This window comes from Pseudomonas graminis, assembly GCF_004364335.1.
Classification (GTDB): Bacteria; Pseudomonadota; Gammaproteobacteria; order Pseudomonadales; family Pseudomonadaceae; genus Aquipseudomonas; species Aquipseudomonas graminis_D.
On the sequence record NZ_SOCR01000012.1, the window covers coordinates 102,705 to 158,808 of the forward strand.

At 61.9% G+C, this 56,104-nt stretch carries 53 protein-coding genes (2 of these 53 only partly in view); 22 read left to right on the top strand and 31 right to left on the bottom strand.

Translation table 11 applies throughout. The features are described from left to right. The 4 genes from EC919_RS21755 to fabF form a co-directional block, all read left to right on the top strand. Positions 1-283 carry the final stretch of an MraY family glycosyltransferase gene (locus EC919_RS21755; protein ID WP_133776393.1) on the top strand. 734 nt of this gene lie to the left of the window's left edge, so the window shows 283 of its 1,017 coding nt (coding positions 735-1,017); its start codon lies off the left edge, out of view; the stop codon is at positions 281-283. 109 nt (positions 284-392) lie between these two features. After that, positions 393-2,387, top strand: coding sequence for a polysaccharide biosynthesis protein (locus tag EC919_RS21760; protein ID WP_133776394.1), 1,995 nt, complete (start codon positions 393-395; stop codon positions 2,385-2,387). A 196-nt stretch (positions 2,388-2,583) separates the two neighbouring features. Then, entirely contained in the window at positions 2,584-2,919 is a 336-nt protein-coding gene (locus EC919_RS21765) for a ComEA family DNA-binding protein (RefSeq protein ID WP_133776395.1), read from the top strand. Between the two features lie 206 nt (positions 2,920-3,125). After that, positions 3,126-4,400: a beta-ketoacyl-ACP synthase II gene (fabF, locus tag EC919_RS21770; RefSeq protein ID WP_133776396.1), complete on the top strand. Its 1,275-nt coding sequence runs from the start codon at positions 3,126-3,128 to the stop codon at positions 4,398-4,400. Between the two features lie 66 nt (positions 4,401-4,466). Here the strand turns inward: fabF and EC919_RS21775 are convergent, their stop codons facing one another. Together EC919_RS21775 and dsbG are read right to left on the bottom strand one after the other, a co-directional pair. Next, a complete protein-coding gene (locus EC919_RS21775; protein ID WP_133776397.1) occupies positions 4,467-5,024 on the bottom strand; it encodes a TetR/AcrR family transcriptional regulator in 558 nt (185 codons plus the stop codon). Between the two features lie 147 nt (positions 5,025-5,171). Further along, a complete protein-coding gene (gene dsbG / locus EC919_RS21780; protein WP_133776458.1) occupies positions 5,172-5,939 on the bottom strand; it encodes a thiol:disulfide interchange protein DsbG in 768 nt (255 codons plus the stop codon). Between the two features lie 212 nt (positions 5,940-6,151). Between dsbG and EC919_RS21785 the strand changes: the two genes are divergently transcribed. Together EC919_RS21785 and EC919_RS21790 are read left to right on the top strand one after the other, a co-directional pair. Continuing rightward, positions 6,152-6,835 carry a response regulator gene (locus EC919_RS21785; protein WP_133776398.1) on the top strand — a complete coding sequence of 228 codons (684 nt, stop codon included), beginning with the start codon at positions 6,152-6,154 and terminating at the stop codon, positions 6,833-6,835. Beyond that, entirely contained in the window at positions 6,832-8,166 is a 1,335-nt protein-coding gene (locus EC919_RS21790; RefSeq protein WP_133776399.1) for an ATP-binding protein, read from the top strand. Before EC919_RS21785 ends, EC919_RS21790 begins: the two co-directional genes overlap by 4 nt. 71 nt (positions 8,167-8,237) lie before the next feature. Here EC919_RS21790 and EC919_RS21795 read toward each other — a convergent pair whose 3' ends face one another. Then, on the bottom strand, positions 8,238-8,687 hold the full coding sequence (locus EC919_RS21795; protein ID WP_133776400.1) for an SgcJ/EcaC family oxidoreductase: 450 nt from the start codon (positions 8,685-8,687) through the stop codon (positions 8,238-8,240). Positions 8,688-9,044: 357 nt separating this feature from the next. On the opposite strand from EC919_RS21795, the gene EC919_RS21800 reads away from it, so the two are divergent. From EC919_RS21800 to EC919_RS21810, 3 genes are all read left to right on the top strand, one after another. Then, a complete protein-coding gene (locus EC919_RS21800) occupies positions 9,045-10,322 on the top strand; it encodes a serine/threonine transporter (protein ID WP_133776401.1) in 1,278 nt (425 codons plus the stop codon). Positions 10,323-10,647: 325 nt separating this feature from the next. Beyond that, a complete protein-coding gene (locus EC919_RS21805) occupies positions 10,648-11,211 on the top strand; it encodes a GNAT family N-acetyltransferase (RefSeq protein WP_133776402.1) in 564 nt (187 codons plus the stop codon). Between the two features lie 67 nt (positions 11,212-11,278). Further along, positions 11,279-12,061 carry a DeoR/GlpR family DNA-binding transcription regulator gene (locus EC919_RS21810; protein WP_133776403.1) on the top strand — a complete coding sequence of 261 codons (783 nt, stop codon included), beginning with the start codon at positions 11,279-11,281 and terminating at the stop codon, positions 12,059-12,061. On the opposite strand, the gene EC919_RS21815 is transcribed toward EC919_RS21810, so the two are convergent. The 4 genes from EC919_RS21815 to EC919_RS21830 all read right to left on the bottom strand — a co-directional run bounded on the left by EC919_RS21815 (position 12,039) and on the right by EC919_RS21830 (position 18,222). Then, on the bottom strand, positions 12,039-13,550 hold the full coding sequence (locus EC919_RS21815) for a sensor domain-containing diguanylate cyclase (RefSeq protein WP_133776404.1): 1,512 nt from the start codon (positions 13,548-13,550) through the stop codon (positions 12,039-12,041). The genes EC919_RS21810 and EC919_RS21815 overlap by 23 nt on opposite strands. Before the next feature lie 405 nt (positions 13,551-13,955). Then, a complete protein-coding gene (locus EC919_RS21820; protein ID WP_133776405.1) occupies positions 13,956-15,281 on the bottom strand; it encodes an MFS transporter in 1,326 nt (441 codons plus the stop codon). Between the two features lie 158 nt (positions 15,282-15,439). After that, entirely contained in the window at positions 15,440-16,993 is a 1,554-nt protein-coding gene (locus EC919_RS21825; protein WP_133776406.1) for a UxaA family hydrolase, read from the bottom strand. 281 nt (positions 16,994-17,274) lie between these two features. Further along, a complete protein-coding gene (locus EC919_RS21830) occupies positions 17,275-18,222 on the bottom strand; it encodes a LysR family transcriptional regulator (RefSeq protein ID WP_133776407.1) in 948 nt (315 codons plus the stop codon). Positions 18,223-18,460: 238 nt separating this feature from the next. Here EC919_RS21830 and EC919_RS21835 point away from each other — a divergent pair, with 238 nt between their 5' ends. The 3 genes from EC919_RS21835 (at position 18,461) to EC919_RS21845 (ending at position 20,804) form a co-directional block, all read left to right on the top strand. Then, positions 18,461-19,771, top strand: coding sequence for an L-fuconate dehydratase (locus tag EC919_RS21835; RefSeq protein ID WP_133776408.1), 1,311 nt, complete (start codon positions 18,461-18,463; stop codon positions 19,769-19,771). Between the two features lie 245 nt (positions 19,772-20,016). Beyond that, complete coding sequence (locus EC919_RS21840) at positions 20,017-20,457, top strand: YidH family protein (protein WP_133776409.1); 441 nt, start codon at positions 20,017-20,019, stop codon at positions 20,455-20,457. Next, positions 20,454-20,804, top strand: a complete 351-nt coding sequence (locus tag EC919_RS21845; RefSeq protein WP_133776410.1) for a DUF202 domain-containing protein — start codon at positions 20,454-20,456, stop codon at positions 20,802-20,804. Before EC919_RS21840 ends, EC919_RS21845 begins: the two co-directional genes overlap by 4 nt. A gap of 340 nt (positions 20,805-21,144) precedes the next feature. On the opposite strand, the gene EC919_RS21850 is transcribed toward EC919_RS21845, so the two are convergent. The 12 genes from EC919_RS21850 to EC919_RS21905 form a co-directional block, all read right to left on the bottom strand. Next, positions 21,145-22,740, bottom strand: a complete 1,596-nt coding sequence (locus EC919_RS21850) for a gamma-glutamyltransferase family protein (protein ID WP_133776411.1) — start codon at positions 22,738-22,740, stop codon at positions 21,145-21,147. Between the two features lie 71 nt (positions 22,741-22,811). Then, positions 22,812-23,720, bottom strand: coding sequence for an ABC transporter permease (locus EC919_RS21855; protein WP_243842309.1), 909 nt, complete (start codon positions 23,718-23,720; stop codon positions 22,812-22,814). After that, positions 23,720-24,664 carry an ABC transporter permease gene (locus tag EC919_RS21860; RefSeq protein ID WP_133776412.1) on the bottom strand — a complete coding sequence of 315 codons (945 nt, stop codon included), beginning with the start codon at positions 24,662-24,664 and terminating at the stop codon, positions 23,720-23,722. The genes EC919_RS21855 and EC919_RS21860 overlap by 1 nt, the downstream gene beginning before the upstream one ends. A gap of 43 nt (positions 24,665-24,707) precedes the next feature. Continuing rightward, on the bottom strand, positions 24,708-26,207 hold the full coding sequence (locus tag EC919_RS21865; RefSeq protein WP_133776413.1) for an ABC transporter substrate-binding protein: 1,500 nt from the start codon (positions 26,205-26,207) through the stop codon (positions 24,708-24,710). Continuing rightward, the gene (locus EC919_RS21870) at positions 26,204-27,337 is read right to left on the bottom strand and encodes an ABC transporter ATP-binding protein (protein WP_133776414.1); all 1,134 of its coding nucleotides are present in this window, start codon (positions 27,335-27,337) and stop codon (positions 26,204-26,206) included. Before EC919_RS21870 ends, EC919_RS21865 begins: the two co-directional genes overlap by 4 nt. Then, entirely contained in the window at positions 27,334-28,338 is a 1,005-nt protein-coding gene (locus EC919_RS21875; RefSeq protein WP_133776415.1) for an ABC transporter ATP-binding protein, read from the bottom strand. The genes EC919_RS21870 and EC919_RS21875 overlap by 4 nt, the downstream gene beginning before the upstream one ends. Beyond that, complete coding sequence (locus tag EC919_RS21880) at positions 28,335-29,072, bottom strand: FadR/GntR family transcriptional regulator (protein ID WP_065993032.1); 738 nt, start codon at positions 29,070-29,072, stop codon at positions 28,335-28,337. Before EC919_RS21880 ends, EC919_RS21875 begins: the two co-directional genes overlap by 4 nt. A gap of 330 nt (positions 29,073-29,402) precedes the next feature. Beyond that, entirely contained in the window at positions 29,403-30,206 is an 804-nt protein-coding gene (gene dkgB / locus EC919_RS21885) for a 2,5-didehydrogluconate reductase DkgB (RefSeq protein ID WP_133776416.1), read from the bottom strand. A 1,283-nt stretch (positions 30,207-31,489) separates the two neighbouring features. After that, positions 31,490-32,050, bottom strand: a complete 561-nt coding sequence (locus tag EC919_RS21890) for a DUF1003 domain-containing protein (protein ID WP_133776417.1) — start codon at positions 32,048-32,050, stop codon at positions 31,490-31,492. A gap of 102 nt (positions 32,051-32,152) precedes the next feature. Further along, complete coding sequence (locus tag EC919_RS21895) at positions 32,153-32,359, bottom strand: hypothetical protein (RefSeq protein ID WP_065993044.1); 207 nt, start codon at positions 32,357-32,359, stop codon at positions 32,153-32,155. 124 nt (positions 32,360-32,483) lie between these two features. Next, a complete protein-coding gene (locus EC919_RS21900; RefSeq protein WP_133776459.1) occupies positions 32,484-32,966 on the bottom strand; it encodes a GreA/GreB family elongation factor in 483 nt (160 codons plus the stop codon). Positions 32,967-33,021: 55 nt separating this feature from the next. Beyond that, positions 33,022-33,417 (bottom strand): hypothetical protein, encoded by a 396-nt coding sequence (locus tag EC919_RS21905; RefSeq protein WP_133776418.1) that lies wholly within the window; start codon positions 33,415-33,417, stop codon positions 33,022-33,024. Between the two features lie 121 nt (positions 33,418-33,538). Between EC919_RS21905 and earP the strand changes: the two genes are divergently transcribed. Continuing rightward, positions 33,539-34,684, top strand: coding sequence for an elongation factor P maturation arginine rhamnosyltransferase EarP (gene earP, locus EC919_RS21910; protein ID WP_133776419.1), 1,146 nt, complete (start codon positions 33,539-33,541; stop codon positions 34,682-34,684). A gap of 87 nt (positions 34,685-34,771) precedes the next feature. Further along, entirely contained in the window at positions 34,772-35,341 is a 570-nt protein-coding gene (locus EC919_RS21915) for an elongation factor P (RefSeq protein ID WP_037011849.1), read from the top strand. 291 nt (positions 35,342-35,632) lie between these two features. On the opposite strand, the gene EC919_RS21920 is transcribed toward EC919_RS21915, so the two are convergent. From EC919_RS21920 to EC919_RS21930, 3 genes are all read right to left on the bottom strand, one after another. Next, positions 35,633-36,652 (bottom strand): alpha/beta hydrolase, encoded by a 1,020-nt coding sequence (locus EC919_RS21920; protein WP_133776420.1) that lies wholly within the window; start codon positions 36,650-36,652, stop codon positions 35,633-35,635. A 51-nt stretch (positions 36,653-36,703) separates the two neighbouring features. Beyond that, the gene (locus EC919_RS21925) at positions 36,704-37,123 is read right to left on the bottom strand and encodes an organic hydroperoxide resistance protein (RefSeq protein ID WP_065993050.1); all 420 of its coding nucleotides are present in this window, start codon (positions 37,121-37,123) and stop codon (positions 36,704-36,706) included. 167 nt (positions 37,124-37,290) lie between these two features. Beyond that, positions 37,291-37,764: a MarR family winged helix-turn-helix transcriptional regulator gene (locus EC919_RS21930; RefSeq protein WP_133776421.1), complete on the bottom strand. Its 474-nt coding sequence runs from the start codon at positions 37,762-37,764 to the stop codon at positions 37,291-37,293. A 227-nt stretch (positions 37,765-37,991) separates the two neighbouring features. Here EC919_RS21930 and EC919_RS21935 point away from each other — a divergent pair, with 227 nt between their 5' ends. Further along, entirely contained in the window at positions 37,992-38,723 is a 732-nt protein-coding gene (locus EC919_RS21935) for a sulfite exporter TauE/SafE family protein (RefSeq protein WP_133776460.1), read from the top strand. A gap of 17 nt (positions 38,724-38,740) precedes the next feature. Here EC919_RS21935 and EC919_RS21940 read toward each other — a convergent pair whose 3' ends face one another. Next, on the bottom strand, positions 38,741-39,595 hold the full coding sequence (locus tag EC919_RS21940) for a LysR substrate-binding domain-containing protein (protein WP_065993052.1): 855 nt from the start codon (positions 39,593-39,595) through the stop codon (positions 38,741-38,743). Between the two features lie 96 nt (positions 39,596-39,691). Between EC919_RS21940 and EC919_RS21945 the strand changes: the two genes are divergently transcribed. Continuing rightward, a complete protein-coding gene (locus tag EC919_RS21945; RefSeq protein ID WP_243842310.1) occupies positions 39,692-39,925 on the top strand; it encodes a DUF1127 domain-containing protein in 234 nt (77 codons plus the stop codon). A gap of 49 nt (positions 39,926-39,974) precedes the next feature. After that, entirely contained in the window at positions 39,975-41,222 is a 1,248-nt protein-coding gene (locus EC919_RS21950) for a winged helix-turn-helix domain-containing protein (protein ID WP_133776423.1), read from the top strand. Positions 41,223-41,591: 369 nt separating this feature from the next. Here the strand turns inward: EC919_RS21950 and EC919_RS21955 are convergent, their stop codons facing one another. Next, the gene (locus EC919_RS21955) at positions 41,592-42,938 is read right to left on the bottom strand and encodes a class II 3-deoxy-7-phosphoheptulonate synthase (RefSeq protein WP_133776424.1); all 1,347 of its coding nucleotides are present in this window, start codon (positions 42,936-42,938) and stop codon (positions 41,592-41,594) included. Positions 42,939-43,164: 226 nt separating this feature from the next. Between EC919_RS21955 and EC919_RS21960 the strand changes: the two genes are divergently transcribed. After that, positions 43,165-43,920 carry a spermidine synthase gene (locus EC919_RS21960; RefSeq protein WP_133776425.1) on the top strand — a complete coding sequence of 252 codons (756 nt, stop codon included), beginning with the start codon at positions 43,165-43,167 and terminating at the stop codon, positions 43,918-43,920. A gap of 27 nt (positions 43,921-43,947) precedes the next feature. Here EC919_RS21960 and EC919_RS21965 read toward each other — a convergent pair whose 3' ends face one another. Then, a complete protein-coding gene (locus tag EC919_RS21965) occupies positions 43,948-44,739 on the bottom strand; it encodes a crotonase/enoyl-CoA hydratase family protein (protein ID WP_133776426.1) in 792 nt (263 codons plus the stop codon). A gap of 415 nt (positions 44,740-45,154) precedes the next feature. Between EC919_RS21965 and EC919_RS21970 the strand changes: the two genes are divergently transcribed. Then, positions 45,155-46,831 carry a DEAD/DEAH box helicase gene (locus tag EC919_RS21970; protein ID WP_133776427.1) on the top strand — a complete coding sequence of 559 codons (1,677 nt, stop codon included), beginning with the start codon at positions 45,155-45,157 and terminating at the stop codon, positions 46,829-46,831. A gap of 121 nt (positions 46,832-46,952) precedes the next feature. Here EC919_RS21970 and EC919_RS21975 read toward each other — a convergent pair whose 3' ends face one another. The 3 genes from EC919_RS21975 to EC919_RS21985 all read right to left on the bottom strand — a co-directional run bounded on the left by EC919_RS21975 (position 46,953) and on the right by EC919_RS21985 (position 49,518). Next, complete coding sequence (locus tag EC919_RS21975) at positions 46,953-47,192, bottom strand: pyocin S6 family toxin immunity protein (protein ID WP_133776428.1); 240 nt, start codon at positions 47,190-47,192, stop codon at positions 46,953-46,955. An 11-nt stretch (positions 47,193-47,203) separates the two neighbouring features. Further along, positions 47,204-48,337 (bottom strand): colicin E3/pyocin S6 family cytotoxin, encoded by a 1,134-nt coding sequence (locus EC919_RS21980; RefSeq protein ID WP_133776429.1) that lies wholly within the window; start codon positions 48,335-48,337, stop codon positions 47,204-47,206. Between the two features lie 413 nt (positions 48,338-48,750). After that, on the bottom strand, positions 48,751-49,518 hold the full coding sequence (locus EC919_RS21985) for a DODA-type extradiol aromatic ring-opening family dioxygenase (RefSeq protein ID WP_133776430.1): 768 nt from the start codon (positions 49,516-49,518) through the stop codon (positions 48,751-48,753). 105 nt (positions 49,519-49,623) lie between these two features. Here EC919_RS21985 and EC919_RS21990 point away from each other — a divergent pair, with 105 nt between their 5' ends. Further along, positions 49,624-50,280, top strand: coding sequence for a thiopurine S-methyltransferase (locus tag EC919_RS21990; RefSeq protein WP_133776431.1), 657 nt, complete (start codon positions 49,624-49,626; stop codon positions 50,278-50,280). 74 nt (positions 50,281-50,354) lie between these two features. Here EC919_RS21990 and htpX read toward each other — a convergent pair whose 3' ends face one another. Both htpX and EC919_RS22000 read right to left on the bottom strand, forming a co-directional pair. After that, on the bottom strand, positions 50,355-51,242 hold the full coding sequence (htpX, locus tag EC919_RS21995; protein ID WP_133776432.1) for a protease HtpX: 888 nt from the start codon (positions 51,240-51,242) through the stop codon (positions 50,355-50,357). Between the two features lie 268 nt (positions 51,243-51,510). Then, positions 51,511-52,722, bottom strand: coding sequence for a pyridoxal phosphate-dependent aminotransferase (locus EC919_RS22000; RefSeq protein WP_065993069.1), 1,212 nt, complete (start codon positions 52,720-52,722; stop codon positions 51,511-51,513). A 192-nt stretch (positions 52,723-52,914) separates the two neighbouring features. Here EC919_RS22000 and msrB point away from each other — a divergent pair, with 192 nt between their 5' ends. Together msrB and EC919_RS22010 are read left to right on the top strand one after the other, a co-directional pair. Further along, on the top strand, positions 52,915-53,313 hold the full coding sequence (gene msrB, locus EC919_RS22005; RefSeq protein WP_074888232.1) for a peptide-methionine (R)-S-oxide reductase MsrB: 399 nt from the start codon (positions 52,915-52,917) through the stop codon (positions 53,311-53,313). Positions 53,314-53,398: 85 nt separating this feature from the next. Continuing rightward, entirely contained in the window at positions 53,399-53,899 is a 501-nt protein-coding gene (locus EC919_RS22010) for a glutathione peroxidase (protein WP_133776433.1), read from the top strand. A gap of 12 nt (positions 53,900-53,911) precedes the next feature. Here EC919_RS22010 and EC919_RS22015 read toward each other — a convergent pair whose 3' ends face one another. Beyond that, a protein-coding gene (locus EC919_RS22015; RefSeq protein ID WP_133776434.1) for a hybrid sensor histidine kinase/response regulator crosses the window boundary here: on the bottom strand, positions 53,912-56,104 show its 3' portion. 126 nt of this gene lie beyond the right edge of the window; only the last 2,193 of its 2,319 coding nucleotides appear in the window; its start codon lies off the right edge, out of view; the stop codon is at positions 53,912-53,914.

Below are 56,104 nucleotides of genomic sequence, written 5' to 3' on the forward strand. Positions count from 1 at the left end.
TTTCATCGTAGACGCTACAGTAACCCTCATCCGTCGGCTCGTTCGGGGCGACAAGGTCTATGAGGCTCACAGAAGTCATGCTTATCAGTTCGCCTCGCGACGTTTTGGCAAGCATCTTCCGGTGACGTCCGCAGTCGGTGTAATCAATCTGGGCTGGCTGTTGCCGGTCGCTGTGTGTGTCACCCGTTTCGGTCTGGACGGCGCACTCGGCGTGATCATTGCTTACGCTCCATTGCTCGCCCTGGCAGTCATCTTCAAGGCAGGGGCGCTTGAAAAAAGCTGAGCGTGGACATTGGCGCTGACGCTGTTGATCCGATTCCCGTGCGGGACAGGAATCAATGGCCGGTGCAGGGGTCGACTGAAAGGAGTTTGAACGCGTGCTTGAGGGGACAATGGAGAAAATTCGCACTACGCTGCTGGCGCTGCCTCGCCGGCACAAGCGGATCATGCAGGTCGCCGCAGACGTCTGTCTGATCTGGTTCGCGTTGTGGATGGCGTTCGTCGTTCGTCTGGGCATCGATGAACTGATCAATCCCCTCGAAATCCATACCTGGCTGTTCGCAAGCGCGCCCGTGGTAGCGATCCCGTTGTTCATTCGTTTCGGCATGTACCGGGCGGTCATGCGTTATTTCGGCAACGACGCCCTGATCGCGATCATCAAGGCCGTGAGCCTCTCGGCCCTGATCCTCGGGGTCGTGGTCTATCTCTATAGCAATCACCAGCACGTTGTGCCGCGATCGGTGATGTTCAATTACTGGTGGCTGAGCCTGGTCATGATCGGTGGCCTGCGCCTGGCGATGCGTCAGTACTTCCTTGGCGACTGGTTTTCCGCCGTTCGCCATGTTCCTTTTGCGACCCGGGACGATGGTCTGCCCAAAGTCGCCATTTACGGTGCCGGAGCGGCGGGTAATCAACTGGTTGCGGCATTGCGCATGGGCCGCTCGATGCGCCCGGTGGCGTTCATCGATGACGACGACTCGATCTCCAACCGGGTGATTTCCGGGCTGCAGGTCTACAAGCCCAAGCACATTCAGCAGATGATCGACGTCACCGGTGCCCAGGAAATCCTGCTGGCGATTCCGTCGTCGGCCCGTGCGCGCCGCCGGGAAATCCTTGGCTTCCTCGAAGGCTTCCCGCTGCATGTGCGCAGCGTGCCGAACTTCTCTGATCTGGCCGCGGGCCGAGTGAAGGTCGACGATCTTCAGGAAGTCGACATTGCCGACCTGCTCGGCCGCGATGCCGTACCTGCCCAGGAAGAGCTGCTCGAACACTGCATCAAGAATCAGTGCGTGCTGGTGACCGGGGCAGGGGGCTCGATCGGCTCGGAGCTGTGCCGGCAGATCCTGCTGCTGAAGCCGACCACGCTGCTACTGCTCGACCACAGCGAATTTAACCTGTACACGATCCTCACCGAACTGGAGCGGCGCGTGGCTCGCGAGTCGCTCAAGGTCAAGTTGCTGCCGATCCTGGGATCGATCCGCAATCACGCCAAATTACTGGACGTGATGAAGACCTGGCAGGTCAATACCGTCTACCACGCGGCGGCCTACAAGCATGTGCCGATGGTCGAACACAATATCGCCGAGGGCGTGCTCAACAACGTGGTCGGTACGCTGAATGCGGCCCAGGCCGCGCTGCAGGCAGGCGTGGCCAATTTCGTGCTGATCTCCACCGACAAGGCCGTGCGCCCGACCAATGTGATGGGCAGCACCAAGCGCCTGGCCGAGCTGACGTTGCAGGCACTGAGCCGGGAAACCGCGCCGGTAATGTTTGGCGACCGCTCCAATGTGCATCAGGTCAACAAGACACGGTTCATCATGGTGCGATTCGGTAACGTGCTGGGGTCTTCCGGCTCGGTGATTCCGCTGTTTCATCAGCAGATCAAATCCGGTGGGCCGCTGACGGTCACGCACCCGAAAATCACTCGCTACTTCATGACCATACCGGAAGCCGCGCAGCTGGTGATTCAGGCCGGTTCCATGGGGCAGGGCGGTGATGTGTTCGTCCTCGACATGGGCGAGCCGGTGCGCATTATCGAACTGGCCGAGAAAATGGTGCATCTGTCGGGCCTGAGCATCCGCTCGGAACACAACCCCCAGGGCGACATCGCCATCGAGTTCACCGGGTTGCGGCCCGGCGAGAAGCTTTACGAGGAGCTACTGATCGGCAACAACGTGGCGGCCACTCGCCACCCGATGATCATGAGCGCACAGGAAGACTTCCTCGCGTGGGATGTCTTCAAGCAAAGCCTCTCGCAGCTGCTCAAGGCGCTGGACGACGACGATTACACCCGCGTTCGGCAGATCCTCGGGGACACCGTCAGCGGCTATGCGCCCGAGGGCGATATCGTCGACTGGATTCATCAGCAGCGTCGCCGGGAACCCTGAGCCATGTGTCCCGGAAACCTTTTCTTACGCAGTGAAATGAGCGCTCAAACGGGCGCGAAGCCCATACCCACGGGGCCTGCGCGCGGGTACACATCCGGTCACCGATCCCTGCGTTGACGCACTGCCGCCATCGGCTAGGTTTGGGAAGCAGCTCAGGAATGCTGCTTCCACTTACGATGCCCATGGAGCATGACTCATGCGTACTTCTTATCTGTCTTCCCTGATCTTCGCACTGCTGGCGAGTACGTCCCTTGCCGTGACTGCCGCAACGTCTGCCGCCACCCCGGCGGACGCCACCAAACCTGCCATCTCCGCACCGGCGGGTGTGCAGGGCGCCAAGGTCAATCTCAACAGCGCGAATGCGGAAACCCTTCAGAAAGAGCTGTCCGGCATTGGCGCCGCGAAGGCCAACGCCATCGTCGCTTACCGTGAAGAACACGGCGGTTTCACGGCCGTGGACGAGTTGATCGAAGTAAAGGGCATCGGCAAGGCGCTGCTGGACAAAAACCGCGACAAGCTGTCGATTGACTGAAACCCTACGAGCGTAAGGCCGATCCCTGATCGGCCTTTTTTGTGCCTGCGATAAATCTCTGATGACCCGGAAGGCGCCGAACAGAAAAATGTCGACTGACATATTAATTGTCAGATGACGGGCGTAATATCTGTTCGCGCAATCTTACTGAACGGCTGGCGCTCAACGGTGCCGGCGACTGCCAAGAATGAGGAAAAGGTGAACCCATGAGTGAGCGTCGCATCGTAGTGACGGGTATGGGGCTGGTGACGCCATTGGGCACCGGCGTCGAAGCGGTATGGAAGCGATTGCTTGAAGGCCGCTCCGGCATTGTGCAGTTGCCTGAGCAGACGGTGACTGATCTGGCAGGCAAAGTCGGCGGACCGGTGCCGACCCTGGAGCAAGACCCGGAAGCCGGGTTCGATGCTGACGCCGCCGCGCCGCCCAAGGAGCAGAAGAAGATGGACCGCTTCATCCTGTTTGCGTTGGGCGCTGCGCAACAGGCGGTCAAGCAGGCAGGCTGGGCGCCGTCCACCGAAGAGGAGCGCGAGCGCACTGCGACCATCATCGGCGCCGGCGTCGGTGGTTTCGGCGCCATTGCCGAAGCTGTGCGCATCACGGACACCCGTGGGCCGCGGCGTTTGTCGCCGTTCACCATTCCTTCGTTTCTGGTCAATCTGGCGGCCGGGCATGTGTCGATCCAGCACGGTTTCAAAGGTCCGCTGGGGGCGCCGGTGACGGCATGTGCGGCGGGCGTTCAGGCAATCGGCGATGCCGCGCGGCTGATCCGCAACGGTGAAGCGGACGTTGCCATCTGCGGTGGCGCCGAAGCCTGTATCGATCGCGTCGCCCTGGGTGGTTTTGCAGCGGCCCGTGCGCTCTCCCATGGTTTCAACGACACGCCTGAGCGCGCGTCACGGCCCTTTGACCGTGACCGAGACGGCTTCGTCATGGGCGAGGGCGCAGGGATCATCGTCATCGAAACCCTGGAACACGCGCTCGCCCGCGGTGCAACGCCCATCGTCGAACTGGTCGGTTACGGCACCAGCGCGGACGCCTATCACCTGACGGCCGGACCGGAAGATGGCAGTGGCGCGCGCCGGGCGATGCAGGCAGCGATCCGTCAGGCCGGCATCCAGCCAGCCGACGTGCAGCACGTTAACGCCCACGCCACGTCTACCCCGGTGGGCGACAGGGGCGAAATGGCCGCGATCAAAACGGTGTTTGGTGACCAGAATGGCGTTGCGGTGACGTCGACCAAATCCGCCACCGGGCATTTGCTCGGCGCAGCGGGCGGCATCGAGGCGATCTTCACGGCATTGGCGATCCGCGATCAGATCGCGCCGATGACCCTCAACCTGGAGAATCCCGACGAGGCCGCAGCGGGCATCGACATCGTCCACGGCAAGGCGCGCCCGATGAACATCGAGTACGCGCTGTCGAACGGTTTCGGCTTCGGGGGCGTGAACGCCAGCGTGCTGTTCCGTCGCTGGCATCCCTGAGAGTCATCAGTGCAACAAGCGTGACGCTTCCCTGCTGCGGACAGGGCAGGGAAGTGAGCGTCAGCCTCAGATCAGCTGCTTGAGCTGATCGCGGGTGGTTTCCAGGATTCGCTCGGCCAGCGCCGGATCCTTTGCGCTGCGTGCCAGCACCATCGCCCCGACCAGCCCGGACATGAGCATCACGCTCTTGTCGCTGCTTTGTCCATCGGCCGGCATTCCCGCTTCGAGGGTGGCGAGCATGCGGTTGATCAACTCGTCGGTAATCTCGCTCTGTTGCCCGCGCTGGCCCAGCTCGGAGGCCATGGTCGGCAATGGGCAGCCCTTTTCCGGGAGATCGCGATGGGCGGTCGACAGGTACAGGTCGATGAACGCCTGGGTCGAATTGTCTTCGGCCAGTTTCTCTGCGACTGAGGCGAGCATCTGGTCGACGGCACAGCGCAGGGATTTCTCGACCAGGTCGTCCTTGGATTTGAAGTGGGCATAAAAACCACCGTGGGTCAGGCCCAATGCTTTCATCAACGGCTGCAAACCGGTGGCGCCGATGCCGTCACGGCGAAAGCGCGCGGCGGCTTCCTGAAGGATGCGCTGGTGGGTCTGGGCTTTGTGATCTTCGGCGTAACGCATGGAGCGAGCCTCCCGATTGGCTCTTGAAATGGTGGTCGACATTTTTACACGGATGGCACCGCGGCGCAGTACCCGCGTTGTACCCCGTGTCGCCATTGGTCAGAGCGCTGGGTCCGCCACCGGCCGGCTACACCAGCAGAACCCCGGCTATTTCGGGCCCATCATTTTCGCCAGCGCTTCAGGCCGGGGCGCGCCTTGTTGCTGCTGAAGGCGTCCGGCCTCGTCTTTGTAGAAAATCGACGGCGTGGCGGAAAGGCCCATGTCTTCCATCAGTTTCATGTTGGCGTCGAGTTTTGCCTGGATGTCTTTGGGGATGTTCTGCATGGCCTTGAGCGTGCTGCCTTTGCCGGCCTGCTCGTGGTTCTGCAGGGCCACTTCCGGGTTCGCCTCGGTCAGCAGGCTCGCGGCTTTAGCAGCGCTGTCTTCGCGGATCACGCCGACCATGATGTGGCGCAACTGTACTTTTCCCGATTTGACCCAGGGCCGCGCCTGCTCCCAGAACAGGTTGCAGTACGGGCAGTTGGCGTCGCTGAACAGGTAGATGATTTTGGGCGCGGTTTTGGCGCCGTCGGCGATCCAGGTGCTGTTTTCCATGCGGGTCCACATTGCCTCCGCCATCGGCCCATAGACCAGCTTTTGCAGGGGCGCGGTGCTCAGGTCTTCGCCCTTGTCATTAAACAGATTGCCCGCCAGCACGTGCTTGCCGTCAGGGGTCAGGTACAGGGCCATGCCTTGATTCTGATACTCGGCGGCGTAACCCTTCAGCCCGCCCGGCGCGTCGAAACTGCCCTTGATGGTCGCGCCCTTGGCTTCCAGCGCCTTGATCGGGGCGGGCAGATCTTCGGCGTGGACCAGCGAGCCTGGCAGGCTGAGCGAAACGGCCGCGGTGATGAGCGCGTGGCGCATGAGGTTCATGGGGTTCATGGGGTGATCCTTGCAGAGAGCAGGCAGACATGTCGCTGATGCTGAGGGATGAGTGTGTACAGCGCGTTTTCGGTTGCCCGAAGCCTGCGCAATGGCGATTAACAGTCGATTAACGCTACGGGGCGCGTCGTGTCTGCGGCGGCTCGTGCATAATCCGCCGTTAATCCCTCTGCGCTTCAATCGCCTTTTTTTCGGGGCCGACCATGCACGTACTGCTTTGTGAAGACGACGACCTGATTGCCAGCGGCATCGTCGCGGGCCTCGATGCCCAGGGCCTGACGGTGGATCACGTGGCCACGGCCTCATCCGCACGGGCCATGCTGTCGGCTGCGCATTTCGACGTGATGATTCTCGACCTCGGCCTGCCCGATGAAGATGGCCTGAAGCTGTTGCGCCAGTTGCGCCAGCAGGGCGTCGAGATCCCGGTGCTGATTCTTACCGCTCGCGACACGGTGACCGACCGCGTCGACGGCCTGCAGGCCGGCGCGGACGATTACTTGCTCAAGCCCTTCGACCTGCGTGAACTCAGCGCGCGCCTGCACACCCTGGTGCGACGCATGGCCGGGCGCAGCGTCAACGTGATCGAACATGGCGTGCTCAACTACGACCCGAGCAGTCGGGAAACCCGCCTGGCCGGTCAGCCGGTCGATCTGTCGCGTCGTGAGCAGGCACTGCTGCAAGCGTTGCTGAACAACAGCGGTCGGGTGCTTTCGGGCGAACAACTGAAGGACTGCGTGTACGGCTTCGGCGACGAAGTCGAGAGCAACGCCCTCAACGTTCATATCCATCACCTGCGGCGCAAACTGGGCGGCGGCATCATCGAAACCGTGCGTGGTCTGGGCTATCGCCTCGGCCCGGCCGGCCATGATTTGGAGCCCACGCCATGATGAGCCTGCGCACGCGGCTGAGTCTGATCCTCGGCTCGGCGTTCATTCTGATTTGGGTGCTGGCCGCCGCCTGGATGCTGCGCGACCTGCGCACGCAGATGATGCAGTCCCTCGATCAACGCCTTGAAGCCTCGGCGCGGATGGTCGCGGGGCTGCTCGAACAGATGCAGATGCCCACCGGCAGCGAAAGCCGATCGCTGAGGGCGGACGATCCGGCGTTGCCCAATGGCATGGCGTGTCAGTTGAGTTCCCTGCGCGGGCAGGTGCTGGCGCGCACCGACAGCTCGCCGAGCGAACCGCTGAAGGCCGACGCCAGCGGCTTCCATGACCAGATGATCAACGGCGACCACTGGCGCGTGTACACGATGATGCATGACAACGTGCGAGTGAGCACTGCTGACCGGCAGATCGAACGGGACGTGTTGGGGCACTCGGTGCTCCTGGCCGCATCGGTGCCGGTGCTGGTCGCGCTGTTCGGCAGCCTGGCGCTGGTCTGGTTCGGCATCGGCCGGGGGCTGGCGCCGCTCAACAGAATGCGCGATGCCTTGAATCGCCACAGCGCCGACTCGGTCGAGCCGCTGGACGTGCCCAACCTGCCCAGCGAGTTGCAGCCGCTGTTGGTCAGCCAGAACCAGCTGTTTCAGCGCATTGCCCAGACCCTGGAGCGCGAGCGTCGGCTGACCGGCGACGCTGCCCATGAACTGCGCAGCCCGCTCACCGCCATCAAGACCCACCTGCAAGTGGCGCGCATGACCGACGGCCAGAAGCGCGACACGGCGCTGGCCCATGCGGAGGAGGGCGCCGACCGGATGCATCGCACCCTTGAACAGCTGCTGCTGTTGGCGCGGGTCGAGGGCAGCCTGTCGTTCGATGACGGTGTGCAGTGCGACGCCGAGCAGGTCGCGCGGCTGGCCATTCACGACGCCAGTCACGGCGACGAGCAGCGCATCGAACTGATCCTGCCGTCGCAATTGTCCAGCGCCGCCGTGCAGATGCCGGCGGCGTTGGCGGTGGCCGCGTTGCGCAATCTGCTGGACAACGCCCTGCGCCACAGCCAGGCCGATGCGCGGGTGGAGCTGAATGTCGAGACCTTCGACGGGCAGGCGCATTTCCGCGTTCGCGATCATGGCCCGGGGATTCCCGAGCCGGACCTGGACAAGCTCACTCAACGCTTCTGGCGCAACGGCAAGAGCCCCGGCGCCGGGCTGGGGTTGGCGATTGTCCAGGCCATCGTTCAGCGCTGTGCGTGTTCGCTGCGCTTTGACAGCCGGCAAGACGGTTTGCGTGTGGAATTGAGCATGCCGTTGCGGCGCGATGTCGCAGGCGAGTGACCTGTGGGAAGGGTCTGAAAGTGGCGTCGGCCTGGCGTTGGACGACAGGCCAACCCTTTGCACAGTGTCCGTTACTCCGGCATTGCCGAAGAATGGTGGGATGTAATCAGCCAGCGATTGTCGACGTAGGCATAAGTGAAAGTGTAACGCGCGCTGACGGCTGACTTATCGCTGAAACGGAACGTGTAAGTACCGGTATCGATTGCGCTGTTGCAACTGGTGATGACCGTGCTGCTGTCGACGGCGCCGACCGGCTTGCGCTTGAGAAACTTGTTGAAGTAATCGAGTTTGCCCGCAAGGTCTGTTCTGGGCTGGTTGGAGAGGGTCGGCAGCAGCACGGCGTCCGGCGTGTAGTTCGCGGCGACCTTGCTGGCGTCGCCGGTCTGCAGTGCGTTGTTCCAGCGATCGAACAGGATTTTCGCTTGTTGCTGATCAAGTGTTGCGCAGTGCGCGGGAGCGTTGTTTGCACTCGCGTAAGTGCTGGCAGTGAGTAGTGTGATGACGGCAAAAGTCTTGAGCATGCATGACCTTCCATGGACGGTTGAATTTGGGTCGAGAGCCTAATGGAGGACGACTTAAAGTTGTACTGCCGTGAATTTACAATACGTTTCGCCAACTAATTCGTCCGTCTTAGATGTGGGAATTGTCCGGTTCAATAAGTAAGAAGCGTTGCTGATTTGCGCAAGAAGTTAAGCCGGTTGGAAACTTTCCTCATCAGGACCTGCACGCTTTCGGTCCGACAAGCCTTTGATTCTGCTCTCCAATCCCGGACAATCGCGCCCCTTTCCCTGTAGAGAACCGGTCAGGGGCGCCGACTGCCACGTTTTTCGACGCGCTTTTGACCATGTAGCTATCACCGGCAACGGAGAATCGACCGGATGAATGATCAGGCCAACAGCGTCGAACACACCGTCGACGCCGCACCCGCGAGCGTGACGACCTGGAACCGTAACGACACCACCTGGATGCTCGGGCTGTTCGGCACCGCCATCGGCGCAGGCACGTTGTTTCTGCCGATAAACGCCGGTATCGGCGGGTTCTGGCCGCTGGTGATTCTGGCCGTACTGGCCTTCCCGATGACCTTCTATGCCCACCGCGGCCTGACCCGATTCGTGCTCTCGGGCCGCAATGGCGCGGACATCACCGAGGTGGTCGAGCAGCATTTCGGCAAAAAAGCCGGTGCCTTGATCACGCTGCTGTATTTCTTCGCCGTGTTTCCGATCCTGCTGATCTACAGCGTGGCGCTGACCAACACCGTGGGCAGTTTCATGGAGCACCAACTGCATGTGCAGCCGCCGCCCCGGGCATTGCTGGCGTTCGTGCTGATCCTCGGCTTGCTGGCGGTGGTGCGTTGCGGTGAGCAGATCATCGTCAAGGCCATGAGCCTGATGGTGTACCCGTTCATCGTGGCCTTGCTGTTCCTCGCGGTGTTTCTGATTCCCCACTGGAACGGCGGCATTCTCACCACGGCGAGCAGCCTTCCGGCACCGTCGGCGCTGCTGCACACGCTGTGGCTGGCGATTCCGGTGATGGTCTTCTCGTTCAACCACTCGCCCATCATTTCGGCGTTCGCCGTCGACCAGAAGCGTCAATATGGCGAGCAGGCCGAACCGCGGAGCGCGCAGATCCTGGCCCGTGCCCATCTGCTGATGGTGGTCATGGTGCTGTTCTTCGTCTTCAGCTGCGTGCTGACCCTGGCGCCGGAGCAACTGGCGGAAGCCAAGGCGCAGAACCTGTCGATCCTGTCCTATCTGGCCAACCATTTCAGCAACCCGACCATCGCGTTTGCCGCGCCGTTGATTGCTTTCGTCGCAATCACCAAGTCGTTTCTGGGGCACTACATCGGTGCCAGCGAAGGCCTCAAGGGTCTGGTGATGAAGACCGGCCGCCGCCCTTCGCCACGTACGCTCGATCGCCTGACCGCAGGCTTCATGCTGGTGGTCTGCTGGCTGGTGGCGACGCTCAACCCAAGTATCCTGGGCATGATCGAAACCCTCGGTGGCCCGGTCATTGCCGCACTGCTGTTTCTCATGCCGATGTACGCCGTGCGCAAAGTGCCGGCCATGCGCCGGTATGCGGGCAAACTGTCGAACGTGTTCGTCGTGGTGATCGGACTGATCTCGATCTCGGCGCTGGTTTACTCGTTGATGCAGTGACGTCGGTGCGGCTTGATGCGGGCCGGTGCACGGTATTTAGCGCCGCGCGGGCAGGCCTTCACTCGTGGCTCGCGGGCAGCACAGAAGCAATTCGGGCTGGCGCGGACGGTGTAGGAGCGCGCTTGCCCGCGAAGGCATTCTGGCTGCAACGAATCGATTGCCTGACACACTGCTGTCGCGGGCAAGCGCGCTCCTACAGTTGATCGCATTCAGGCCGAAGATTTGCATTGATTACGGTCAACCCGGTTACCTGGCTTGAGGGAGTGACGCGTTTACTTCCAGGCAGCCCTGACATTCATCACTCGCAGTCAAGGAAGCGGCGATCATGGCCAACAGCGACAAACTCGATTTCACTCTGAGACCCGCCACGCCAGCGGATGTGCTGACGATTGCGGCGTTGGGCATTCAGGTGTTTATGGATACTTACGCGACCGAGGGCGTGCGGGACGCCATCGCTCGCGACGCCCTCGAATCGTTCGCGCCCGAGACCATTGCCGCGATGATCCAATGCCCTGACTCTGTATTCCTGCTGGCGGAAGTCGATGAGCATCTGGTCGGCTTTACGCAGGTATGCCTGCAAAGCGGTCACCCTTTGGTCAGCGACAAGGATGCCGCCGAGCTTAAGCGCCTCTACGTGCAGGAGCGATTTGCCGGGCATGGGGCGGGATGGCAGCTGCTCCGCATGGCTGAAGATGAAGCATCGGCTCGGGGCGCTTCGAAAATATGGGTGACAGTCTGGGCGAGGAATGCCCGTGCCTTGCAGTTTTACCCTCGCCAGGGCTATGAAAATACCGGCTTGGCGGTACATCGCCTGCAGGCTGAATCCCACCCGAATGTGCTGTTCTGCAAATCACTCAACCCGTCACAACGGGTCCACCCGGTGGTTTGACAGGGCACGCTCGTGCGCCCCATGATCCTGCTCGTTTCTGATCGATTCAGCCCATTACCGAGGCCTCATGTCTGCCAACCCCGAAGCATTTCCTGGCGAGCGTCAGCGTTTGATCATTGAGCGCCTGGCCGTGCACGGTCGGGTGATTGCGGCGGAGCTGGCGGCCGAATTCAATGTGTCCGAGCACTCCATTCGCCGCGATCTGGGCGTTCTGGCGTCCGCCGGCCTGTGCAAACGGGTGTACGGCGGAGCGATTTCTCTGGCGTCGGACGGGCCTATCGCTGCGCGTGTCGAGCATGAGCCCGGGCGCAAGCGTCAGCTGGGTATTGCGGCAGCAGGATTGATCAATGCCGGGCAGCACGTGTTTATCGACGGCGGCTCGACCAATCTGGCGATCGCCAAAGCCCTTGATCCGCACATGCCGTTGACCGTCACCACCAACGCGCCGCTGATTGCCGTCGAGCTGATGAAGCTGCCGTCGGTGGAGGTGATTCTGCTCGGCGGGCGCCTGAGTCCCGTTGCGGGCAGCACCTACGGCTTCACCACGATTCAACAGCTCGCTCACTTCAATTTCGATCTGTGTTTTCTCGGCGCCTGTGCGCTGGATGCACTGAAAGGCGTGACCGCGTTCGACATGGATGTCGCCGAGCTCAAGCGTGCCGTGGTGGCGCGCAGCGGTCAGGTGGCGGTGGCGGTGATCAACGAGAAGCTCTCCAGCATCGCGCACTACCAAGTGGCGCAGTGCGAGGAAGTCGGCGCGCTGGTAGTTGAACACGACGCGCCGGCCGACCGGCTGGAGCTGTTTCGCGGCAAGGTCGCGCAGATCATTACGGCGCGGGCAGCGCACTGAGCGCAGTCGATTCCTGCCAGGCGACGGTCCGATTGCGGCCCTGATGCTTGGCGGCGTACAGCGCCGCATCCGCGCGCTTGACGAAGTCTTCCATGGTCGGGCATTCCTGCGCTTTACAGCCATAAACCCCCAGGCTGATGCTGACGATGCCGATCGGATTGCCGTGGTGTTCAAGGGCTCGGGTGAGCACCCCCAGCCGGATCTTCTCCGCCAGGCACACCGCGCCGTGCATATCACTGTAGGGCAGGAACACCGCCATTTCCTCTCCGCCGTAGCGCACGGCGAGGTCGCCGGTACGGTTGAGGTTGCTGCGAATGCACTCGGCCACCGCGACGATGCATTTGTCGCCGGCGACATGGCCGTAGTTGTCGTTGTAGCTCTTGAAAAAATCGATGTCGATCATGATCAGGCTCAGCGGATGCATGTTCGGTTGCCCGCTATGAAACTCCAGACCGAGAATTTCCTGGAAATGCCGACGATTGGCCAGGCCGGTCAGGCTGTCTTGCAGCGCGAGCTTTTCCAGCGAGTGGCTGGCAATGCGCAGCTGTGATTCGGCGTTGAGGCCGAAACGGATCTGCTGGAACAGCAAGACGCCAAACAGTAAATTGGCGACCACCACGCAGATGATGATCGCCAGCGAGCGCCACGCGTACTGCCGCCACTCGTCGAGCACTTCCTGCTGGGACAGACCGGCGAGCACCACCATCGGGTAGCGGTCCAGTTTCTTGTAGCCGTACAGGCGCTGCTCGTGGTCGAGCATCGACACAACGTTCGCCGTGCCTTCGTAGTGCTCCTTGACGTGAAGACGGAACAATTCGCCGTCGCCGATGGAAGTGCCGCGTACGTTTTCAATCAGCGGACGACGCGCCAACACAGTGCCGTCGGCCATGGCCAGCGTGATGACGCCATGCTTGCCGATGTCGAAGCGCTCAAAGAACCGTTCGAAGTAGTTCAGTTCGACGGTGGCCAGCACCACACCGGCGAAGTTGCCCATCTCATCGTCCACCCGCCGTGACACCGGAATGATCCAGTCACCGGTGGAGCGGCTCTGGATGGCGGGGCCGATGTGAGGCAGGTTGCTGGCCATGGATTGGTGGAAGCGGAAGTACTCACGGTCCGCGTTGTTGGCATTGGGCGGCATGTGGTTGAGTGAGGTGGCGGCCCAGTTGCCGTCCTTGTCGTAGATGAACAGGCCCTGGATCTGCTCGACGCTGGCGGCGGTGGCGCGCAGATAATCGTGCATGCGCGAACCACTGGCGGCGCCGAAGCCGTCGAACGACAGCCTTTCGACCACCGACGACACGGCAATGTGTGCCTGATCGAAGGCGTCATCGGCATGCTGCGCCATTGAGCGCGAAAGGTTGGCGACGTTGGTGTTGGCGATTTCCAGCTCGTGCATGCGCGTCTGGCGCAACTGCCAGACAGTGATGCTGGTGATGGAGATGCACACCAGCAAGGTAAACAGTCCCGCCAGCCACAACACCGGCATGCGTTTGAGTCGTCGGTTTCTGACGCCGAGCTCCGATCCTTCTACCTGTCTCAAACCCCATCCTCGCTGACTGCCACGATTTCAGACCCGCCACTGTGACGAACAATCCACTCGTTCGGACACGCAGCATCGCAACAGCGAACCGTCTGATTCACAGCGTAGGACAAGTGCGGGATTTTGAAGGGGAAATCAAGGCTTATAAATCATCTCGCGCCAGTAACTTATTACGAGCCGGTACAACTTTTGTAGGCGTGAGCTTGCTCGCGAAGGCGGCTTGTCAGCCGTTGGAAATGCACCGGATGTTACGGCCTCTTCGCGAGCAAGCTGGAGCGCCACCCCGGTCGCTCCTATAGGTCACCCTTCAGCAGTCGGATCTCATCTAGCGGTCAGGCCTTCCTCTGCCGATCAGACCCGACGCCCTTGCCCCTCATCCCGATTCGCCTGCCAGTGCTTCTGAGCCGTGGTGGTGTGTTCGGGGATCGGCGCCTTGAGCAGCACGAAGTAGGCGACCGCCGACAGCAGCGCGACGATCGCGCTGACCGCGAAGGCCGTGGCGAAGGTGCCGGAATATTGCACGCTGAACCCGGTGACGATCGGCGCGATGGAGCCTGCGATATAGCCGCCGAAATTCTGGATCGAACCCAGAGACGCCACGCGTTTGCTGTCGACCACGGTATTGACCACCATCCACGCCGTGGCGCTGGACAGGTTGATGCCGAACAGCGCCAGGCAGAGCAGGGCCACGCAACCGCTCAGCCCGGTGACGAAGGTCAGCGGCAGGGTGAACACGGCGGCGAACACCAGCCCGCCAATCACCGTGTATTTGCGGCTGTTGAGCACGCCGACGCCGCGCTTGACCAGTCGATCGCAGATACGTCCGGCGGCGATGGTGCCGATTGCCCCAAACACATAGGCGAACGACACCACCCAGGCGGTTTGATAGGGGTCCAGGCCATGTTCGCGCTGGAAGTAGCCGGGTAGCCAGGTCAGGTGCAGCCAGAGCATGTAGATCACACCCATGAAACCGAGGAACGTGCCCCACGTGCTGCGGTGCTTGAACAGGTCCAGCCAGCCGGCGAAGAACGAAGCCTTCGACGCGGCGTCTGCCTGAACCACCTGAACGGTCGGTTCGCGACCCTCAGCCGCCATTTCTTTCAGGTACTGCGCGCGGCTTTTGTAGAACATCAGCCAGCACAGCGACAACACGATGCCGAGCACACCGGTGATGATGAACATGCCGCGCCAGCTGAAGTTGACCATGAACAGCGTCAGCAGCGGCGGCGCCAGGCATGGCCCGATGCAGGTCGCCGACCAGACAATGCCCGTCGGCGTGCCCCGCTCATGCTCTTCGAACCATTCGTTGAGGGTCTTGGCGGCTGACGGAAACATCGGTGCCTCGCCGATCCCCAGCAGCACGCGCAGGGCAAAGAAGCCGCTGAAGCTGTTAATGAAGCCTGAGGCCGTCTGCGCAATGGACCACACCATCAGCGCGCCGCCCAATGCAATCTTGCTGCCGAGCTTGTCGATGAGCATGCCCATCGGCAACTGCGCGAAGGCATAGGCCAGCGAGAACGCCGACAGCAGAATGCCCATCTCCGAAGGGCTGATGAGCATGTCTTTCTGGATCGTCGTGTTGGCGATGGACAGCGCGCTGCGGTCCAGATAGTTGACCACGCCGAACAGCATCAGAAAGACGATGGTGATCGTCTGGTAGGTCTTGAGGGATTTCATTGCGCACCTTTTTTATTGTTGTCGGGCGTTAGGGCTTCATCGTTCCAGTAGGACCGGCTTCAGCCGGGAAGAGGCCGGTGTGGGCACCATCCATGTAGCGGTGTGACGCTTGAAAAGCTTCCCGGCTGAAGCCGGTCCTACCAAGGCAGCCCGTCCTGTCAGGTCACGGCCCCGATGTGCCAAGGCACAAATTCGTTCTGCCCATAACCGTGCAGCTCGCTTTTGCTGCGGGCGCCGGAGGCGATGTCCAGCATCATCTGGAACACATACGCGCCGCGCTCTTCGATTGTCGTCGTGCCGTCGGCGATGCCGCCGCAATTGACGTCCATGTCCTCCTGCTGAAATTCGAACACGCGGTTATTGGTTGCCAGCTTGATCGACGGCGTCGGCGCGCAACCGTAGGCCGAACCCCGTCCGGTGGTGAACGCGATCAGGTTGGCACCGCCCGCCACTTGCCCCGTCGCGGAGACCGGGTCGTAGCCGGGGGTGTCCATGAACACCAGGCCCTGGGCGCGAACGGCTTCGGCGTATTCATACACGCCCATCAGGTTGGTCGAGCCGGCCTTGGCCACCGCGCCCAGCGACTTCTCCAGAATGGTCGTCAGCCCGCCCGCCTTGTTGCCGGCGGACGGGTTGTTGTTCAGCTCGGCGTTCATGCGCTGGCAATAGTCTTCCCACCAATGAATGCGCCGAATGAGCTTTTCGCCGATGGCCTGACTGGCCGCCCGCCGCGTCAGCAAATGCTCGGCGCCGTAGATTTCCGGGGTCTCCGACAGAATCGCCGTACCGCCCGCCGCGACCAGCCGGTCCACCGCATTGCCCAATGCCGGGTTGGCGGTGATCCCGGAATAGCCATCCGAGCCGCCGCATTGCAGGCCGACAATCAAGTGCCGCGCACTGACGGTCTCGCGGGTGACCCGGTTGGCCTGGGGCAGCAGCGATTGCACCTGGGCGATGCCGCTGGCGATGGTCTTCGACGTGCCGCCGGTGCCCTGAATAGTGAAAGCGCGCAACTGGTCGCTGGCCTCAAGACCCTGGCTGTCGAGCATGTCTTGAATCTGGTTGGTCTCGCAGCCCAGGCCCACCACCAGCACCGCCGCAAAGTTCGGGTGCACGGCGTAACCCGCCAGAGTGCGGCGCAGCAGGTCGATGGCCTCGCCTTTGGAGTCGATGGCGCAGCCCGAGCCGTGGGTCAGCGCGACCACACCGTCGATGTTGGGGTAGTCCGCGAGGGCTTCCGGAAAAATATCGCGACGGAAACGGTCGGCGATGGCCCGGGCCACGGTGGCCGAGCAGTTCACCGAGGTGAGAATGCCGATGTAATTGCGCGTCGCCACGCGCCCGTCGGCGCGCACGATGCCCCGAAAGAACGCCTCGGTTTTCGGCGTTTCATGGGCGTCGACGCCAAAGGCGTAGTCACGGGAGAAGTCGCCCATCTCCACGTTGTGCACATGCACATGCTGCCCGGCGTCGATGGGCTGGGACGCGAAACCGATGATCTGGCCGTAGCGCCGCAGCGACTGCCCCTGCTCGACCCGAATCGCCGCGACCTTGTGCCCGGAGGGAATCGGCTGCGAGATCGTGACGTGTTCTTCGTCCAGGTACGTGCCTTCGCTCAGCGCCTGGCGAGCGATCAGCACGTTATCAAGGGGGTTCAGGCGGATGAACAGCGCGCTGCTGTCGAACGCGGGGGTTTTGGCGATGAGTTCCATGCGGCCTCTCATGACGGTGGCGGCCTGGGTCAGCGGTGCGAGACGACAGCTTGCGTCGGGAAGCGGCACCCTGGCTGGCCGGTTATTGTTATGCACGACGTGCCAAGCAGCCGCCTTAAAAGCGCGGACGTTGATGGCCGATCCTCAGCCACTTTATGAAGCCGGTGGGGAATTTCCCAATGAAAGGTTTCGATTGAGCGATAACGCAGGGTTATCGATTCATCACGCCGCCTGAGACTTTGGAAACGTTAGCCCGTAAACGTGAGCTTAGGGACGCGGGCTTAGAAGCGAGCGCTTAGAAACGAGAGCAGGGCCTTCACAGCTGCCGACATCGGCCTGGCCTTCGACGTCATCAGCCCAAGATTGGCCATGCTCAGCGGTAGCTCGACCGGCAATATCGCGATCATGCCGTAACGTGCGTAGTGCTGCGCGACGTCATTGGGCGCCACGGCAATCATGTCCGAGGATTCCAGCATCGAGGTGGTGGCCAGAATCGAACGCGTTTCGATGATGTCCAGCGGCTCAATCAACTGCGCCGCCTGCAATGCGTTTTCAACCTGGCGTCGCATCGGGCTGCCGATCGGGTGGAGTATCCAGGTCAGCGGTGCCAGATCCGCCAACGTCAGGCCGCTGTGGTCTACCAGCGGGTGCTGCGGCCGGGCGATGATGCGCATGCTTTCGCCCTGTTCGAACGGCTGAATGTCGAGGCTCTCGCCGTCGAGCTGATCGGGCAGCCGCCCCAGTACCACATCGAAATCCCCACGAATCAGCGCCGGCAGCAGCTCATCGCTGGTGCCGACTTCCAGGGCGATGCGCACTTTCGGGTGCGCGGCCTTGAACGCCAGCACGCCTCGGGTCAGCAGCGTCGGCACCGGACCCATGACCGTCCCGATGCGCACCATCCCTGTCGCCCCGCGTGCCAGCTCGGCCAGCTGCGCTTCGGCGTATTCGAACTCATGCAGCGCGCCCTGGGCGTAGCGAATCATCACCTCACCGAACAGCGTCGGCTGCATGCCGCGCGGCAAGCGCTCGAACAGTTGCACGCCGAGACGTTCCTCCAGCTGATGCAGCAACAGGCTGGCGGCAGGCTGGGTGGTATGAATGGCGGCGGCGGCCTTGCGCAGATTGCCCAGTTCGCCCAGGGCGTTGAGCAACGCGATCTGCCGGCTGGAGATTTTCAGCGTCGGGAAAGTGCCAGTCAGATCGGAGGAGGGGAACGTGTCTGACATATCGGATTGGGTATCGATGATTAGGATTTGGCGATTATGCCTGTATCGCAGTTCGGCCTACAGTGATGTCACCTATCGGCGCAATACCTGTAGGAGCGCGCTTGCCCGCGAAGGCGTCGGGTCAGTTATCCATGTGGTCGCTGACACTCCCCGTTCTCGAGCAAGGTGAAACGCCACTCCGATCGCTCCTACACCGTTCGCGCCGCCGCCACCTTTTCCAAGAATAAGAGAGCCCACCATGCAGATCACGTCCATTTCCGTACGCGACATCCGTTTCCCCACGTCCCTGTCCCTTGACGGATCGGACGCAATGAACAGCGCCCCAGACTATTCCGCCGCCTACGTTGTGCTGCACACCGATTCGCCGGACGGGCTGGAAGGCCACGGCCTGACGTTCACCATCGGCCGGGGCAACGAAATCTGCGCGGCAGCGATTCACTCCCTGGCGCCCTGCGTGGTGGGGTTGAGCCTGGAATCGATCACGGCTGACATGGGCGCCTTCTGGCACACCATCACCGCAGGCGACAGCCAGTTGCGCTGGCTGGGGCCGGAAAAAGGCGTGATCCATCTGGCCACGGCTGCGCTGGTCAATGCGGTCTGGGACCTGTGGGCAAAGGTCGAGGGCAAGCCGGTCTGGAAGTTGCTGGCCGACATGACCCCCGAGCAGTTGGTGAAATGCCTGGACTTCAGCTACGTCACCGACGCCATCACCCCCGAAGAAGCCATCGCGCTGCTCCGTCGGCAACTACCGGGCAAGGCGAAGCGCGAGGCGCAGATGCTGGAGGAGGGCTATCCGGGCTACACCACCGCGCCGGGCTGGCTGGGGTATTCGGAGGAGAAGATGCGCCGGCTCGCCCGCGAAGCCGTGGCCGAAGGCTGGACCCACATCAAGCAGAAGATCGGTTCGGACATCGAAGAAGACATGCGCCGCGCCGCGATCCTGCGCGACGAACTGGGCTGGGACCGCACGCTGATGATGGACGCTAATCAGGTCTGGAGCGTCGAGCAATCGATCAGCAACATGCGCCGGCTGGCGGCGTTCGAGCCGTGGTGGATCGAAGAGCCGACCCATCCCGACGATATTCTCGGCCACGCGACGATCCGTCAGCGTATCGCGCCGATTGGTGTGGCGACCGGCGAACATTGCCATAATCGGGTGATGTTCAAACAGATGTTCCAAGCCGGCGCGCTGGATTTCTGCCAGCTCGATGCGGCCCGGCTGGGCGGGCTGAACGAAGTGCTGATCGTGCTGCTGATGGCGGCCAAATTCGACATCCCGGTCTGCCCGCACGGCGGCGGTGTCGGATTGTGCGAATACGTGCAGAACATTTCTATGTTCGATTACATCGCCGTGTCCGGCTCCCTGGACAAGCGCGTGCTGGAATACGTCGATCACCTGCACGAGCACTTCCTCGATCCGGTGGCCATCCGTCGCGGTCGATACATGCCACCGCAACGGCCGGGGTACAGCATCGAAATGCACGCCGACACGCTGGAGCGCTATCAATATCCCGATGGCGCGGTGTGGGTGGAGTTGGCGAGGCGATGAGCTGACGGTAGGAGCGTGGCGTGTCCCGCGATCGGCGGGGAACCCGTCGTCACCCGGCCAACGCTTTTTTCCAGACACAGCGCGTTGTCAGGGTTTACGGGGACTGCGTCCCCGATCGCGGGACAAGCCACGCTCCTACAGGTTATGCACCCTGCGGCAACAGACAACCCCATGTCGCTGCCGATACGGGCCTTTCCCGGGCATGACCGGTATGATCCGTCGCATCTACCCGACCACGGTGCGACATGAATTTCCCCGAGCCCGGCAACGTCATCCCACCCGGCACTCCTCCAGCCAGCGCCCCCGTCACGCCGCCCGAGCGTGATCGACTGTCGGCTTCGCTGCTCGGCGGCGGCTGCGAGCCTGACCCGCGCTTCACCCTGGCCAACGAGCGCACCTTTCTCGCCTGGATCCGCACGGCATTGGCCTTTCTGGCCGGTGGCATTGCGGTCGAAGCTTTCACCAGCGACGTGTTCAGCCCCGGGCTGCGTCGGGCCGTGGCCTTGTCGTTGCTGGTGCTGGCCTTGTTGGTGAGCGCCAGTGCCTGTGTGCGCTGGCTGAAGGTCGAGCGGGCGATGCGTCAACGCAAGCCGCTGCCGCTGCCGGTGCTGGTGCCGATTCTGTCGTTGGGCGGCGCGTTGGTGGCGGCGGGGCTGATCGTCTTTCTGATTTACGGCGCGTCGTGAACCGGCGCAGTCATGCCGTATCGTCTACGCCGGTGCGCCACGACGATCCCGGCCTGCAACCCGAACGTACGCTGCTGGCCTGGCGCCGCACGCTGCTGACGTTGATCGGGGTGTGCATTCTGTTTTTGCGCTGGATTCCGCCGTTTGGGTGGGTGGCCCTGCTGCCGGTCATCCTGTCGCTGCTCGCGGGCATCCTGATCCAGATCGGCCTCAACGCCCGCTACCGCAAAAGCGCCCGGGGCATGACTCAGGAGCGCATTCCGCCGCCATTGCGTGAAGTGGCGGTGCTGGGTTGCACGGTGATGGTGTTAAGTTTGGTGGGGATTGTTGCGGTGGTGTCTGGCTGACCGAATCGACCAGGCATACACCCGATTCGTAGGAGCCGGCTTGCTGGCGAACCGATTGTGTCAGTCGACGTCTGCAGTGGCTGGCCTGACGCGTTCGCCAGCAAGCCGGCTCCTACAGGTTACGCGTCCGCCCCAAGCACGTTGACGGGGCCTGACTTCAACCGGCCAACGCTGGCGGAGATTGTTGCGGTGGTGTCTGGCTGACCGAATTGACCACGCATACACCCGATTCGTAGGAGCCGGCTTGCTGGCGAACCGGTTGTGTCAGCCGACGTCTGCAGTGGCAGGCCTGACGCGTTCGCCAGCAAGCCGGCTCCTACGGTTTCAAGCGTCCGATCACTCAATACGCCGCCACCAACCCATCCTTCCTCGGATCGGTCCCGCCCACATAACCATGGGCCGTGCGCTGGATGATCTGCGCGCCGCCGAAGGCGAACACGCCGCTGGGGTCTTCCACTTCCACGTCGTGGCCCTTGGCGCGCAGTGCTTCGATCACCTGCGGATCAAACGAGCGCTCCACGGCGACCTTCAACCCGGACTCAATACGCCAGCGCGGCGCATCGGCAGCGGCCTGAGGGTTCTGCTTGTAGCGCAAAATGCGCAGCATCATCTGCAAATGCCCCTGCGCCTGCATCGGCCCGCCCATCAGGCCGAAGGACATCAACGGCGTGCCGTCGGCGTTCATCACAAAGCCCGGAATGATGGTGTGAAACGGCCGCTTGCCCGGCGCAACGGTGTTGACGTGATCAGGGTCCAGGGTAAAACCCGCGCCGCGATTCTGCAGGCTGATGCCCGTGCCCGGCACGACCACGCCCGAACCAAACCCCATGTAGTTCGACTGGATGAACGAGACCATCATGCCGCTCTCGTCCGCCGCCGACAGGTACACCGTGCCGCCCGCCTTCGGCGCGCCATGCAGCGGGTCTTCTGCCTGTTCGCCAACCAACGCCGCGCGGTCGCGCAGGTACGCCGGGTCCAACATGTGTTCAGCGGCCACGCGCATGTGGTCGTTGTCGGTGACGTGCTGGTTGAGATCGGCCAGCGCCAGCTTCATCGCCTCCAGCACCGGGTGCACGGTGTCGACGCTGTCCACGGGATGCTCGCCCACGCCCAGCGCTTCGAGGATGCCCAGACCCGCCAGCGTGGCGATGCCCTGACCATTCGGCGGCAGCTCGTGGACCATGGCGCCGGCGTACGGCACCGACAAAGTGTCGATCCAGTCCACTCGGTGGTTTGCCAGATCCTCAAGGCTCATGACGCTGCCATTGGCGTTGGCGTGAGTGATCATCGCTTCGGCCAGCGCGCCGCGATAGAACGCCTCGCCCTTGGTGTCAGCAATCAGCTCCAGCGTCTTGGCGTGATCCTTCAGCATGACCTTCTCCCCGGCCTTCGGCGCTTTGCCGCCTTGCAGGAAGCACTCGGCAAAGCCTGGTTGATCCTTCAATAGCCCGGCGCCGCGACGCCACAGTTCGGCAATGATCGGCGTCACCTGATAACCGTCCCGCGCATAGCCGATGGCGGCTGCGGCGAGGGTGGCGAAGGGCAGCTTGCCGTAGCGCTCGGACAACGCGACCCAGGCCGACACCGCGCCCGGCACGGTCACCGAGGCCCAGCCGCGCTGGGGCATTTCCTGCTGACCGGCGAAATGCTCCGGCGTCCAGGCGTTCGGCGAGCGGCCCGAGGCGTTGAGGCCTTGCAGCGTCTTGCCGTCCCAGACGATGGCAAAGGCGTCGCTGCCAATGCCGCAACCGGTGGGTTCGACCACGGTCAGCACCATGGCGGCGGCGATGGCGGCGTCAACGGCGTTGCCGCCTTGACGCAGCATGTCCAGCCCGGCCTGTGCGGCCAGCGGTTGCGAGCAGGCGACCATGTTGTTGCCCATCACCGGCGAGCGGGCGGACGCGTAAGGTTGGCTGTAATCCAGATCATCGAACATGCAGTCGTTCTCTTCTTGGCAGTTGATCGGTTATCGAGGCGCAGCTTTCAAGCTTATGGGCATCAAAGCCGTCAGCTTTTCGGGTCGAGGGCATCACGCAGCCCGTCGCCCAGCAGGTTGAAACACAGCACGGTGATGTAGATCGCCACGCCGGGGGCGATGGACATCCACGGCGCCTGTTCCATGAAGTTCTTCGCGGTGTTGAGCATCGAGCCCCAGGACGGCGAGGGCGGTTGCTGACCCAGGCCGAGGAACGACAGGCTCGCTTCCGCCAGAATGGCCGAAGCGATGGTCAGCGTCGCTTGCACCACCAGCGGCGAGAGCACGTTCGGCAACACGTAGCGCAGGATGATCCAGCGGTCCGGCAGGCCGATGGCGCGTGCGCCCTCCAGGTAATCTTCGTGACGGATCGCCAGCACCTGACCGCGGGTCAGGCGCGAGAAAATCGGCATCGCCGACAGCCCGATGGCAATCATCGCGTTGCTCAGGCTCGGGCCGAGAAACGCGCCCAGCGCAATCGCCAGCACCAGAAACGGACACGACAGCAGCGCTTCCATGATGCGCGAAATCACCGCGTCGAGCTTGCCGCCGAAGTAACCGGCCAACAGGCCCAGCGGCACGCCGATGACCATGGCGATGGCCACCGAAACACCGCCGGCCAGCAACGAACTGCGCGCGCCCCAGAGCAGGCGCGAAAACAGGTCGCGGCCCAGTTCGTCGGTGCCCAGCCAGTAGATCAGCGAAGGCGCCTTGCGCACGGCCAGGAAGTTGGCTTTCAGCGGATCATGGGGCGCAATCCACGGCGCCAGCAGCGCGGCAAGAATGAAGATGATCAACACCACCGCGCCGACCACCGCGCCCTTGTTGGCGAGGAATTTCTTCACGAACGGCGAGCGGGTGCGCGGCCGCAGGGGTTCTCTCAACGGCGCCTGGGACGGCGCGTTCAGCGGCGCGGAAGGATGGGTCGCAATCGAAGTCATCAGGCAGTCCTCAGACGCGGATTGATCAGGCGATAGAGCACGTCGGCCAGCAGATTCAAGAGCAGGAAGCCGATCGCGACGCACAGCACCACGCCTTGCACCACGGCGTAATCGCGGTTGAACACGGCGTCGACAATCATCTTGCCGAAGCCGGGAATGCTGAACACCTGCTCGGTCAGCACCGCACCGCCGAGCAATTCGCCGAACAGCAGCGTAGTGAGCGTGACGATGGGCATCAGCGCGTTACGCAGGGCGTGCTTCAGAATCACCGCGCGCGGGAACAGACCTTTGGCCCGCGCCGTGCGCACATAGTCGGCGCGCAGCACTTCGAGCATCGCGCTGCGGGTGTGGCGCATCAGCACCCCCGACAGCCCGGCGCCCAGCACGAACGCCGGCAGGATCAGGGTTTTCAGGTTTTGCCCGACGTCTTCACCCAGCGGCACGAAGCCAGAGGCCGGCAGCCATTGCAGCTTCACGGCGAAGATCATGATCAGCAAGATCCCCAGCCAGAAGTGCGGAATCGAGATGCCCGAAAGCGCGAACACGTTGGCCGCGTAATCCACTGACGTGCCCTTGCGCACCGCTGAAATCACCCCCGTGGGTATGCCGATCACCAGCGCGATGATCAGCGCCAGCACCGCCAGCTCAATGGTCACCGGCAGCTTCGACGCCAGCAGCACGGTCACCGGTTGCTCGGTGCGCAGCGAGGTGCCGAAGTCACCCTGCAGGACATTGCCGACCCAGTGCACGTACTGCAGCGGCAGCGGGTCATTGAGCCGGTATTTCTCGCGCAGATATTCCATCACCGCCGGGTCGCGCTCTTCACCCGCCATAGCCTGGACCGGATCACCGGGCAGCAGCTTTTGCAGGGTGAAGACGAACAGCGAAACCAGGATCAGCGTCGGAATGGCACTGAGCAGGCGTCGCAGGATGAAAGTCAGCATGACGAATCCTCGCGGCCGAAGCGGTAGTCCACGGGCGCCGCTGTCATTTGAAAGCGACGTTGTTCAGGCGAATCAAACCATCGGGATTGGGCACGAATCCGGTGAGGTTGCTGCGCATGGCGATGATTCGCGGATCGAAGTACAGGTAGCTGGTCGGCACGTCGTCGGCGAGCAGGCGCAGGGCCTCGAAGTAGAGGGCCTGACGCTGGGCCTGATCGTTCACGGTGCGCGCCTTGTTCAGCAGCTCGTCGAGTTTCGGGTCACAGAAATGCCCGTCGTTCTGGCCGCCTTTGCAGGTCACGAACTGGTGGATGTCGCCATCCGGATCAGGACGGCCCGACCAGGCGCTCATGCCGATCTGGAAGTTGCCCGCCTGTTGCTCGTTGAGCAACGTGGCGTATTCGGTGGCGATCAGATTGACTTTGAAACCGGCTTCTTCAGCCATCGCCTGAATGATCTGGCCAACCTGTTGCGCGATGGGGTTGTTGGCGACTTTCAGCTCGACGCTGAGGGGCGTCTTCACCCCGGCTTCTGCCAGCAGTTTTTTGCTGGCTTCGACGTCGCGGGTCGGAACCGGCAGGTCCTTGTCGTAATACGGGCTGTTTTTCGGGAACGGCTGGGCGCTTGGCGCGTACAGGCCTTCGAACACCACCTGATTGATCGCGTCACGGTCGATGGCCAGCTCGAAGGCCTTGCGCACGCGCTTGTCCTTGCCCAGCGGGTTGTTGGCCTTGTCGCCGTTGTTGGTGTTGTACATCAGCTGCATGTAGCCCAGCCCCGGCGTGCTGAACACCTGCACGTGGCTGTCGGCCCTGGCGGTCTTCACGTCGGTGGGCGCGACGCGTTCGATGATGTCCAGGTCGCCGGAACGGAGGTTCGCCAGGCGCACCGAGGTGTCCGGAATCGGCAGGAAAATCACCTTGTCGAAGTGGTACGCCTGCTTGTTCCAGTAGTTGTCGAAGCGCTCCAGCACGATGCGGTCCTGCTGCACGCGCTGAACGAATTTGTACGGCCCGGAACACACCGGCTTGGAGGCCACGTCGGTCGCCGAAGCCTTGGGCGCGAGCATCATCCCGGCGCGGTCCGACAGTTGCGAAATCAGCGTCGCGTCGGGCTGCTTGACCTTGATCGCCACGGTTTTTGCGTCGATCACCTCCACGCTTTCCACCGACGCCAGTTCGCTCTTGCGCAGGGAGTCGGGCAGGGTGCGGGCGCGGTCGAGGTTGAACTTCACGGCGGCGGCGTCGAATACCTCGCCGTCGTGGAAGGTTACGCCGTCGCGCAGGGTCATGGTCAGCGTCTTGCCGTCCTCGCTCCAGTTCCAGGCGGTGGCCAGTTGCGGCGCGTAGGTCAGGTCCGGGTTGACGTCGACCAGCTTGTCGCACAGCGCGGTGTAGACCAGCCGCCCCGAGTAGGTGCGCGAGCGGTGCGGGTCGAGCATGTCAGGGTCGTCCTGAATGCCGATGCGCAGGGTGGTTTCAGCAACAGCCGCATTCGCAGCGAGCAGCAACAACGTGGTTGTCATCAGGTGGGCGAATTTCATGGCTGACTCTCCAGAGAAAGGGCTTGATGGCTTTTGAACAGGTTCAGGCGTTGGCTGTAGGCGGCGCTGGGCGTCGGCACGATCAGCGAACCGGCGCCGGCGTTGGCGATTTCGCGCCAGTAATGGCAGGCCACCTGACGCCCCGGCTCAACGGTTTCGAAGAGCGGCTTCACTTCGCGGCACAGCGCCTTGGCGTGGGGGCAACGGGTGTGAAAGCGGCAACCGGACGGCGGCTTGCTCGGGCTTGGCATGTCACCGCCGAGCAACGGCCGCGGGCGACGCAGGTCCGGGTGGCTGACCGGCACGGCGGCCATCAGCGCCTGGGTGTAGGGGTGAAAGGGCGTCTCGAACAGCGCGTTGACCGGCGCCAACTCGACAATCTCGCCGAGGTACATCACCGCCACGCGGTCGCTCATGTGGCGGATCACCGCGAGGCCGTGGGCCACGATCAGCAGGGTCAGACCGAACTGGTGCTTGAGGTCTTCCAGCAGATTGACCACCTGGGCCTGCACCGAGACGTCCAGCGCCGATACCGGTTCGTCGCCGAGGATCAGCCGTGGCTCCGACGCCAGCGCCCGGGCGATGCCGATGCGCTGACGCTGACCGCCGGAAAACTCATGGGGAAAGCGGCTGCCGTGCTCCGGCGCCAGACCCACCGTGTGCAACAGTTCGGCGACCTTGTCTTGCCGCGCGCTGCGGCTGTCGTCGCGGTGCAGCCAGATCGGCTCGCCGATGATCGATTCGACACTCATGCGCGGGTTCAGCGAGGCGAACGGGTCCTGGAAAATGATCTGCAGATCGCGGCGCACCTGACGCAGCTTGTCAGCGGGCAGATTGCCCAGGTTGCGGCCTTCATAAATAACGTCGCCAGCGGTCGGCTTGAGCAGGTTCAGCAGCACCCGGCCCAGGGTCGATTTGCCCGAGCCCGACTCACCCACCAGCGCCAGAGTTTCGCCCCGGCGCACGGCCAGGGACACTTCGTTCACTGCTTGCACCGGCGGCTTTTTACGCTGGAACAAGCCGGCTTCGCTGTGAAAGTGTTTGCTCACCGCGATGCTTTCCAGAATCGGTTTATCGAGCGCCGTTTCCGTGCTCCCGGCCTCAACGATCTGTGGTCCTGACAGGCTCATGCGGTGACTCCCAGGTGCTGTTCAAGTGGCACACGAATGCACGCAGCGAAATGCCCGGCGGAGACTTCCAGCAGCGGCGGACGGGCTTCGCGGCAGGCGGCGATGACGAACGGGCAACGGCTGGCAAAGCGGCAGCCGCTGGGCATTTCAGCCGGTGTCGGGACGCGTCCATTAATCGTTGCCAAACGCCCTTCGCGGGGGCCGACCGAGGGCATCGAACCCATCAGGCCGATGGTGTAGGGGTGTTGCGGATCATCGAACAACGTCTTCACCGAACCGCTTTCGACGACGCGGCCGGCGTACATCACGATGACCTCGTCAGCGACTTCGGCAACCACGCCGAGATCGTGGGTGATGAGCATCATCGAGGTGCCGGTTTCGGCCTGCAGGCTGGCAACCAGCGAAAGAATCTGCGCTTGAATGGTCACGTCCAGGGCGGTGGTGGGTTCGTCGGCGATGATCAACGCGGGGTCGTTGGCCAGCGCCATGGCGATCATCGCGCGCTGACGCATGCCGCCAGACAACTCGTGGGGGTAGGCATCGAGGCGCTGAAGGGCGTCGGGCACGCGGACCTTTTCCAGCATTTCCAGCGCGCGCTGGCGGGCGGCGCTGGCCGACAAACCCTGATGGCGAATCACGCTCTCGGCAATCTGATCGCCAATGGTGAACACCGGATTGAGCGAGGTCATCGGCTCCTGAAAGATCATCGCCATGCGATTGCCGCGCACGTCCAGCAGACGCTCGTCGGACATCCCCAGCAACGGCTCGCCCATCAGGTTCGAGGCGCTGGCCTGGACCGTTGCGGTGTCGGGCAGCAAGCCCATCAAGGCCATGGACGTCACGCTTTTGCCGCAGCCGGACTCGCCAACGATGGCCAGGGTCTTGCCCGGTTGAATGGTGAACGACACACCGTCAACGACGTTGGCCGGGGCATCCTTGAAGCGCACGGTAAGGTCGCTGACGCTCAATACCGATGGGGTGTTCGCGGGTGAAGCACTCATACGCTGGCCTCAAGGTCTTGCTGGATGACGTGATCGAGCGCCTGTTGCAGCGCACGCAGGTGACCGCGCATGGCGGTGGCGGCTTTGGCCGGGTCGCGACTTTCGATGGCGCCGATGATGTCGTGGTGGTCGTGGCTGTAAGTGCTCAGGCGGTCGGTGTTGCGGGCGCGTTGGCGCAGGTCGCGCCACGCCGGGTCAAGACGAATGGCGTCGAGCATTTCGAAGATGTCCAGCATCAGCCGGTTGCCGGCCGCTTCGGCGATACCGCGATGCAGCGCGCTGTCCCACAGTTCGATGCCTTCGGCGTCGGGTTCGCTGGCGTGTTGCTGGTGGGTGGTGCGCTCGGCCAGCCGGCGCAGGATCGCCATCTGTTCGCCGCTGGCGCGCAGGGCGGCCAGTGAAGCGAGTGCGGGTTCCAGATAGATGCGCGCTTCCATGACCTCGCTGAAATTGGTCCGGCTCGACAGCTTGGCGAAGCTCATCGCCGCGCTGGGCGGGGTAGGGCCGACGAAGGTGCCTTTGCCCTGCCGCCGCCAGATGTGCCCCTCGGCTTCGAGCACCGCCAGCGCGCGGCGAATGGCCCGGCGACTGACGCCGAAATCCACCGCCAGGTCGCGCTCGGTCGGCAACGGCCGCTGGGGAAACGCCGCCTGCTGCGCGACCAGCTGGCGCAGCGCGTCGAGGGCCATTTTTGACGAAGTGTCGTGGGTTGCGTCGGTGTCGATGCTGTCCATCTGCGTCTCTCGTCACGGGGTGAACCGGAGGCCTGGCCGCCTTGTGAAGCACGGCTGGGCTGCAGAGGACGAGTGCAATAGCGATGCCAATGGAAATTGGTTCGCTCGCGAGGTCCGGTGGCCGGGCGTGCGGACAGGCGTGATCCAGGCGGTTCGGGCCAATCGGCAATGGTTCGGAAGTCTGGTTCGCGGGGAGGGGCGGGATTGGTTCAGGCGGGAAGCGAACCAATTTCAGGAATGGGCCAGGCAGGGCGCCTGTTTATGGTTCGGGTGCGTTATTAGAGGGCGCTGATTGGGGTGATTCTGGCCGAAGCCAGAATCAGGGCTGCATCAATCCCACTGCGGCGCGAGGCTGGCCGGGCTGGTCAGGCGATGACCGCGGTCCAATTGGGCGATCTGCGCCATGTCGTCTTCGCTGAGCTTGAGATCGACGGCTTTCAGGTTGCTTTCCAGGTTGGCGCGTTTGGTCGACGACGGAATCACCGAGTAGCCCAGTTGCATGGCCCACGCCAGCGTCACTTGGGCGGGCGTTGCGTTGTGGCGCTGGGCGATCTGTTCGATGACCGGGTCCTTCAGCACTTCGCCGTAGGCAAGGGTCATGTAGGACGTGATCTTGATCCCGTGCTGTTGAGCGAAAGCCGCCACGGTACGGTTTTGCAGGTACGGGTGCAGTTCGATCTGGTTGGTGGCGATGTTCTCGGCACCGACCGCAGCGATGGCTTCACCCATCAGCGCCACGGTGAAGTTGGAAATCCCGATCTCGCGGGTCAGGCCTTGCTGTTTGGCTTCCAGCAGCGCGCCCATGAACTCGGCGACGGGCACTTGGCCTTTCGGCGATGGCCAGTGGATCAGCGTGAGGTCGACGTGATCGGTTTTCAGTTTGGCCAGGCTTTCCTTCAGGCTAGGGATCAGCTTGTCGGCGGCGAAATTGTCGGTCCAGATCTTGGTGGTGATGTAGAGCTCGTCACGGGGCACGCCGCTCTGCTCGATGGCTTGACCGACTTCAGCTTCATTGCCGTAGATCTGCGCGGTGTCGATGACGCGATAGCCCAGCTCCAGGCCGTTGCTGACCGAGTCGATGACAACCTGATCTTTCAAACGGAAGGTGCCGAGGCCAAATGCGGGAACAGTCATGGGAAGACTCCAGAGTTCGAGGGGGAAGGGGATGAATGAAGCAGATGCCCAGTATCCCGGGTCGGCTGGCAGGGAAAAACCACGGCGCGGGCACGGGACTTTTGACGGGGGATCATGAATGCCATGGAGTTTGGGGCAGCGTGTGATCGTGATCGTTCCGTGGAATGTCGTTATTGCAGCGCCTGAACCACCGCATTCGCCAGCAAGCCGGCTCCTACCGGGTACTGCGCATGACGTATATCGCGCGCTGAACACAAATCACCGTAGGAGCGCGCTTGCCCGCGAAAGACCTTGCGGCCAACGGATGAGCAACTGACACCCCCGTTTCCGCAGGAGCCGGCTTGCTGGCGAACGCAGTGTGTCAGGCGAAATGGATGACACAGGCAGATCGCATTCGCGGGCAAGCGCGCTCCTACAGTGGATCGGCGTTGGCCGGGGTTTGGGCGTCGTGCACAGGATCCGCAGGAGCCGGCTTGCTGGCGAATGCGGTGTGTCAGGCGAAATGGATGACACAGGCAGATCGCATTCGCGGGCAAGCGCGCTCCTACAGTGGATCGGCGTTGGTCGGGATTTGGGCGTCGTGCACAGGATCCGCAGGAGCCGGCTTGCTGGCGAACGCAGTGTGTCAGGCGAAATGGAGGGCACAGGCAGATCGCATTCGCGGGCAAGCGCGCTCCTACAGTGGATCGGCGTTGGCCGGGATTTGGGCGTCGTGCACAGGATCTGGCGGCCGGCCCCTGTCTGGGATTTGCGTTGTTCTGGGTTTGGGCGTCCTGCGCGGAACTGTAGGAGCCGGCTTGCTGGCGAATGCAGTGTGTCAGGCGAAATGGATGACACAGGCAGATCGCATTCGCGGGCAAGCGCGCTCCTACAGTGGATCGGCGTTGGCCGGGATTTGGGCGTCGTGCACAGGATCTGGCGGCCGGCCCCTGTCTGGGATTTGCGTTGTTCTGGGTTTGGGCGTCCTGCGCGGAACTGTAGGAGCCGGCTTGCTGGCGAATGCAGTGTGTCAGGCGAAATGGATGACACAGGCAGATCGCATTCGCGGGCAAGCGCGCTCCTACAGTGGATCGACGCTTGCCGGGATTTGGGCGTCGTGCACAGGATCCGCAGGAGCCGGCTTGCTGGCGAATGCGGTGTGTCAGGCGAAATGGATGACACAGGCAGATCGCATTCGCGGGCAAGCGCGCTCCTGCCGTGTATCTGCGCCGAATCAAAAATCGCGGCCGTAAGCAACATCGGTTTGCGGCGAGCGCAACAGGTTTGGCGCGCGCGGAGAACCGTCAAACATGCCCATCGCGTTTAACGAAATGCTTGTGCATGTCCGCTGTCAGCGCTTCCACCCGTTCGGTCAGCACTTTGGTCATTTCGGTGAGTCGGGTGTTCTGTTCCAGTAGCTCCAGCATCTGCGCGGTGTTTTGCGCCGCGCGGGCCATGCGCTCTTCGTTGGCCGTCGCCAGCGCTTCTCGATGCTCCGCGTCGGCATCGGCGCTGGCTTTGTCGCGGGCGGCCTGTCGGGTCTGGGCGAGGAGAATCAGCGGCGCGGCGTAGGCCGATTGCAGGCTGAACGCCAGATTGAGCAGGATGAACGGGTAAAGATCGAACGACACCAGCCCGCTCAGGTTCGCGCCCACCCACAGCAGCACCAGAAACGTCTGTGCGCCGAGAAAGGCAGGGGTACCGAAGAAGCGCGCGAACGCCTCGGCCTTGAGGGCAAAGGCATCGTTGCCAAAGGTCGGCGCCAGATGCGCGTGGCGTCTGTGGAAGCGCAGATGATCCGCTGGCGCATCGGCATTGGAGGTGGCGGGTTCGGCGGGCGATGGGACAGGCGTTGCAGTGGGCATGATGCTTTCCTGAAGACAGAAACATCTGCCCACTATAGGCCCACGCCCCCTGGCGTTGTACTGAACCTCTGCTGAACCGGCGCGTGTCCCGGACGAGTCGCGTCAGTCCACCGGTTCGGGATACAACGGCTTGGAACGCTGCATGATGCTGGCGTAGTCGTAAACGTACTGGCGGCCGGCGTGACTGGTCATGCGCAGGCGGTCGATCAGTTGTCGCTCTTTCTTGTTCAGGTATCTCAACCCGTGGTGGTCACTGGACTTGAGGCGATCACGTTCATGGGCGTCAGGGAAAGTGATGACGTTCGTCATGAAATATCTCCTTGGTTAAATCCGTGTCCCCGGCTCCGTGTTCCGGGGTTCACCCTTTTGTGGTGCGACTGTGCACCTTACCCACAAAAAGTCGGACGCTACAACCCTGCAAATGATCAGTGGATCACAGGATTTGCGTGATCTCGAACGATTGGCGACTGCCATTGACCACCACTTCCACCTCATCGCCATCAAGCTTGCCGAGCAGGCTCTGCCCCAGTGGCGAGCGTGCTGTGATCACCGTAATCACCTGCTCGTCCACCGTGATTTTCAGCCCCGCCGCGTCAGGCGCGAGAAACAACAGCTGTCCTGGGCCGTTGCCTCCCTGCAGCGCAATCAGATCGCCGGTCTGAATGCCCCGCTGGTGATCGAAGGGCTTGAGCACCAGGTTGCGACACAGGTTCAGCGACAGACGGATTTCTTCCACGCGCCGCGCCTGACCCGCCGCCAGATACGACGCCTCCAGCCCGAGGGTGTCGTACTTGTTCTCGGCGATGTTCTCTTCGTGGGTCGCGGTTTCGTAAGCCGTTTGTGCGGCCCGCACGGCCACCTCGAGATCGACCTGCAGCTTCTCGACAATGCACTGCAGGACGGTTTGCTTGTTCACGGGCATGGCGGACATGGCGTATTCGGGGGCATGGAGTGGCTCGACAAAAGTTTATTCAACCGCAGAACTGATAAACGCTCGCACGGCTTTTCTCGCTGGGGGCGGTCTGGTTCTGCTGCATCCAGAACTGGCATTTCGGGCCGTTGAAGCTGCGTTGCCGCTCCGCCTGTTCGGCCTCTTGCGTCTGCCGCGCTTCGCTGTCGCGGAGGATCTGCCGGTATTGATCGAACATCGGGTTATCACTTTCCGGCTTTGGCTTGGCCGCAGGCGGGGTCGTCATTTGCGCGGCCGCATTGTTCAGCGCCTGGGTCTGCTCGGCAGGGAGCATTTTATAGATCAGCCACAGGCTCAGCAGGACGGCGAGAAAGCCCAGCCAGATACCGGCGGCAATCGACAGGATCAGCTTGAGCGGGCGCAGCGTGACGGACAGTTCGCGGTGGTTGACGTACATGACAGACTCCAGACTTGTATGCATGTGGCCAGCGGTGGCGGCGATTGTCGCACGACCGGGCTGGTGATTCTGCGCCGCAATGAAGGACAATCGGTTTTTTGAACATCCTCAGGGAGCCCGGATGAAAGCCTCTTGGGATATTTTCTGCAGTGTTGTCGATAATTTCGGCGACGTCGGCGTGACCTTTCGCCTGGCCCGACAACTGGTCGCCGAACACCACCTGCAGGTTCGCCTCTGGATCGATGACCTGAACGCCTTCGCCCGGCTGTGCCCCGGTGCCGATCCGCTGGCCGACCAACAAGTACAGGATGGCGTCATCGTATGCCGCTGGCCAAAGGAGTGGTCCAAGACCTGGCAACCGGTCGACCTGCCAGACGTCGTGGTCGAAGCCTTCGCCTGTCGCCTGCCACCGGACTACATCGAGGCCATGCACGGAGCAGAGAAGCGGCCGCTGTGGTTCAACCTGGAATACCTCAGCGCCGAAGACTGGGTCTCGGGTTGCCACGGCCTGCCGTCGATCCAGTCTTCGGGCCTGCGCAAGTATTTCTTCTTCCCCGGATTCACCGAAAAGACCGGCGGATTGCTGCGAGAAGCGGGCTTGATCGAAAAGCGTCAGGCGTTTCAGGTGAATCCCGCCGCACGCCACTCTTTCCTGCGGCGCCTGAACATCATGCCCCACGCCGAGGCGCGGCTGATGTCACTGTTTGCCTACGAACACGCCGGGCTCGGCAGCTGGCTGGATTGCCTGGCCCAGGCTGATCGCAAGACCCATTTGCTGGTCCCGGAAGGTCGCATTCTCGGCGACGTACAGCGTTGGTTGGGCGTGGAAGAATTGAAGGCGGGTGCCGTGCATGGCCGCGATGCCCTGACGATTCAGGTGCTGCCGTTCGTGCGCCAGGAAGACTACGACCAGCTGTTGTGGTGCTGCGATTTCAACGTAGTACGCGGCGAAGACTCATTCGTCCGTGCGCAATGGGCGGGGCAGCCGCTGATCTGGCACATCTACGAGCAGGATGACGACGCCCACTGGGCCAAGCTCGATGCGTTTCTCGAGTTGTATATGGCGGGATTGTCGGAGCTGGCGCAGCAGGCGCTGACCGAGGTCTGGCACAGCTGGAATGGGGGCAAGGCCATGACTCATGGCTGGAATGCGCTCGAACAGCACACCGATGAACTGGCCGCCCATGCCGAGCGCTGGTGTCTGGAACAGGCCTTGCAGGAGGATCTGACGACTGCGCTGGTAAGGTTTTACCAAAGTTGGATATGATACGCGGCCTTGTATTAAGCCCTGTACGAAAAGTGGCTTTTCGTACAGGGCTTAGAAAGATCTTTCATCCAAATTCGGATACTCGTAATGAAAACTGGTAAAGAGCTTAAACCCGGTACCGTGATCAAGCTGGAAAACGATCCTTGGCTGGTTCAGAAAGCTGAATTCACCAAGTCGGGCCGTAACAGCGCGATCATGAAGACCAAGCTGAAGAACCTGCTGACCGGCTACAAGACTGAAATCGTCTACAGCGCCGACGACAAGCTGGAAGACGTGATCCTGGACCGTAAAGAAGCCACGCTGTCTTTCATCAGCGGCGACACTTACACGTTCATGGACACCACCGACTACACCATGTACGAGCTGAACGCTGAAGACATCGAAGCCGTTCTGCCATTCGTCGAAGAAGGCATGACTGACGTCTGCGAAGCGATCTTCTTCGAAGACCGTCTGGTTTCCGTAGAGCTGCCGACCACCATCGTGCGCACCGTTGACTACACTGAAGGTTCGGCGCGTGGCGACACGTCGGGCAAGGTCATGAAGCCGGCCAAACTGGCCAACGGCACCGAGCTGCAGGTTGCTGACTTCATCGAAATCGGTGACAAGATCGAAATCGACACCCGTGAAGGCGGTTCCTACAAAGGCCGTGCCAAATAAGCACTGCTTTTGTCATGCCGGTGATGTAACGCCGGACACGAAAAAGCCCGACCATAGCGTCGGGCTTTTTTGTGGCTGCTGTCTCGTCAGCGTTTCCAAACAGTACTGACGCGACGCGGTTCTCTGTAGGAGCGCGCTTGCCCGCGAAGGGTCTCCCGGCCACTGCATGAGAACTGACTGGCCCGGATTTTTGTGGGAGCCGGCTTGCTGGCGAATGCCTCAGACGGGCCAATACGGTTGCGACCGACTACCGGGTTCGCCAGCAAGCCGGCTCCTACCGTTCGTGCCGCCTTACTTCAAATGCACCTTCAGCTCTTGCGACGCCTGCAGCAGCGCCGAGCGCACTTCCGGCACCTGGCTGACCACGTTGAGCAACCCGTAATCGTGGATCATGCCGTTGTAGCGAACCGCCGTCACCGGCACACCGGCCTGGTCCAGCTTGCGAGCGTAGGCTTCACCTTCGTCGCGCAGCACGTCAGCACTCGCCGTTTGCACCAGAGCAGGCGGCAGACCTTTCAACTGATCGGTCGTGGCCCGCAGCGGTGAGGCATAGATCTCGGCGCGCTGTTTCGGGTCAGTGGTGTAGTTGTCCCAGAACCACTTCATCATGTTGCGGGTGAGGAAGTGACCCTCGGCAAACTGCTCGTAGGAACCGGTATCGAAGTTGGCGTCAGTCACTGGCCACAGCAGCACCTGGTAACGGATCGCCGGGGTGCCTTTGTCTTTGGCCATCAGGCTGACGACCGTCGCCATGTTGCCGCCGACGCTGTTGCCCGCCACCGCCAGACGCTTGCCGTCGACGTTGATTTCCTTGCCATGCTCGGCGACCCATTTGGTCGCCGCATAGGCCTGGTTGATCGCCGTCGGGTAGTGCGCTTCAGGCGAAGGCGTGTAGTTGACGAACACCGCCACCGCTCCCGAACCCTCCACCAGATCCCGCACCAGGCGTTCGTGGGTCGGGTAATCGCCGAGCACCCAGCCGCCGCCGTGGAAGTACATGAACACCGGCAAGGTGCCTTTGACGCCGGCCGGACGAACAATCGTCAGGCTGATGTTCTGGCCGTCGACCGAGATGGTCTTCTGGCTGACATCGGCCTTGGGCAGGGTCAGCTTGACCCCGGCCTGGGCACCGGTCAGGACAGCGCGGGCATCTTTGGGCGAAAGCTGTTCGATCGGCTTGCCGCTTCCCGAATTCAGCGCGTCCAGAAACGCCTGCGTGTTGTGCTCGACGCCCGTGTCGGCCGCCGCGAAAGCGTTGCCGATCGACAGTGCGAGGAGCGAGCCAGCCAGAATCTTGCCAAACGTGTTCATGTTTTTCTCCCGGTCAGACGAGGAATGAAGGCGAGGTCTTACGCCAGGTTTTTACACCGTCACGTGCAGACGGACATCGACGTTGCCGCGTGTGGCGTTGGAGTAAGGGCAGACCTGATGGGCTGCATCGACCAGCGCCTGGGCTTCGGCTTGTTCCAGGCCCGGCAGGCTGATGTGCAAGTCGATATCCAGACCGAAACCGCCGGGGATCTGACCGATGCCGACATGGGCAGTGATCGAGGCGTCAGCAGGGATGGTTTTCTTGCTCTGGCCGGCGACGAATTTCAGTGCGCCGATGAAGCAGGCCGAGTAACCGGCAGCGAACAGTTGCTCAGGGTTGGTGGCTTCGCCGCCTGCACCGCCCAGTTCTTTCGGGGTGGCCAGTTTGACGTCGAGGATTTTGTTGTCGGAAACAGCGCGACCATCACGGCCACCGGTTGCGGTTGCGACTGCAGTGTAGAGAGCTTGCATGGTAATTCCTCACGTGCTGATGGGTTGGGTACTGATGACTGAAACAAGGTCCGCTTGGCGCTAAAGTTTTGTGCGCCAAGCAAGTGAGATGGAATGTACTGCGCTAATGTTTAGTGCGCAAGATAAATTTTCGGGATATTTCAGATGAGTCGATTGCGGGGGGCTGATCAGAGGCTTTCGTGCAGATTTCCACGCAGGGCGAGCAGGTCTTTCTGCAGGGCTTTCAGTTGCTCAAGGTTGATGCCGCTGGCGGCCAGAATGCATTGCGGCACGCTCTGCGCCTTTGCGTGCAACGCCGTGCCTTGTTCGGTCAGGGTCAGCAGCACGACGCGCTCATCTTCCTTGCTGCGGGTTCGACGGATCAGGCCTTCGGCTTCCAGCCGTTTGAGCAGCGGCGTCAGCGAGCCCGGATCGGTCAGCAGGCGGGTGCTGACTTCTCCGACGGTCAGGCCGTCGCGCTCCCACAGCACCAGCATCGCCAGGTATTGCGGGTAGGTCAGGTTCAGCTCCTGCAGGAGCGGCTTGTACACTTTGGTCATCATCAGCGACGTCGAGTACAGGGCGAAACACAGCTGGTTATCCAGCAGCAGTTCGTCGCAACTGCCAGCGCCAGCCTTGTGGGTGGGCTCGTTGGCGTTCATGGGTGTCCCTCGCTCAGTCAGTAATGCTCGGTAATTTAGTGCCCTGATGTTTAATGCACCAGATAATTTCGGTAATCGTCGGGCACGGGGTTTTCTATCGGCCGCCTCATCCGTGGATCGTTTCTACAGCCTGGATATCGTCAGAGCGCATTTCCTCGACGGGACTGACTGCGTAGCATGCGCGCTGAAATCGGATCAGAGGGTCGACCGTGATTGTCGATGTATTGATGTACCTGCTGCTGGGCGCCGCGATGGGCACGCTGGGCGGACTGTTCGGCATTGGCGGCGGACTGGTCGCCATTCCCGCGCTGGGCGTGTTGTTCGGGCTCGATCAGCAGTTGGCCCAGGGCACGGCGTTGTTGATGGTGCTGCCCAACGTGCTGCTGGCGCTGTGGCGTTACAACCAGCGCAATCGGGTGTCGGTGCGTCATGCGCTGATGCTCATCGTGCCCAGTTTCACGATGTCCTGGCTGACCTCGCTCTGGGCTGTGCGCGTCGACCCGCAAAGCATGCGCCTGGGCTTCGTCGGGTTTCTCATTGTGCTGACGCTGTTCAACCTGATCCAGATGGTCTGGCGCAAGGGCATTGTGGGCGCCGAGTTGCGCCACACCCGATGGTTGTGGCTGCTGGGCCTGGGCTCGGGCGTCACCGCCGGGCTGTTCGGCGTCGGTGGCGGAGTCATCGCAACGCCCATTCTGACCGGTCTGTTCGGCGCGACGCAGGTGGCGGCCCAGGGCCTGGCGCTGGCACTGGCGGCGCCAAGCACGGCGATCACGCTGGCGACCTACGCCTTGCACGGCCACGTCGACTGGCTGATGGGCATTCCCCTGGCCATCGGCGGGCTGGCCAGCATCAGCTGGGGCGTCGCCCTGGCGCACAGTTTGCCGGAGCGCGTGTTGCGCTCGCTGTTCTGCGGCTTTCTGGTGATCTGCGCGATCATGCTGTGCTTCAAACTGTGAGCTGCTTGTAGCTCCCGTTATAGCCTGAACCCTTCGGCGATGTGATCGGCCAGGCACTCGGTGATCGGCGACGGGTTGTTGGGATTGCGCAGCAGCACGATGCTCGCCGACGGCAACTGCGGCAGCCCGTGCTGTTCCCCCAGCACTTCCAGGTCCGAAGTGATCAGGCTTTGCAGCTGCGCCGTCACCGCCAGCCCGGCGCTGACCACCGCCATGATCGCTGACAGGCTCGCGCTGGTGTAGGCCACCCGGAACTCGCGGCCGGACGCCTGCAGTGCGTTGATTGCCCACTGCCGGCAAAAGCAGTCGGTGTTGAACATCGCCAGCGGCATCGGCGTTTGCTCCTGTGGGCAAAAGCCTGCGCCGACTGCCCAGACAAACCGCTCCTGGCGCAGGATCTGGCCGATTTCCTTGCCTGGCTCACGGGTGACAATACTCAGGTCCAGGTCCTGACGTTGCAGCAATTGCGACGATGACTCGCAATGCACTTCCACCTGCACCAGCGGATAGGCCTGGGCGAAGCGCTGCAAAATCCCCGGCAGAAAGCGCATCACGTAATCGTCCGGCGTACCGATCTTCACCGTGCCGACCATGTGCGGCTCGCGCAGGGTGTTGAACACTTCACTGTGCAGTTTCAGGATCCGTCGCGCGTAGCCCAGCAGCACCTGGCCTTCCGCCGTGAAGCTGATGGTGCGGCCGTCCTTCAAAAACAACGGGCGCCGCACCACGTCTTCCTCCAGCCGTTTCATCTGCATGCTCACGGCCGACTGGGTGCGATTCACCACCTCGCCTGCCTTGGTGTAGCCGCCTTCATCGGCGATCGCGACAAAGGTGCGCAGCAGCTCGCTGTCGATACTCGGGTAGGTGGTCATGCATCAATCTCCCAGATGGAGTGCATAAGAAACATTCGTTGGATTGATCTTAGGCGCGGCGAGAGAATCTGCCCATCCCCACTGGAGGGCAAGACGATGAAAGGTCAAAAAGGTTACGTACTGGTCGCAAAACCTCTGTCGCGGGAATCCGCGCCGGAACATTGGTGGAAAGCGTTTGCGGCGCAGGTCGCTCGCTGGCGCAAGCTGCATCAGCAGCGGGTCGAATTGGCCACGCTGAGTGATGATGCGCTGAAGGACATGGGCCTGAGTCGGGCGGATGTCTACGAAGAAGTGGAGCGTCCTTTCTGGGACGATCCGATGAAGCGCTGACAGAGCAGCGGGTGATCGGTTAGCGTTGGCCACCGCCATGGAGGTCGTAATGCCCGCCGAACCGCCGATCCACCCGCCACTTCCCCTCAAGCACGCGCGTCGTCTGGCGCTGGCGGCCCAAGGCTTCAACGGTCGCCAGCCGCCTGCGACGATCAAGGCGGCGCACGTCACGCAGCTGATGGAACGGCTCGGCGTGTTGCAGATCGATTCGGTCAACGCGCTGGTGCGATCGCACTACTTGCCTCTGTTTTCCCGGCTCGGCCCTTACCCGCGCACGTTGCTGGAACAGGCGGCGTGGAGTCAGGGTCGGCAGCGCAAGCTGTTTGAGTACTGGGGCCACGAGGCGTCGTTGCTGCCGGTCGAGCTGTACCCGTTGAAGCGCTGGCGGATGCAACGCGCGGCCCGGGGCGAGGGTATTTATCAGCAAATGGCGACATTCGGCCGTGAGCAGCAGGCAACCATCGCCCGGGTGTTGCAGACCGTTCGCGAACAGGGCGCGTTGGGCGCGGGCAGTATCAGCACCCGTCAGGAGCGCGCCGGACCCTGGTGGGACTGGAGCGCCGAAAAGCATGCGCTGGAATGGTTGTTTGCAGCGGGTGAGGTCACGGTCGCCAATCGTCGTGGTTTCGAGCGGCTGTACGATTTGCCCGAGCGCGTTCTGCCGTCGGCGATCATCAATCATCCCGCTATAAGCGAACCCGATGCCCAACGCGGCTTGCTGTTGCATGCGGTAAAAGCGCTGGGCGTCGGTACCGAGAAGGACGTGCGCGATTATTTTCGGCAGGACCCGGCCCCCGCGAAGCGCGGGTTGGCAGAGCTGGTGGAGGAGGGCGCGGTTCAGCTCGTGCAGGTGCAGGGCTGGAAACAACCGGCGTACACACTTCCCGGGCTGACGGTGCCACGCAAGGTCGCGGCCAGCGCGTTGCTGTCGCCTTTTGATTCATTGATCTGGGAGCGGGCGCGGACGGAGCGGCTGTTTGATTTCCACTACCGGTTGGAGATCTACACGCCAGCGCACAAGCGGGTGTACGGCTATTACGTGCTGCCGTTTCTGCACAACGAACGCATCGCCGCGCGCATCGACCTGCGTGCTGAAAGGGCGGCGGGGCGTCTCGCGGTTCACGCGGTCCATGAAGAGCAACCCGGACTGGATGACGAAGGCATGCACGCCCTTGCGTTGCACCTTCTGCAACTGGCGAGCTGGCTGGAACTGCCAGATGTGCTGATCAACTGCCAGCGCGCCAGTGCGGCGCGCTTGCGGGGGGCGTTTGTGACTAACGGTCTTGATCACGTGTAACGAAACGTAGGACCGGCTTTAGCCGGGAATGGGCCAGCGCGGGCACCCTTAATTCTATGGTGTGACATCCGGCGCTTTCCCGGCTAAAGCCAGTCCTACAGAAAACAGCGCGCCGTTAGTGGGACCGGCTTTAGCCGGGAAGGGGTCAGGGATTCCTCCGCCGACCCCGCTGACAGGACCCACGCCTCGCCGGCGACTGTAGGAGCGCGCTTGCCCGCGAAAAAACTTTCCGGCGCTGCAGCTCTGCCTGACAGTCCCTTTTCGCCAGCAAGCCGGCTCCTACAGATTCGATGCAGCATTCAGCCAATGCATCAGCCGGACGTGCGCAGCATTCAATCAGATGCACACTCAGTCAGACGCAGCTATGACCTACCGACGCACCTGCTTCAACGTCTCCGCAATCAAAAACGCCAGCTCCAGCGACTGATCGGCATTCATCCGTGGATCACAGTGGGTGTGGTAACGGTCCGACAAGCCATCTTCGGTAATCGGACGCGCGCCGCCGATGCATTCGGTGACGTTCTGGCCGGTCATCTCGATGTGAATGCCGCCAGCGTAGGTACCCTCGGCCTGATGCACCTGGAAGAACTGCTTCACTTCCGCCAGGATCTGGGCGAAGTCGCGGGTCTTGTAGCCGCTGCTGGCCTTGATCGTGTTGCCGTGCATCGGGTCCGAACTCCACAGCACTTTCTTGCCTTCGCGCTCCACGGCACGGATCAGCCCCGGCAAATGGTCGCCGACCTTGTTGGCGCCCATGCGCGCTATCAGGTTCAGGCGTCCCGGATCGTTGTCAGGGTTGAGGATGTCGATCAGGCGGATCAGGTCATCGGTGTTCATGCTCGGGCCGACCTTGACGCCGATCGGGTTCTTCACGCCGCGCAGGAATTCCACATGGGCGCCATCGAGCTGCCGCGTGCGGTCGCCGATCCACAGCATGTGCGCCGAGCAATCGTAGAAGTCATTGGTCAGCCTGTCGCGGCGAACGAACGCCTCTTCGAAATTCAGCAGCAACGCTTCGTGGGCGGTGAAGAAACTGGTTTCGCGCAACTGCGGCGAGGTGTCCATGCCGCAAGCGCGCATGAACGCCAGGGTCTCGTCGATGCGAACGGCGAGCTGGCTGTATTTGTCCGACAGCGCCGAGTTGGCGATGAAATCCAGGTTCCACTTGTGCACCTGATGCAGGTCGGCGAAACCGCCCTGGGCGAAGGCACGCAGCAGATTGAGGGTTGCGGTGGACTGGTGATACGCCTGCAGCAGGCGATCAGGGTCGGGCACGCGGCTCTTCTCGTCGAAGCCGATACCGTTGACGATGTCGCCGCGATACGCCGGCAGGGTCACGCCGTCTATGGTCTCGTCGTTGGAGGAGCGCGGTTTGGCGAATTGCCCGGCCATGCGCCCGACCTTGACCACCGGACAGCCGGCGGCGAAGGTCATGACGATTGCCATTTGCAGCAGCACCTTGAAGGTGTCGCGGATTTTCGCGGCCGAGAATTCGAAGAAGCTCTCCGCGCAATCGCCACCCTGCAGCAGGAACGCCCGGCCCTCGGTGACCTCGGCAAACTGTCGGCGCAGCTCGCGTGCTTCCCCGGCAAACACCAGCGGGGGATAGCTGGCGAGGGTCTGCTCTACACGGCGAACGTGGTCGGCGTCAGGGTATTGAGGTTGCTGCTGGATAGGCAGGTTCCGCCAGCTGTCGGGGCTCCAGGGTTGGCTCATGTTGAACTCGAAGTCAGTGCGATCGGACCGGCATGTTAGCAGCTCACCCCGAGAATTTGCGTGACCTGCGGGGCGCGATTGGCCGACAATCCGCGCTTTTCCGGGGCGCCTTGCGTCTGTCTGCACATCAGGCGGGGAACGCAGCAGCGCCGATCGCTGAGTGCGGCGATGCCAGCCCCAGCGGGCGCGATCCCGAATCACTCTGACCATGGGCACGAGAACAGCAATGACCGAGGAACGCGTAGAGCACGTGTTGGCCGAAGTTCACGACGAATTCGGCAAGATCCGCGTACTTGAGGTGGCCGACTACCGCTTCCTGGAGTTCGGTGACGCCATCGAACAGAGTTGCACGTTCACGGCCGATCCGGCCTGGCTCGAATACGACTACACCCGCGCCATGTTCATTGGCGCGCTGTGCCATCCGTCCCCTGAAAGCGCGCTGTTCATGGGACTGGGCGCGGGCACGCTGACCCAGGCGTGTCTGAAGTTTCTGCCCCTGGACGACGTCGAAGCCATCGAACTGCGCCCCGATGTGCCGCGTCTGGCCATGGAATTCATGGGCCTGCAGGACGATCCCCGGTTGTATGTGCGCATCGGCGACGCCCTCGACTTGCTCCCGACCGCCGAAGACGCGGACCTGATCTTCGTCGACCTGTACACCGACACCGGCCCTGCCGTGGGCCATCTGGCCTGGGGGTTTCTCGAGAAATGCCAACAGCGCCTCAACCCCGGCGGCTGGCTGATCATCAATCAGTGGGCGTCGGACGATGGCAAGCCGTTAGGCGCGGCCCTGCTGCGCGGGCTTTATCACCGTCACTATTGGGAGCTGCCGGTCAAGGAGGGCAATGTCATCCTCATCGTCCCCGCCGACCTGGATCAGACCCTGGACATTGACGCCATGACCCAGCGCGCCGAAAGCCTTGCGCCGCAACTGGGCTATTCGCTGTTGCCGCTGATCAAGACGCTGCGGCCTGCGACTTGATAAGCAGCTCCTTTGAGCAAGCTCTGATTAGCAACCTTTGAACACCGGCGAGCGTTTTTCCAGCAGCGCCTGCAGGCCTTCTTTGGCGTCCTCGCTGTCGAGCACTCGGCGGACCAGCGCCGGCAACGCCTTGGCCGCCACGCTTTCACCCTCGAGCACCGCCTGACGCGCGGATTCAAGGGTCGTGCGGATTCCCAAGGGTGCCCGGTCGGCGATGTGTTGGGCCAGGCGCAGCGCCGAGGGCAGCAGGTCTTCCGGGGCCATCACTTCCTGAACCAGGCCCATGCGGCAGGCTTCATGGGCGTCGAATTCATCGCCTGTCAGCAGCCAGCGCATGGCATTGCCCCAACCGGCGATCTGGTGCAGCCGCAGGGTCGCGCCGGCGCAGGCAAAAATGCCGCGCTGCACTTCCAGGTGAGCAAAGCGTGAATTGCTCGCGCACAGATTGATATCGGAGGCGAGCATCAGCTCAATGCCCAATGTCAGGCACCAGCCTTGGGCCGCGACAATCACCGGCTTGCTGACCCGCGGGCCGATCGACAACCCCCAGGGATCGTAACCGCCGGGCGGCAGTGTCCAGCCTTCCCTCAATGCCGGCCTGGCCTGAGCCAGATCGAGCCCGCCGGTGAAATGCTCGCCGTGGGCAAACACCACCGCGACCCGCGCCTGGTCGTTACGCTCGAACTCCCCATAGGCCAGGCTCAACTGGTTGAGCATGTCCAGGTCGAAGGCGTTGCGTTTGGCGGCCCTGTCCAGGCCGATGAGCATGATTGCGCCGCGCTGTTCCCGGCTGACGTGGCCTTTGATCGAAGAGGTCATGTCGCTATTTCCTGCAGATGAGGAGAAACGGAGGGTGAGGTGTCGCACTGTATGGGTGAATCGTTTAAGCTCTGCTCGCAACCGATACCGGGCACTTGAAAAGTAGACACTGACGCAGCTTTGCGCAAAGCCTGTGACAGTTGGCCGCAAGGGGCTGTTTCGCGAAAAAAATCCTCACTTGTTTCAGCATTTCCGGTATAGTGCGCGCCGGCCTTTCATAGGGCCCTCGTCACGGTTTGGGTTCGCGAAGCCATCTTCTCGAACCGGTTCGGTCACGAACCACCCATGACGATCCATTCATCAATACGTTTTCGCAAATCCCCGCCGACAAAGCAGCCAGGGTGACTCTAGGGTCTTACACGGCACGCGCAGCTTTGAAGCATGGGTCTTTGCGGATGCACTCAGAGGCAGACCCATGACCCAGGAATCCGGCGGCTTCGCCGCTCTTAACCTTCACCCGACCATTCTTGCAGCTGTTATCGCTACCGGCTACGAAGAGCCTTCGGCCATTCAGCAGCAATCGATCCCCATTATTCTCGCTGGTCACGACATGATCGGTCAGGCGCAGACAGGTACCGGTAAAACCGCCGCCTTCGCTCTGCCAATCCTGAGCCTGATCGACCCTACCAAACGCGAGCCGCAAGCGCTGATCCTCGCGCCGACTCGTGAGCTGGCGCTGCAAGTGGCCACCGCGTTCGAAACCTACGCCAAGCAAATGCCGGGCGTGACCGTTGTGGCTGTCTACGGCGGCGCGCCGATGGGCCCACAGCTGAAAGCCATTCGTAACGGTGCTCAAATCGTCGTCGCCACCCCGGGTCGTCTGTGCGACCACCTGCGTCGTGACGAGAAAGTCCTGGCGACCGTGAACCACCTGGTTCTCGACGAAGCCGACGAAATGCTCAAGCTGGGCTTCATGGATGACCTCGAAGTCATCTTCAAGGCCATGCCTGAAACCCGTCAGACCGTACTGTTCTCGGCGACCCTGCCGCAGTCGATCCGCGCGATTGCCGAGCGTCACCTGAAAGACCCGAAACACGTCAAGATCCAGAGCAAGACCCAGACCGTTACCGCGATCGAGCAGGCTCACCTGCTGGTTCACGCTGACCAGAAGACCTCTGCCGTTCTGAGCCTGCTGGAAGTCGAAGATTTCGACGCCCTGATCATGTTCGTACGTACCAAGCAGGCCACCTTGGATCTGGCCAGCGCCCTTGAAGCCAAAGGCTACAAGGCTGCTGCGCTGAACGGCGACATCGCCCAGAACCAGCGTGAACGCGTCATCGACTCCCTCAAGGATGGCCGTCTGGACATCGTTGTGGCGACCGACGTTGCGGCCCGTGGTCTGGACGTTCCGCGTATCACTCACGTTTTCAACGTTGATATGCCGTACGACCCGGAAGCCTACGTTCACCGTATCGGCCGTACTGGCCGTGCCGGTCGCGAAGGTCGCGCCCTGTTGCTGGTAACGCCGCGTGAGCGTCGCATGCTGCAAGTGATCGAGCGCATGACCGGTCAGAAAATTGCCGAAGTCCGCCTGCCGGACTCCCAGGCCGTTCTCGATGCCCGCATCAAGAAACTGACCAACAGCCTGTCGCCGCTGGTCGCTGATGCCGAAGCTAGCCATGGCGAGTTGCTGGACCGCCTGACTGCCGACATCGGTTGCACGCCGCGTGCCCTGGCCGCTGCTCTGCTGCGCAAGGCCACCAATGGTCAGGCGCTGACCTTGGGCGCGATCGAGAAAGAACGTCCACTGGTGCCGAACAATGCGCCACGTGGTGATCGTCCTGAGCGTCCAGCAGGCGACCGTCCTGATCGTGGCGACCGCGAACGTCGTGCCCCGGTGCCGTTGGCCGAAGGCCGTGCTCGCTGCCGTACTGCGCTGGGTGCCCGTGACGGCATCGCTGCGAAAAACCTGCTGGGCGCCATCCTCAACGAAGGTGGTCTGGCTCGTGAAGCCATCGGCCGGATCCAGGTGCGTGACAGCTTCAGCCTCGTCGAGCTGCCGGAAGACGGTCTCGAGCGTCTGCTGGCCAAGCTGAAAGACACCCGCGTTGCCGGCAAGCAGCTGAAGCTGCGTCGCTATCGCGAGGACTGATCTGCTCTTGAGCTGATCGTCTGAATAAAAAATCCCCGACTGGTTCGGGGATTTTTTTTGTTTGGGGTTTGGGTTTTGTTGGGCTTGAGTGAGCACCCAATCAGAGCGGCATTGATTTCCCCTACGCGACGACGCCTATGAATAATGCCAGATGCCGGGGAAGGGGTTTCCCGATAATTGAAGAAAGCTCAGCTACCTGCTGTTTCGCGAGAGGCCATTCGGCTGCAGCCATGGCATTAAGACTTTCGTGGCCGAGAACACCGACAATCTGATCAGTCAGCGCTCTGTCCACAGCCAGCTCGTATTTCAAAGAATCGTCCGGATCATTATTCGGCAGAAAACCATTAATCTCTAGGTACATGCAGGTAACTCCTATTTTTCTACTTTGCGGCCGGGCTGTGCTGGTTTGGTTTGCTCGCCAGTGACGGCGTCGAACTCACCCAAGTGCTTACCTTGTTTATCGTAAATCTCAACCGCTCCATGTTGGCTGTCCCATTCCAATATACGGGCCTTGCCATCTTTCCAGCGTTTGCGAAGACCACCTCCACCTTGGACCTTTGTTTTACCGGTCACTTTCACTGCATCTGGGAAGGCTTCAAGTCCAGCGGGTGGCGGATGATACTCGTGATCCCCATTAAACGGCCGCGCATACACCACATACATCGACCTCAGGCCCGAGTCAGCGGGGAAGACCAGGATGCGGTCTTCTGAGGTGATGTCGTCGCCGGGGAGGCCTTCGAGCTGGCTGTCGGTGTCCTCCGGGATCGGATGGACAAGGATGGTGCCTAAACGGGCGTCGCTGTTTTCAGGGTAGACCAGCGGCTCCAGCGTCCCATATCGACCTCGGCGGGGCGTCATGAGAATGGTGACGCCGTTGAGATGGGCTTCCATCGCGCTTTTGTCGGCATTCCAGCGGGCTTGCACGGTGCGTACCGAGTCATCGCCCGATGCCTTGGAGTGAATGCCGTAGATCTGCAACTCGCCTTCGGGATCACGACGCAGCTGAAAGCGCACCCGTGTTGTCGCCTGGGTCAGGTTGCGTAATTCGTCATCGGTGTAGAGCGCGCCGTCGCCCATCTTTGCCGGGAGCATGCCCAAGATGAACAGACTCGCCGGTCCGCCTGCTCCGCGAAGCAGCCAGGTATGGCTGCGTTGCATGATGCCGCCGCCGGCCATGCGGCCCAATCCCATGTCTGCGCCCAGAGCCGCTGCAATGGCGTCGGAGGCGGAAGGCAGCAGCATGGCGCCCGCCATCATGATCGCGCCGAAGTTGGAGGCGGGTTCTACGGTGGTACCGGCGTCGGTGCTGCACCATTCCGCGGTACAGGATTTGGCGAAGACCTTGTCGGTACGCTCCTTCGGCTCGGGCCATCGCTCTGGCATCGGCGTGGGTACCCGCATGGGCTCGGGCGGCGGATTCCACGCTACCCACGACGCGCCTCCGTTGGGAAGCCCTTTAAAAATCGAGTTTTCTTCAAAGGGATCTTTTTTGTCGTCCTTGAACATGACCTTCCTGATGTCCGCCAATTTAAGACGGCGCAGGTTGCAGGCGGTCCGACGAGTGGTCAACGTTAGGGCGGTTTCGGGATGTTGCTGTGCCGACAGGCTTTTGATGTCAGTGGGACCTGCTTCAGCCGGGAAAGCGTCAGGTGCCACACCGCAAAATCGATGTCGCCCGGACTGGCCTATTCCCGGCTAAAGCCGGTCCCACATTAGTCCGCGTCGTCTGGGCTGGAGCTGCCGTCTGAACTTGAACAGATAGACGCGTGGTGCTTATCTGGCACGCCGCCGACAGGCTTTTGATGTCAGTAGGACCGGCTTTAGCCGGGAAAGCGTCAGATCTCACGCCCCATAATCGATGGCGCCTGACCTGGCCGGTTCCCGGCTAAAGCCGGTCCTACAGTGCTGTATCCATCCCCTCAACCAAACCGATAGATGTCCATTCCCAAAGCACCCATGGTGAAACCCTGGTGCTCGATGCTGAACTGTCCGCCCGCTGCCCGTGCGAAATACAGGGGCAGCAGGTGTTCATCCGTCGGGTGGTTGCGCGCTGCTTGCGGTGCCTGGTTTCGATAATCATGCAGCGCTGCCAGATCGTCAGCCGCCAGCTTTTCCACCATCCAGTCGCGGAACCCCAGGGCCCACGGAGTGATGCTTTCAGGTCCCGCCTGCCAGTCCAGCTCTCGCAAGTTATGGGTGATGCTCCCCGAACCGATCAGCAAGACGTTCTCCCCACGCAGCTGATTCAGCGCCTGCCCGACCTTCGTCTGCAGGGCAGGGCCCATGCGTGTAGGCAGCGAGACCTGCACGATGGGAATGTCGGCCTGCGGGTACATCAACGACAGCGGCACCCACACGCCATGGTCGAACGGCCGTTCGGTATTCATGCGCGCCGGTAGGTCAGCCTCCGCCAGCAACTCCAGCACGCGGTGCGTCAGCTCCGGCCTGCCGGGGGCCGGGTACTGCACGGCGAAAAGCTCGGCCGGAAAGCCGCCAAAGTCATGCCAGGTTTCTGGCTGAGGATTGCCGTTGACCAGCAGCTCATTGCTTTCCCAATGCGCCGAGACAATCACGATGGCTTTAGGGCGCGGCAGGGCGGAGGCGAGGCGTGCGAGCGCCGGCCCGCTCTCGCCCGGTTCGAGCGCAAGCATGGGCGAGCCGTGGGAAATGAACAGGCTAGGCAGCATTTGCAGTGTCCTGAGCGTATAAGGTGAGGGGCATGATCGGGCAGTATATCCATCTAAATCCAATATAAGTTTTCGTCCGCTTTGATCGGGATATCAGGAGTGTCTATGGAGCCGGGGTTTTGGCATGAGCGCTGGGCGATCAATCAGATCGGTTTCAATCAGGCGTCAGTGAATTCGCACTTGTTGCGCCTGTGGCCAGAACTCACCGCCATGCCGGGGGAGCGCGTGCTGGTGCCGTTGTGCGGAAAAAGCATCGACATGATCTGGCTGCTCAACCAGGGTTTTCACGTGGTGGGCGCGGAATTGTCTGAAATAGCGGTAGCCGGATTCTTCAGCGAGAACGGCTTGCAGGCCACGATCGAGGAGCGTGGCGCGCTCAAGGTCTACCGTGCGCAGGGCTGCGAGATCTGGTGCGGCGACTTCTTTGCCCTCAAGCCCGAAGACGTGGGCGACTGCACCGCGTTCTACGACCGAGCCGCCCTGATCGCGCTGCCGCCGGACTTGCGCTGGCGTTACGTCAAACAGCTGAATCACTTGTTATCGAGAGACGCCTGCGGCTTGCTGGTGACGCTGGATTACGATCAGTCGCTGATCGCCGGCCCGCCGTTCTCGGTGGATGAGGACGAGGTGCTGCAGTTGCTGTCGCCGGATTGGCGGGTCAAACGCGTCGCTGATCTGGACGTGCTGGAGCAGGGCGTGAAGTTCAGGCAGGCGGGTGCGACATCCCTGATGGAATATGCCTACCGGATGTATCGGCGGTAGGGCAGCGTAAATAAATGAGTACAAAAGAAAAGGGCGACTTCACGTCGCCCTTTCTCGTTGCACCCTCTACGCAATCAACCGCGACGACGAAGCGCCTCGATGCGCTCTTCCAGCGGCGGGTGGCTCATGAACAGCCTGGCCAGGCCGTGCTTCAAACCACCGTTGATACCGAACGCCGTCATGCTTTCAGGCATTTGCACCGGAACGCCTTGCTCCGAGCGCAGACGTTGCAGAGCGCTGATCATCGCGCCCGTACCGGCCAGGCGGGCACCGGCGTCGTCGGCGCGGTATTCACGCTTGCGCGAGAACCACATGACGATGGCGCTGGCGAGGAAGCCCAACACGATTTCGGCGAAGATGGTCGCGATGTAGAACGCGATGCCACGGCCTTCTTCGTTCTTGAAGATCACCTTGTCGACGAAGTTGCCGATGATTCGCGCAAAGAACATGACGAAGGTGTTGACCACGCCCTGTACCAGCGCCAGCGTCACCATGTCGCCGTTGGCAACGTGACCGATCTCGTGAGCCAGCACTGCTTTCACTTCATCGGGCGAAAAACGCTCCAGCAGGCCCTGACTCACCGCGACCAATGCGTCGTTCTTGTTCCAGCCGGTGGCAAAGGCGTTGGCCTCGTAGGCAGGGAAAATACCCACCTCTGGCATCTTGATGCCCGCATCGCGGGACAGTTGTTCTACGGTCTGCAGCAGCCATTGTTCATGACGGGTGCGGGGTTGGGTAATGATCTCGGTGCCCGTGCTCATCTTCGCCATCCACTTGGAGATGAGCAGCGAGAACAGCGAACCGGCGAAACCGAACACAGCGCAGAAGATCAGCAGCTGATTGAGGTTCAGATCAACCCCGTTGGCCGCCATGAACCCGTTGAAGCCAAAAAGGCTCAGGGTGATGCTGGCAATCAGCACGACCGCAAGGTTAGTGGCCAAAAACAGCAAAATGCGCATCATGGTTAAGAGTTTCTCCTCGGGAAGAATATGTAACGTACTGCGGGGGTATATAAGGTGATGTCAGGGCGTATTCAACTGGGGGATCATTTCAAACTGTGTCGTCTGGCGACGGCACGGCAATAAAGGCCCTCAGCGAGAGGTCAGGGGCAAAGCCATGGGGCTCGAAACCGGAGGAGCCGGCTTGCTGGCGAACCCCGGTGTGTCAGGCGACATCGTCGTCACTGATCAACCCCGTTCGCCACCAGACCGGCTCCTACAGCAGGCAGCATTACTGCTTGTAAGTCTTCAGGAAATTGCCGATCCGGCCAATGGCCTGTTCCAGATCATCCACACGCGGCAGCGTCACCACGCGGAAGTGGTCCGGCCACGGCCAGTTGAACGCTGTGCCCTGAACGATCAGCAGCTTTTCCGACAGCAGCAGGTCCAGCGCGAACTTCTCGTCGTTGTGGATCGGGCAGACTTTCGGGTCGATGCGCGGGAAGGCGTACAGCGCGCCCATCGGCTTCACGCAGCTGACACCCGGAATGTCGTTGAGCAATTCCCAGGTCCGGTTGCGTTGCTCCAGCAGACGGCCCGGCGGCAGGATCAGGTCATTGATGCTCTGATAACCGCCCAGCGCGGTCTGGATCGCGTGCTGGCTCGGCACGTTGGCGCACAGGCGCATGTTTGCCAGGATGTCGATGCCTTCGATATAGCTGACCGCGTTGTGCTTGGGCCCGGAAATCGCGATCCAGCCTGAACGGAACCCGGCCACGCGGTAGGACTTGGACAGCCCGTTGAAGGTCAGGCACAGCAGGTCCGGTGCCAGCGAGGCAGTGCAGATGTGCACGGCGTCGTCGTAGAGAATCTTGTCGTAGATTTCGTCTGAGAACACCACCAGATTGTGCTGACGGGCAATCTCCAGCATACCCAGCAACACTTCACGGGAATACACCGCGCCGGTCGGGTTGTTCGGATTGATGATCACCATCGCTTTGGTGTTCGGCGTGATCTTGGCCTTCATGTCCTCCAGATCAGGCCACCAGTTGGCCTGCTCGTCGCACAAATAATGCACCGGGTTGCCGCCCGACAACGCCACGGCGGCGGTCCACAGCGGGTAGTCCGGTGCCGGCACCAGCACTTCGTCGCCGTTGTTGAGCAGGGCCTGCATCGACATCACGATCAGTTCCGAGACGCCGTTGCCCAGGTAGATGTCTTCGATGCCGACACCTTCGACCTGCTTTTGCTGGTAGTACTGCATCACCGCCTTGCGCGCGCTGAACAGGCCTTTGGAATCGCTGTAGCCCTGGGCCATGGGCAGGTTGCGGATAACATCCTGCAGAATTTCGTCCGGCGCCTCGAAACCAAACGGCGCCGGGTTGCCGATGTTGAGCTTGAGGATGCGATGGCCTTCCTCTTCCAGGCGCTTGGCGTGCTTGAGCACCGGCCCGCGAATGTCGTAGCAGACGTTGGCGAGCTTGTTCGATTTGCTGAACTGCATGGTGATTGGTCCCGAAAAGAGACGGCCCGCTGTATGAAGAAGCGCGGACCGCTGAGCATGACGCCATCAAAATGGGTTTGTACGCGAGAAACGCGGGTGACAGACTGGCGTCCAACGAAGGCGCAATCATACGTGCCACCCGATCCGTGGAAAAGACACAGATCGGGCTTTTTCATTTACGGAGGTCTACCCGTGGCTAAGCTGGATAAAACCCTTGAAGAATGGAAAGCGATGCTCGATCCGGAGCAGTACAACGTCTGCCGGCTGAAGGGCACGGAGCGTCCATTCAGCGGCAAATACAACGAGACCAAAACCGACGGCGTTTACCACTGCATCTGCTGCAACGAGCCCTTGTTCGATTCAACCACCAAGTTCGATTCGGGCTGCGGCTGGCCGAGCTTCTACGCGCCACTGGAAGGCAGCGCAGTGGTCGAAGTGCGCGACGTCAGTCACGGCATGATTCGCACCGAAGTGGTCTGCAGCCAATGCGATGCTCACCTCGGTCACGTGTTTCCGGATGGTCCGCCACCTACCGGTCTGCGTTACTGCATCAACTCCGTGTGCCTGGACCTGGTACCGCGCAACGCCTGATGCAGGTCTATCACCGGCAACAATGGGATAGCGCGCCAGGCAATGGCGCGCTAGCTTGGCTGTTTACCACTTTCGAGGCATCGCCATGAGCGACGAACTGCTTAACATTCCGGTGCAAACGATCAAGGGCGAACAAAAGACCCTGGCTGATTTCGGCGGCAAGGCGGTACTGGTGGTGAACACCGCCAGCAAGTGCGGTTTCACGCCGCAATACAAGGGCCTTGAGGAATTGTGGCAGGGCTACAAGGATCGCGGGCTGGTGGTGCTGGGCTTTCCGTGCAACCAGTTCGGCAAGCAGGAGCCCGGCAATGAAGGCGCGATTTCCGACTTTTGCGAGTTGAACTACGGGGTGAGCTTTCCGCTGTTCAAGAAGATCGACGTCAACGGCAGCCATGCCCACCCGCTGTTCGTGCAGCTCAAGAAGCGCGCGCCGGGGTTGCTCGGTTCCGAAGGCATCAAGTGGAATTTCACCAAGTTCCTGGTGGGCCGCGACGGCAAGCTGGTCAAGCGTTACGCGCCATTGACCAAGCCGGAAGACATCAAGGCCGACATCGAAGCGTTGTTGAAAGAACAAGCGGCCGGTTGATTGAAGCCGTTTTTAATGCGGCTGCTCTACGGGGATCCACTGATCCAGCAACGCCATCAATTCTTCGCGACGAAATGGCTTGGCCAGGTAGTCGCTCATGCCTGCAACTTTGCAGTGCTCCCGCTCTTCAGGCATCGCGTTGGCCGTCAGCGCGATGATCGGCAGATCTGACCAGCGATCGCTCTCCCGGATTCGTCGCGTAGCGTCATAGCCGTTCATCACGGGCATGTTGCAGTCCATCAGCACCAGATCGAAGTGATCCTGCTCAAGCTGCTGCAGCGCCTCGGCGCCATTGCTGCTGACGACCACCTCGCAGCCGAGCTTGCCAAGCATGCCTTTCGCCACCAGCTGATTAACCGGGTTGTCCTCCACCAGCAGAATACGCGCCCGATGGGTGGGGGAAGGGTCGCCCTGGTCCTGGCTGATACCTGCCTGACCATCGGCGTCCAGAATGCGCGCCAGGCTCTGATGTAACACATTGCGTGGAAGTGGCCGCGCCTGTTGCTGCAGCGGCGCCAGGGCCGCAACCTGCTCGCCGGGCATGAAGTTGCCGTACGCCGTCACCAGCAACACCGGCACCGTACTTGCCTCACGTATGGCCACCAGGCACTCCGGACAATCAGTGATCAGCAGGTCTGCGTCGGCATCGGGTGGTGCGTCTTCTGCCAGCGGCTGACAGGTCACGCCCCATTCAGGTAGCAGTCGGCTGAGCATTTCCAGCAACCCGCTGGTCGCGTCACTGGCCACCAGGACTTTGCCTTTGAGCAGCGGCCATTTCAGCGCCGGGGTGTTTGCCGGCAGCGGCAGGTCCACGCGAAAGCGGCTGCCGACGCCTAAGGCAGACTCGATACTCAATTGCCCGTTCATGGCATCGGTCAGGTTGTGGGTCAGGGTCAGGCCCAGGCCGGTTCCGCCGTACTGCCGGGTGATCGCGGCTTCGGCTTGAGTGAACGGCTGGAAGATCTTGGCCTGGGCGTCCTGGGCGATGCCGATCCCCGTGTCACACACCTCGATGCGCACATGGTCGCCCTGCTGGCTAAGGCGTACATCCACGCGCCCGGCGCGGGTGAACTTGAGCGCGTTCGAGAGCAGGTTACTGACGATCTGCCGCACCCGCGTCGGGTCACCCAGTACCGACGCCGGAAAGCGCGGGTCAATCAGGCAGGTCAGCTCGACATTCGGCGCCGCGTTTTGCGACAGCAGGCTGGCGGTGTCTTCGATCAGCGCGGCCAGATCGAACGGAATGCGCTCAAGCTCAACCTGGCCGGCGTCGAATTTCGACAGGTCGAGAATGTCATTCAGCAGTTCGACCAGCACCTTGCCCGAGTCGTGGGCAATGGACAGCTGCTGGCGCTGTTCTGCGCTGAGCGGGCCATCGAGGGACAACGCCAGCATGCCCAGCAAACCGTTGAGCGGCGTGCGGATTTCATGGCTCATGTGGGCCAGAAACGCAGAGCGCGCGTGGGCCATGTCCAGCGCTGTGCTGCGCGCGATCTGCAGTTCTTCATTGGACTGGCTGAGCCGGGCGTTGCTGGCTTCGAGCTGATTGGTGCGTGCGGAAACGATGTCTTCCAGCTCGTTGAGGTGGTCAGTGAGCCGGTTTTCCGCCTCCCGCCGCTGCGCGAACTCACTGGCGACGCTCTCGAACTGACGATTGGTGACCGCCACCAACACGCCGATTTCGTCATTTTCGTGGCCGGGCGGGCAGGGCACCGGCGGTTGAACGGGGCTGCGCGGGTCACGTTCCGACAGCGCACGGATCATCCCCGTCAGCGGTTTGGTCAGGGTCAAGTAGAACAGCGCCAGCAGCAGGCCGGCCAGCACGAGGCTGCGCACGAAGCCGTTGACCAGGGTGATCACGGCCCGCTGCAGGAAATGACTGCCGAAAGCGAAGGTATCGACGTCCAGGTGCAAGGTGCCGATGGACTCATTGGGCATGTGGTCCAGGTGCAGGACGTCTTCGAACTGCCGATTCCCGCCGAACAGGAAATCACTGACCATCCGGTAAGCGCTCTTCGCCAACGGCCGAGATACGGCAGCGAGCTGGACGTTGTTGTTATCGGTCAGCCGCGCGCCCACCACGGCCGGGGAGTGCAGCAGGCCGAGGGTCAGTTCTTGCGCCAGTTCAGCGTCGAGGTTGTAAGCGATACGCGAGGCGGGGTTGTGACTGATTTGCAGCAAGGAGCGAATTTCACGATCGATGGA

Excerpts from the sequence above, each read along its gene's own strand:
- EC919_RS21790 (WP_133776399.1), top strand. The coding sequence starts at position 6,832 with ATGATGAGCCTGCGCACGCGGCTGAGTCTGATCCTCGGCTCGGCGTTC.
- EC919_RS21865 (WP_133776413.1), bottom strand. The coding sequence starts at position 26,207 with ATGAAATTCGCCCACCTGATGACAACCACGTTGTTGCTGCTCGCTGCG.
- EC919_RS21960 (WP_133776425.1), top strand. The coding sequence starts at position 43,165 with ATGACCGAGGAACGCGTAGAGCACGTGTTGGCCGAAGTTCACGACGAA.
- EC919_RS21830 (WP_133776407.1), bottom strand. The coding sequence starts at position 18,222 with ATGTCAGACACGTTCCCCTCCTCCGATCTGACTGGCACTTTCCCGACG.
- dkgB (WP_133776416.1), bottom strand. The coding sequence starts at position 30,206 with ATGACTGTTCCCGCATTTGGCCTCGGCACCTTCCGTTTGAAAGATCAG.
- EC919_RS21880 (WP_065993032.1), bottom strand. The coding sequence starts at position 29,072 with ATGGACAGCATCGACACCGACGCAACCCACGACACTTCGTCAAAAATG.
- EC919_RS21895 (WP_065993044.1), bottom strand. The coding sequence starts at position 32,359 with ATGACGAACGTCATCACTTTCCCTGACGCCCATGAACGTGATCGCCTC.
- fabF (WP_133776396.1), top strand. The coding sequence starts at position 3,126 with ATGAGTGAGCGTCGCATCGTAGTGACGGGTATGGGGCTGGTGACGCCA.
- EC919_RS22000 (WP_065993069.1), bottom strand. The coding sequence starts at position 52,722 with ATGCAGTTCAGCAAATCGAACAAGCTCGCCAACGTCTGCTACGACATT.
- EC919_RS21915 (WP_037011849.1), top strand. The coding sequence starts at position 34,772 with ATGAAAACTGGTAAAGAGCTTAAACCCGGTACCGTGATCAAGCTGGAA.
- EC919_RS21775 (WP_133776397.1), bottom strand. The coding sequence starts at position 5,024 with ATGCGTTACGCCGAAGATCACAAAGCCCAGACCCACCAGCGCATCCTT.
- EC919_RS21805 (WP_133776402.1), top strand. The coding sequence starts at position 10,648 with ATGGCCAACAGCGACAAACTCGATTTCACTCTGAGACCCGCCACGCCA.
- EC919_RS21785 (WP_133776398.1), top strand. The coding sequence starts at position 6,152 with ATGCACGTACTGCTTTGTGAAGACGACGACCTGATTGCCAGCGGCATC.
- EC919_RS21835 (WP_133776408.1), top strand. The coding sequence starts at position 18,461 with ATGCAGATCACGTCCATTTCCGTACGCGACATCCGTTTCCCCACGTCC.
- EC919_RS21925 (WP_065993050.1), bottom strand. The coding sequence starts at position 37,123 with ATGCAAGCTCTCTACACTGCAGTCGCAACCGCAACCGGTGGCCGTGAT.
- EC919_RS21795 (WP_133776400.1), bottom strand. The coding sequence starts at position 8,687 with ATGCTCAAGACTTTTGCCGTCATCACACTACTCACTGCCAGCACTTAC.
- EC919_RS21985 (WP_133776430.1), bottom strand. The coding sequence starts at position 49,518 with ATGCTGCCTAGCCTGTTCATTTCCCACGGCTCGCCCATGCTTGCGCTC.
- EC919_RS21810 (WP_133776403.1), top strand. The coding sequence starts at position 11,279 with ATGTCTGCCAACCCCGAAGCATTTCCTGGCGAGCGTCAGCGTTTGATC.
- EC919_RS21760 (WP_133776394.1), top strand. The coding sequence starts at position 393 with ATGGAGAAAATTCGCACTACGCTGCTGGCGCTGCCTCGCCGGCACAAG.
- EC919_RS21840 (WP_133776409.1), top strand. The coding sequence starts at position 20,017 with ATGAATTTCCCCGAGCCCGGCAACGTCATCCCACCCGGCACTCCTCCA.
- EC919_RS21975 (WP_133776428.1), bottom strand. The coding sequence starts at position 47,192 with ATGTACCTAGAGATTAATGGTTTTCTGCCGAATAATGATCCGGACGAT.
- EC919_RS21970 (WP_133776427.1), top strand. The coding sequence starts at position 45,155 with ATGACCCAGGAATCCGGCGGCTTCGCCGCTCTTAACCTTCACCCGACC.
- EC919_RS21935 (WP_133776460.1), top strand. The coding sequence starts at position 37,992 with ATGTACCTGCTGCTGGGCGCCGCGATGGGCACGCTGGGCGGACTGTTC.
- EC919_RS21765 (WP_133776395.1), top strand. The coding sequence starts at position 2,584 with ATGCGTACTTCTTATCTGTCTTCCCTGATCTTCGCACTGCTGGCGAGT.
- EC919_RS21850 (WP_133776411.1), bottom strand. The coding sequence starts at position 22,740 with ATGTTCGATGATCTGGATTACAGCCAACCTTACGCGTCCGCCCGCTCG.
- EC919_RS22010 (WP_133776433.1), top strand. The coding sequence starts at position 53,399 with ATGAGCGACGAACTGCTTAACATTCCGGTGCAAACGATCAAGGGCGAA.
- EC919_RS21945 (WP_243842310.1), top strand. The coding sequence starts at position 39,692 with ATGAAAGGTCAAAAAGGTTACGTACTGGTCGCAAAACCTCTGTCGCGG.
- EC919_RS21890 (WP_133776417.1), bottom strand. The coding sequence starts at position 32,050 with ATGCCCACTGCAACGCCTGTCCCATCGCCCGCCGAACCCGCCACCTCC.
- EC919_RS21965 (WP_133776426.1), bottom strand. The coding sequence starts at position 44,739 with ATGACCTCTTCGATCAAAGGCCACGTCAGCCGGGAACAGCGCGGCGCA.
- EC919_RS21860 (WP_133776412.1), bottom strand. The coding sequence starts at position 24,664 with ATGCTGACTTTCATCCTGCGACGCCTGCTCAGTGCCATTCCGACGCTG.
- EC919_RS21950 (WP_133776423.1), top strand. The coding sequence starts at position 39,975 with ATGCCCGCCGAACCGCCGATCCACCCGCCACTTCCCCTCAAGCACGCG.
- EC919_RS21855 (WP_243842309.1), bottom strand. The coding sequence starts at position 23,720 with ATGACTTCGATTGCGACCCATCCTTCCGCGCCGCTGAACGCGCCGTCC.
- earP (WP_133776419.1), top strand. The coding sequence starts at position 33,539 with ATGAAAGCCTCTTGGGATATTTTCTGCAGTGTTGTCGATAATTTCGGC.
- EC919_RS21980 (WP_133776429.1), bottom strand. The coding sequence starts at position 48,337 with ATGTTCAAGGACGACAAAAAAGATCCCTTTGAAGAAAACTCGATTTTT.
- EC919_RS21820 (WP_133776405.1), bottom strand. The coding sequence starts at position 15,281 with ATGAAATCCCTCAAGACCTACCAGACGATCACCATCGTCTTTCTGATG.
- EC919_RS21920 (WP_133776420.1), bottom strand. The coding sequence starts at position 36,652 with ATGAACACGTTTGGCAAGATTCTGGCTGGCTCGCTCCTCGCACTGTCG.
- EC919_RS21955 (WP_133776424.1), bottom strand. The coding sequence starts at position 42,938 with ATGAGCCAACCCTGGAGCCCCGACAGCTGGCGGAACCTGCCTATCCAG.
- EC919_RS21825 (WP_133776406.1), bottom strand. The coding sequence starts at position 16,993 with ATGGAACTCATCGCCAAAACCCCCGCGTTCGACAGCAGCGCGCTGTTC.
- EC919_RS21905 (WP_133776418.1), bottom strand. The coding sequence starts at position 33,417 with ATGTACGTCAACCACCGCGAACTGTCCGTCACGCTGCGCCCGCTCAAG.
- EC919_RS21875 (WP_133776415.1), bottom strand. The coding sequence starts at position 28,338 with ATGAGTGCTTCACCCGCGAACACCCCATCGGTATTGAGCGTCAGCGAC.
- htpX (WP_133776432.1), bottom strand. The coding sequence starts at position 51,242 with ATGATGCGCATTTTGCTGTTTTTGGCCACTAACCTTGCGGTCGTGCTG.
- EC919_RS21990 (WP_133776431.1), top strand. The coding sequence starts at position 49,624 with ATGGAGCCGGGGTTTTGGCATGAGCGCTGGGCGATCAATCAGATCGGT.
- EC919_RS21940 (WP_065993052.1), bottom strand. The coding sequence starts at position 39,595 with ATGACCACCTACCCGAGTATCGACAGCGAGCTGCTGCGCACCTTTGTC.
- EC919_RS21870 (WP_133776414.1), bottom strand. The coding sequence starts at position 27,337 with ATGAGCCTGTCAGGACCACAGATCGTTGAGGCCGGGAGCACGGAAACG.
- EC919_RS21815 (WP_133776404.1), bottom strand. The coding sequence starts at position 13,550 with ATGCCGGTGTTGTGGCTGGCGGGACTGTTTACCTTGCTGGTGTGCATC.
- EC919_RS21800 (WP_133776401.1), top strand. The coding sequence starts at position 9,045 with ATGAATGATCAGGCCAACAGCGTCGAACACACCGTCGACGCCGCACCC.
- dsbG (WP_133776458.1), bottom strand. The coding sequence starts at position 5,939 with ATGAACCTCATGCGCCACGCGCTCATCACCGCGGCCGTTTCGCTCAGC.
- EC919_RS21930 (WP_133776421.1), bottom strand. The coding sequence starts at position 37,764 with ATGAACGCCAACGAGCCCACCCACAAGGCTGGCGCTGGCAGTTGCGAC.